This is a genomic window from Burkholderia seminalis (assembly GCF_001718535.1).
Classification (GTDB): Bacteria; Pseudomonadota; Gammaproteobacteria; order Burkholderiales; family Burkholderiaceae; genus Burkholderia; species Burkholderia seminalis.
On record NZ_CP013398.1, the window covers coordinates 3,414,250 to 3,470,822 of the forward strand.

Annotated in this window: 54 protein-coding genes and 2 tRNA genes (2 of these 56 only partly in view); 28 read left to right on the forward strand and 28 right to left on the reverse strand. The window is 67.8% G+C overall.

Translation table 11 applies throughout. From position 1 onward, the window contains the following. Positions 1-114: the 5' end (the start) of a HigA family addiction module antitoxin gene (locus WJ12_RS15465; protein WP_059561500.1), read on the reverse strand. The gene continues 198 nt to the left of window position 1, outside the view; the window shows 114 of its 312 coding nt (coding positions 1-114); the start codon lies at positions 112-114; its stop codon lies off the left edge, out of view. A gap of 432 nt (positions 115-546) precedes the next feature. Here WJ12_RS15465 and dapF point away from each other — a divergent pair, with 432 nt between their 5' ends. The 8 genes from dapF to hslU all read left to right on the forward strand — a co-directional run bounded on the left by dapF (position 547) and on the right by hslU (position 8,720). After that, positions 547-1,416 carry a diaminopimelate epimerase gene (gene dapF / locus WJ12_RS15470; protein WP_034190256.1) on the forward strand — a complete coding sequence of 290 codons (870 nt, stop codon included), beginning with the start codon at positions 547-549 and terminating at the stop codon, positions 1,414-1,416. A 37-nt stretch (positions 1,417-1,453) separates the two neighbouring features. Then, positions 1,454-2,179, forward strand: coding sequence for a DUF484 family protein (locus WJ12_RS15475; protein WP_059561497.1), 726 nt, complete (start codon positions 1,454-1,456; stop codon positions 2,177-2,179). A 13-nt stretch (positions 2,180-2,192) separates the two neighbouring features. Next, positions 2,193-3,113: a tyrosine recombinase XerC gene (gene xerC / locus WJ12_RS15480; RefSeq protein ID WP_034190254.1), complete on the forward strand. Its 921-nt coding sequence runs from the start codon at positions 2,193-2,195 to the stop codon at positions 3,111-3,113. A 76-nt stretch (positions 3,114-3,189) separates the two neighbouring features. Next, on the forward strand, positions 3,190-4,404 hold the full coding sequence (locus WJ12_RS15485; protein ID WP_049035196.1) for a class I SAM-dependent rRNA methyltransferase: 1,215 nt from the start codon (positions 3,190-3,192) through the stop codon (positions 4,402-4,404). Positions 4,405-4,505: 101 nt separating this feature from the next. Beyond that, the gene (locus tag WJ12_RS15490; RefSeq protein ID WP_175029366.1) at positions 4,506-5,681 is read left to right on the forward strand and encodes a CobW family GTP-binding protein; all 1,176 of its coding nucleotides are present in this window, start codon (positions 4,506-4,508) and stop codon (positions 5,679-5,681) included. Positions 5,682-6,177: 496 nt separating this feature from the next. Beyond that, positions 6,178-6,594 carry an RNA polymerase-binding protein DksA gene (gene dksA / locus WJ12_RS15495; protein WP_006477498.1) on the forward strand — a complete coding sequence of 139 codons (417 nt, stop codon included), beginning with the start codon at positions 6,178-6,180 and terminating at the stop codon, positions 6,592-6,594. Between the two features lie 235 nt (positions 6,595-6,829). Next, on the forward strand, positions 6,830-7,366 hold the full coding sequence (hslV, locus tag WJ12_RS15500; protein ID WP_006477497.1) for an ATP-dependent protease subunit HslV: 537 nt from the start codon (positions 6,830-6,832) through the stop codon (positions 7,364-7,366). Positions 7,367-7,376: 10 nt separating this feature from the next. After that, on the forward strand, positions 7,377-8,720 hold the full coding sequence (gene hslU / locus WJ12_RS15505; protein ID WP_034190252.1) for an ATP-dependent protease ATPase subunit HslU: 1,344 nt from the start codon (positions 7,377-7,379) through the stop codon (positions 8,718-8,720). Between the two features lie 65 nt (positions 8,721-8,785). Here the strand turns inward: hslU and WJ12_RS15510 are convergent, their stop codons facing one another. The 3 genes from WJ12_RS15510 to WJ12_RS15520 all read right to left on the reverse strand — a co-directional run bounded on the left by WJ12_RS15510 (position 8,786) and on the right by WJ12_RS15520 (position 11,078). Next, positions 8,786-9,328 (reverse strand): response regulator transcription factor, encoded by a 543-nt coding sequence (locus WJ12_RS15510; RefSeq protein ID WP_021156278.1) that lies wholly within the window; start codon positions 9,326-9,328, stop codon positions 8,786-8,788. 13 nt (positions 9,329-9,341) lie between these two features. Next, the gene (locus tag WJ12_RS15515; RefSeq protein WP_034190251.1) at positions 9,342-10,763 is read right to left on the reverse strand and encodes an ATP-binding protein; all 1,422 of its coding nucleotides are present in this window, start codon (positions 10,761-10,763) and stop codon (positions 9,342-9,344) included. A gap of 90 nt (positions 10,764-10,853) precedes the next feature. Then, positions 10,854-11,078 carry a cysteine-rich CWC family protein gene (locus WJ12_RS15520; protein WP_034190250.1) on the reverse strand — a complete coding sequence of 75 codons (225 nt, stop codon included), beginning with the start codon at positions 11,076-11,078 and terminating at the stop codon, positions 10,854-10,856. Positions 11,079-11,371: 293 nt separating this feature from the next. On the opposite strand from WJ12_RS15520, the gene argB reads away from it, so the two are divergent. From argB to WJ12_RS15555, 7 genes are all read left to right on the forward strand, one after another. Further along, complete coding sequence (gene argB / locus WJ12_RS15525) at positions 11,372-12,271, forward strand: acetylglutamate kinase (RefSeq protein WP_034190249.1); 900 nt, start codon at positions 11,372-11,374, stop codon at positions 12,269-12,271. Then, positions 12,268-13,059, forward strand: a complete 792-nt coding sequence (locus tag WJ12_RS15530; RefSeq protein ID WP_034190248.1) for an HAD-IA family hydrolase — start codon at positions 12,268-12,270, stop codon at positions 13,057-13,059. Before argB ends, WJ12_RS15530 begins: the two co-directional genes overlap by 4 nt. Next, on the forward strand, positions 13,026-13,688 hold the full coding sequence (gene slmA, locus WJ12_RS15535) for a nucleoid occlusion factor SlmA (RefSeq protein WP_034190247.1): 663 nt from the start codon (positions 13,026-13,028) through the stop codon (positions 13,686-13,688). Before WJ12_RS15530 ends, slmA begins: the two co-directional genes overlap by 34 nt. 267 nt (positions 13,689-13,955) lie before the next feature. After that, the gene (metX, locus tag WJ12_RS15540) at positions 13,956-15,101 is read left to right on the forward strand and encodes a homoserine O-succinyltransferase MetX (protein ID WP_034190246.1); all 1,146 of its coding nucleotides are present in this window, start codon (positions 13,956-13,958) and stop codon (positions 15,099-15,101) included. Next, complete coding sequence (metW, locus tag WJ12_RS15545; protein ID WP_059561495.1) at positions 15,098-15,706, forward strand: methionine biosynthesis protein MetW; 609 nt, start codon at positions 15,098-15,100, stop codon at positions 15,704-15,706. Before metX ends, metW begins: the two co-directional genes overlap by 4 nt. A gap of 93 nt (positions 15,707-15,799) precedes the next feature. Next, positions 15,800-17,221: an AmpG family muropeptide MFS transporter gene (locus tag WJ12_RS15550; protein WP_059561492.1), complete on the forward strand. Its 1,422-nt coding sequence runs from the start codon at positions 15,800-15,802 to the stop codon at positions 17,219-17,221. Continuing rightward, entirely contained in the window at positions 17,211-18,263 is a 1,053-nt protein-coding gene (locus tag WJ12_RS15555; protein ID WP_034190244.1) for a M48 family metallopeptidase, read from the forward strand. Before WJ12_RS15550 ends, WJ12_RS15555 begins: the two co-directional genes overlap by 11 nt. Positions 18,264-18,272: 9 nt before the next feature. On the opposite strand, the gene WJ12_RS15560 is transcribed toward WJ12_RS15555, so the two are convergent. Further along, a complete protein-coding gene (locus tag WJ12_RS15560) occupies positions 18,273-19,217 on the reverse strand; it encodes an AraC family transcriptional regulator (RefSeq protein ID WP_059561489.1) in 945 nt (314 codons plus the stop codon). A 227-nt stretch (positions 19,218-19,444) separates the two neighbouring features. On the opposite strand from WJ12_RS15560, the gene WJ12_RS15565 reads away from it, so the two are divergent. Continuing rightward, entirely contained in the window at positions 19,445-20,497 is a 1,053-nt protein-coding gene (locus tag WJ12_RS15565) for an NAD(P)-dependent alcohol dehydrogenase (RefSeq protein WP_034190242.1), read from the forward strand. Positions 20,498-20,583: 86 nt separating this feature from the next. On the opposite strand, the gene WJ12_RS15570 is transcribed toward WJ12_RS15565, so the two are convergent. The 5 genes from WJ12_RS15570 to gatC all read right to left on the reverse strand — a co-directional run bounded on the left by WJ12_RS15570 (position 20,584) and on the right by gatC (position 25,695). Then, complete coding sequence (locus WJ12_RS15570) at positions 20,584-21,357, reverse strand: exodeoxyribonuclease III (RefSeq protein ID WP_034190241.1); 774 nt, start codon at positions 21,355-21,357, stop codon at positions 20,584-20,586. Between the two features lie 41 nt (positions 21,358-21,398). Further along, a complete protein-coding gene (locus WJ12_RS15575; RefSeq protein WP_059561486.1) occupies positions 21,399-22,238 on the reverse strand; it encodes a polyphosphate kinase 2 family protein in 840 nt (279 codons plus the stop codon). Positions 22,239-22,356: 118 nt separating this feature from the next. Further along, positions 22,357-23,832, reverse strand: a complete 1,476-nt coding sequence (gene gatB, locus WJ12_RS15580) for an Asp-tRNA(Asn)/Glu-tRNA(Gln) amidotransferase subunit GatB (RefSeq protein ID WP_034190239.1) — start codon at positions 23,830-23,832, stop codon at positions 22,357-22,359. 3 nt (positions 23,833-23,835) lie between these two features. Next, on the reverse strand, positions 23,836-25,326 hold the full coding sequence (gene gatA, locus WJ12_RS15585) for an Asp-tRNA(Asn)/Glu-tRNA(Gln) amidotransferase subunit GatA (protein ID WP_034190238.1): 1,491 nt from the start codon (positions 25,324-25,326) through the stop codon (positions 23,836-23,838). A 69-nt stretch (positions 25,327-25,395) separates the two neighbouring features. Further along, on the reverse strand, positions 25,396-25,695 hold the full coding sequence (gatC, locus tag WJ12_RS15590) for an Asp-tRNA(Asn)/Glu-tRNA(Gln) amidotransferase subunit GatC (protein WP_034190237.1): 300 nt from the start codon (positions 25,693-25,695) through the stop codon (positions 25,396-25,398). A gap of 367 nt (positions 25,696-26,062) precedes the next feature. Between gatC and WJ12_RS15595 the strand changes: the two genes are divergently transcribed. From WJ12_RS15595 to rodA, 5 genes are all read left to right on the forward strand, one after another. Then, positions 26,063-27,106, forward strand: coding sequence for a rod shape-determining protein (locus tag WJ12_RS15595; protein ID WP_004189550.1), 1,044 nt, complete (start codon positions 26,063-26,065; stop codon positions 27,104-27,106). Between the two features lie 125 nt (positions 27,107-27,231). Next, positions 27,232-28,299, forward strand: coding sequence for a rod shape-determining protein MreC (gene mreC, locus WJ12_RS15600; protein ID WP_034190236.1), 1,068 nt, complete (start codon positions 27,232-27,234; stop codon positions 28,297-28,299). Next, entirely contained in the window at positions 28,296-28,808 is a 513-nt protein-coding gene (gene mreD, locus WJ12_RS15605) for a rod shape-determining protein MreD (RefSeq protein WP_006482567.1), read from the forward strand. The genes mreC and mreD overlap by 4 nt, the downstream gene beginning before the upstream one ends. Positions 28,809-28,902: 94 nt before the next feature. Continuing rightward, complete coding sequence (gene mrdA, locus WJ12_RS15610; RefSeq protein WP_034190235.1) at positions 28,903-31,185, forward strand: penicillin-binding protein 2; 2,283 nt, start codon at positions 28,903-28,905, stop codon at positions 31,183-31,185. Positions 31,186-31,196: 11 nt separating this feature from the next. Continuing rightward, positions 31,197-32,345, forward strand: coding sequence for a rod shape-determining protein RodA (gene rodA, locus WJ12_RS15615; RefSeq protein WP_034190234.1), 1,149 nt, complete (start codon positions 31,197-31,199; stop codon positions 32,343-32,345). Between the two features lie 82 nt (positions 32,346-32,427). Here the strand turns inward: rodA and WJ12_RS15620 are convergent, their stop codons facing one another. The 14 genes from WJ12_RS15620 to def all read right to left on the reverse strand — a co-directional run bounded on the left by WJ12_RS15620 (position 32,428) and on the right by def (position 45,225). Beyond that, positions 32,428-33,180: a tetratricopeptide repeat protein gene (locus tag WJ12_RS15620; RefSeq protein ID WP_059561484.1), complete on the reverse strand. Its 753-nt coding sequence runs from the start codon at positions 33,178-33,180 to the stop codon at positions 32,428-32,430. Continuing rightward, on the reverse strand, positions 33,177-33,962 hold the full coding sequence (locus tag WJ12_RS15625; RefSeq protein WP_034190232.1) for an HpcH/HpaI aldolase family protein: 786 nt from the start codon (positions 33,960-33,962) through the stop codon (positions 33,177-33,179). Before WJ12_RS15625 ends, WJ12_RS15620 begins: the two co-directional genes overlap by 4 nt. 317 nt (positions 33,963-34,279) lie before the next feature. Continuing rightward, positions 34,280-34,732 (reverse strand): 6-carboxytetrahydropterin synthase QueD, encoded by a 453-nt coding sequence (gene queD, locus WJ12_RS15630; protein ID WP_006482561.1) that lies wholly within the window; start codon positions 34,730-34,732, stop codon positions 34,280-34,282. An 18-nt stretch (positions 34,733-34,750) separates the two neighbouring features. Next, positions 34,751-35,383: a 7-carboxy-7-deazaguanine synthase gene (gene queE / locus WJ12_RS15635; protein WP_034190231.1), complete on the reverse strand. Its 633-nt coding sequence runs from the start codon at positions 35,381-35,383 to the stop codon at positions 34,751-34,753. A gap of 75 nt (positions 35,384-35,458) precedes the next feature. After that, the gene (gene queC, locus WJ12_RS15640; RefSeq protein WP_059561481.1) at positions 35,459-36,193 is read right to left on the reverse strand and encodes a 7-cyano-7-deazaguanine synthase QueC; all 735 of its coding nucleotides are present in this window, start codon (positions 36,191-36,193) and stop codon (positions 35,459-35,461) included. A gap of 350 nt (positions 36,194-36,543) precedes the next feature. Further along, positions 36,544-36,619: transfer RNA gene (locus WJ12_RS15645), tRNA-Phe, on the reverse strand. A 61-nt stretch (positions 36,620-36,680) separates the two neighbouring features. After that, positions 36,681-37,382 carry a response regulator transcription factor EsaR gene (gene esaR, locus WJ12_RS15650; protein ID WP_034190229.1) on the reverse strand — a complete coding sequence of 234 codons (702 nt, stop codon included), beginning with the start codon at positions 37,380-37,382 and terminating at the stop codon, positions 36,681-36,683. Then, positions 37,383-39,797 (reverse strand): sensor histidine kinase EsaS, encoded by a 2,415-nt coding sequence (gene esaS / locus WJ12_RS15655; protein ID WP_034190228.1) that lies wholly within the window; start codon positions 39,795-39,797, stop codon positions 37,383-37,385. Further along, on the reverse strand, positions 39,787-40,377 hold the full coding sequence (locus tag WJ12_RS15660; RefSeq protein WP_034190340.1) for a DUF4390 domain-containing protein: 591 nt from the start codon (positions 40,375-40,377) through the stop codon (positions 39,787-39,789). Before WJ12_RS15660 ends, esaS begins: the two co-directional genes overlap by 11 nt. Beyond that, complete coding sequence (rsmB, locus tag WJ12_RS15665; RefSeq protein WP_059561581.1) at positions 40,374-41,765, reverse strand: 16S rRNA (cytosine(967)-C(5))-methyltransferase RsmB; 1,392 nt, start codon at positions 41,763-41,765, stop codon at positions 40,374-40,376. Before rsmB ends, WJ12_RS15660 begins: the two co-directional genes overlap by 4 nt. Positions 41,766-41,994: 229 nt before the next feature. Then, the gene (gene htpX / locus WJ12_RS15670; RefSeq protein ID WP_059561479.1) at positions 41,995-42,852 is read right to left on the reverse strand and encodes a zinc metalloprotease HtpX; all 858 of its coding nucleotides are present in this window, start codon (positions 42,850-42,852) and stop codon (positions 41,995-41,997) included. A gap of 100 nt (positions 42,853-42,952) precedes the next feature. Further along, positions 42,953-43,594, reverse strand: a complete 642-nt coding sequence (locus WJ12_RS15675; RefSeq protein ID WP_034190225.1) for a LysE family translocator — start codon at positions 43,592-43,594, stop codon at positions 42,953-42,955. 110 nt (positions 43,595-43,704) lie between these two features. After that, positions 43,705-44,688, reverse strand: a complete 984-nt coding sequence (gene fmt / locus WJ12_RS15680) for a methionyl-tRNA formyltransferase (RefSeq protein WP_059561476.1) — start codon at positions 44,686-44,688, stop codon at positions 43,705-43,707. Between the two features lie 33 nt (positions 44,689-44,721). Next, positions 44,722-45,225, reverse strand: a complete 504-nt coding sequence (gene def, locus WJ12_RS15685; RefSeq protein WP_006477461.1) for a peptide deformylase — start codon at positions 45,223-45,225, stop codon at positions 44,722-44,724. Positions 45,226-45,410: 185 nt separating this feature from the next. Here def and dprA point away from each other — a divergent pair, with 185 nt between their 5' ends. From dprA to WJ12_RS15700, 3 genes are all read left to right on the forward strand, one after another. Then, positions 45,411-46,724, forward strand: coding sequence for a DNA-processing protein DprA (gene dprA / locus WJ12_RS15690; RefSeq protein WP_059561473.1), 1,314 nt, complete (start codon positions 45,411-45,413; stop codon positions 46,722-46,724). A gap of 36 nt (positions 46,725-46,760) precedes the next feature. Next, positions 46,761-47,141, forward strand: coding sequence for a thioredoxin family protein (locus WJ12_RS15695; protein ID WP_034190222.1), 381 nt, complete (start codon positions 46,761-46,763; stop codon positions 47,139-47,141). 194 nt (positions 47,142-47,335) lie between these two features. After that, positions 47,336-49,960, forward strand: a complete 2,625-nt coding sequence (locus WJ12_RS15700; RefSeq protein WP_034190221.1) for a DNA topoisomerase III — start codon at positions 47,336-47,338, stop codon at positions 49,958-49,960. Between the two features lie 138 nt (positions 49,961-50,098). On the opposite strand, the gene WJ12_RS15705 is transcribed toward WJ12_RS15700, so the two are convergent. Continuing rightward, complete coding sequence (locus WJ12_RS15705; protein ID WP_034190220.1) at positions 50,099-51,148, reverse strand: LysR family transcriptional regulator; 1,050 nt, start codon at positions 51,146-51,148, stop codon at positions 50,099-50,101. Positions 51,149-51,574: 426 nt separating this feature from the next. Between WJ12_RS15705 and WJ12_RS15710 the strand changes: the two genes are divergently transcribed. Next, positions 51,575-52,588: a D-2-hydroxyacid dehydrogenase family protein gene (locus tag WJ12_RS15710; protein ID WP_034190219.1), complete on the forward strand. Its 1,014-nt coding sequence runs from the start codon at positions 51,575-51,577 to the stop codon at positions 52,586-52,588. 51 nt (positions 52,589-52,639) lie between these two features. Here the strand turns inward: WJ12_RS15710 and WJ12_RS15715 are convergent, their stop codons facing one another. Next, the gene (locus WJ12_RS15715; protein ID WP_034190218.1) at positions 52,640-53,506 is read right to left on the reverse strand and encodes a patatin-like phospholipase family protein; all 867 of its coding nucleotides are present in this window, start codon (positions 53,504-53,506) and stop codon (positions 52,640-52,642) included. An 8-nt stretch (positions 53,507-53,514) separates the two neighbouring features. Beyond that, on the reverse strand, positions 53,515-53,919 hold the full coding sequence (locus tag WJ12_RS15720; RefSeq protein ID WP_034201217.1) for a PaaI family thioesterase: 405 nt from the start codon (positions 53,917-53,919) through the stop codon (positions 53,515-53,517). Positions 53,920-54,109: 190 nt separating this feature from the next. Between WJ12_RS15720 and WJ12_RS15725 the strand changes: the two genes are divergently transcribed. Both WJ12_RS15725 and WJ12_RS15730 read left to right on the forward strand, forming a co-directional pair. After that, positions 54,110-54,185 (forward strand) — tRNA-Lys (locus WJ12_RS15725). 326 nt (positions 54,186-54,511) lie between these two features. Beyond that, positions 54,512-55,417 carry a DUF3592 domain-containing protein gene (locus WJ12_RS15730; protein WP_404824235.1) on the forward strand — a complete coding sequence of 302 codons (906 nt, stop codon included), beginning with the start codon at positions 54,512-54,514 and terminating at the stop codon, positions 55,415-55,417. Positions 55,418-55,453: 36 nt separating this feature from the next. Here the strand turns inward: WJ12_RS15730 and WJ12_RS15735 are convergent, their stop codons facing one another. Further along, on the reverse strand, positions 55,454-56,068 hold the full coding sequence (locus WJ12_RS15735) for a CGNR zinc finger domain-containing protein (RefSeq protein WP_069245723.1): 615 nt from the start codon (positions 56,066-56,068) through the stop codon (positions 55,454-55,456). Between the two features lie 81 nt (positions 56,069-56,149). Between WJ12_RS15735 and WJ12_RS15740 the strand changes: the two genes are divergently transcribed. Then, positions 56,150-56,573, forward strand: partial view of an alpha/beta fold hydrolase gene (locus WJ12_RS15740; protein ID WP_059561465.1) — the 5' portion only. 392 nt of this gene lie beyond the right edge of the window; the window shows 424 of its 816 coding nt (coding positions 1-424); its start codon is at positions 56,150-56,152; the stop codon falls past the right edge of the window.

The window sequence follows — 56,573 nt, forward strand, 5'->3', positions numbered from 1 at the left end:
GGCTCGCGTCACACCCAGCTGCGACGCGGCCTCGGTGACGCTCAGGCCCAGCGCCGGCAGCACGTCGTCGCGCAGCGTTTCGCCCGGATGGGGCGGATTGAAGACGCAGGGCATGGCTTGAATCACCCCAGTGATGGTTCTGGTCGTTGACCAGCACGGCATCGGCGCCTTCGAACCGGAACGTCAGCCGCCAGCTGGCGTTGACGCTGACCGCGGAATATCCGATTTGACCGGTACGAAAACGCGCGTCCTGATCGCGCCGTACCTTCGCCGCGCGGCGGGCACGCATCGCCAGCGCCGCTTTCGCCGCGACGGCGCCCGCCGTATCCCGACAATTTGCCTGCCCGTCACCTGCCCGACCAGTCGACTGATCGACCGATACCGCCCGCCGGCGCGACGCGAAGCGCCGCCCCCGCGCGGGACGCCCCAGTCGGCTGCATGTATCATTTGCGGTTGAGATCTGCACGACGAACGACACCGCCCGGCCCGGCCGCCGGCCGTTCATGCCGTGCCGACCGCCTTGTTCGTCATGGAATTCCGGACCCAGTGAAACTCTCGTTCACCAAGATGCACGGCGCGGGCAACGACTTCGTCGTGCTCGACGGCTATTCGCGCGCGTTGCCGCCGCTCACCGACGCGCAGGTGCGCGCACTCGCCAACCGTCATTTCGGCATCGGCGCCGACCAGTTGCTGCTGGTCGAGAAACCGACCGTCGACGGCGCGGATTTCAAGTACCGGATCTTCAATTGCGACGGCGGCGAAGTCGAACACTGCGGCAACGGCGCGCGCTGCTTCGTGAAGTTCGTCAGCGACCGCGGCCTGACCGACAAGCGCAGCGTGCGCGTGCAGGTCATGAAGGGCCTGATCACGCTGACGCTGCAGGACAACGGCGAAGTCGTCGTCGACATGGGTGCGCCCGTGTTCGCGCCGGCGCAGGTGCCGTTCGATGCAGCGGGCCTCGACGGCCGCCGCGAAGGCCGCGACACGCTGTGGCCGCTCGACGTCGGCGGTGCGACGCGCTGGATCTCGACGGTGTCGATGGGCAATCCGCACGCGGTGCAGGTCGTCGACGATACCGACGCGTATCCGGTGCTGGAAGAAGGCCCGCTGATCGAACGCCATGCCCGTTTCCCGCAGCGCGTGAACGCCGGCTTCATGCAGATCGTGTCGCGCAACGAAGTGAAGCTGCGCGTGTACGAACGCGGCGCGGGCGAGACGCTCGCGTGCGGCACCGGCGCGTGCGCGGCGGTCGCGGCCGGCATCCGGCGCGGCCTGCTCGATTCGCCCGTGACCGTGCACACGCACGGCGGCACGCTGACGATCGGCTGGGACGGCGCGCGCGACGAAGCCGCCGCGCTGATGATGGCCGGCCCCGCCGCGACCGTGTTCGAAGGCGAAATCGACCTGAACGCCTGACCCTGCAACGTCCTTGATAACTGAACGCGCCAGCCACATGAACGATCGCGAAGTCGCCGACTACCTGCTCGCCAATCCCGAATTCTTCGCGCAGCACGCCGAACTGCTCGCGACGATCCGTCTCGCGAACCCGCACGGCAAGGCCGCGATCTCGCTGCAGGAGCGGCAGATGGAGATGCTGCGCGACAAGAACAAGCATCTCGAGCGCCGGCTGGCCGAACTCGTGCGCTACGGCCACGAGAACGACAGCCTGTCCGCGAAGTTCAGCCGCTGGACCGCGCGCGTGATCGCGGAACGCGATCCGTACGCGCTGCCGCGCACGATCGCCGACGGCATCGCCGACGTGTTCGACGTGCCGCAGACGGCGCTGCGCGTGTGGGACGTCGCCGACACCTACGCGCAGGCCGACTTCGCCCGCCAGGTCGGCGAGGAAGTGCGCCTGTTCACGAACGGGCTGTCGACGCCGTACTGCGGCGCGAACACGGGCTTCGAAGCGGCGCAGTGGCTCGCGCCCGCGCTCGCCGCGCCGGCCGCGCATGCGGCGGAAGGCGCCGAAGCCGCGCCGGCCGGCGACGGCGCGGCCACCTCGGTCGCGCTGCTCGCGCTGCGCACGCCGCTCGCCGGCACCGATGCGCCCGCGTTCGGCCTGCTCGTGCTCGGCTCGCCCGATCCGCGCCGCTTCCACGACGGGATGGCCACCGACTTCCTCGCGCAGATCGCGACGCTCGCGAGCGCCGCGCTCACGCGCCTGCTGCCGCACTGATCCGCCGCCCGCGATGACCGACGACCCGATCGCCGCCTACCTGTCGAACCTGAAACACGTCAGGCAGCTGTCGGAACACACGCTGCGCGCGTACACGCACGAACTCGACGAACTGAAGAAGCTCGCGGCCGGCCGGCCGCTCGACGCGCTGACGGCCGCCGACATGCGCGGCGCGGTCGCGCGCGCGCATGCGGGCGGGCTGTCCGCGAGGTCGATCTCGCACCGGCTGTCCGCCTGGCGCGCGTTCTACCGCTGGCTCGCGCAGCGCGTCGAGATGCCCGCGAATCCGGTTGCCGCGGTACGCGCGCCGAAACGCCCGAAGACCTTGCCGAAGGCGCTGTCGGTCGACGACGCGTCCGCGCTGATGGACGCGCCGCTCGCCGGCACGACCGAAGGCATCCGCGATCACGCGATCCTCGAACTGTTCTATTCGTCGGGGCTGCGCCTCGCCGAACTGATCGGGCTCGACGTGATGTATACACAGGCCGACGGCTACCGTTCGACCGGCTGGCTCGATCTCGCCGAAGCCGAAGTCACCGTGCGCGGCAAGGGCAACAAGGAACGCAAGGTGCCGGTCGGCCGCAAGGCGATCGACGCGCTGAACGCGTGGCTCGCGGTGCGCGGCGAATTCGTCAGGCACGACCCGCATCCGCTGTTCGTGTCCGTGCGCGGCAACCGGATGTCGCCGGGCGTCGTGCGCGAGCGCGTGAAGCGCGCGGCGCTCGCCGCGGGCATCCCCGCCAACGTCCATCCGCACGTGCTGCGCCACTCGTTCGCGACGCACGTGCTGCAGTCGAGCGGCGACCTGCGCGCGGTGCAGGAACTGCTCGGCCACGCGAGCGTCGCCGCGACGCAGGTCTATACGTCGCTCGACTTCCAGCATCTCGCGAAGATTTACGACAGCGCGCATCCGCGCGCGAAGAAGCGCGACTGACGCCCTTCCCGTGCTACCCGCCGCGCACGGCGACCGATAACGGTTGGCTTCCGTCGCGGCCCATTTCGATCTCATCATGCAAACCGTCACCCTCAAGCCGTCCAAGGAAAAATCGCTGCTGCGCCGCCATCCGTGGATCTATGCGAATGCGATCGACCGCGTCGACGGCAAGCCCGCGCCCGGCGCGACCGTGCTCGTGCGCGCGCACGACGGCCGCTTCCTCGCGCGCGGCGCGTACAGCCCGCAGTCGCAGATCCGCGTGCGCGTGTGGAGCTTCGACGAGCACGAGCCGATCGACCACGCCTTCTTCAAGCGCCGCGTGCAGCGCGCGGTCGCGCACCGCACGACGATGGTGTCGGGCACCGGCGCGGTGCGGCTCGTGTTCGGCGAGGCCGACGGGCTGCCGGGGCTGATCGTCGACTACTACGTCGCGGACACCGCCGAAGCCGGCGCCGCGCCGCGCGGCCAGCTCGTCTGCCAGTTCATGGCGGCCGGCGTCGAAGCGTGGAAGGACGCGATCGTCGCGGCGCTCACCGGCGCGACGGGTTGCCCGAACGTGTACGAGCGCTCGGACGTGTCGATCCGCGACAAGGAAGGGCTCGAGCAGACGACCGGCGTGCTGGCCGGCGATGCGCCGCCCGCGACGCTGATCTCGAACGAAAACGGCGTGCGCTATCACGTCGACGTGCCGAACGGCCACAAGACGGGCTTCTACGTCGACCAGCGCGACAACCGCGCGCTCGTCGCGCAGTACGCGGCCGGCCGCGACGTGCTGAACTGCTTCTGCTACACGGGCGGCTTCTCGCTCGCGGCGCTCAAGGGCGGCGCGACGCGCGTCGTGTCGATCGACTCGTCGGGCGATGCGCTCGCGCTCGCGCAGCAGAACGTCGTCGCCAACGGCTTCGACGCCGAACGCGCGACCTGGCTCGACGCCGACGCGTTCAAGACGTTGCGCCGCCTCGTCGACGAAGGCGAGCGTTTCGACCTGATCGTGCTCGATCCGCCGAAGTTCGCGCCGACCCGCGACAGCGTCGATCGCGCGGCGCGCGCGTACAAGGACATCAACCTGAGCGGCTTCAAGCTGCTGCGTCCGGGCGGCCTGCTGTTCACGTACTCGTGCTCGGGCGCGATCGACATGGACCTGTTCCAGAAGATCGTCGCGGGCGCGGCCGCCGACGCGAAGGTCGACGCGCGCATCCTGAAGCGGCTCGGCGCTGGCGTCGACCACCCGCTGCTCGCCGCGTTCCCGGAAGGCGAATATCTGAAGGGCCTGCTGTTGCAAATCGTCTGATCGCCCCGATCTAGACGCACACCCGCGTCCGCCGGCCCTCCGCGCCTGGCGGACCAGCGCTCGCCCCTGTCGTTCGGACGACGGGCGCGGGCTTGACAGGTATGTTTCAATGGATGGTTGTGCGCCCCGGCTCGCAGCGCGAGGGTGCGACGCACATCCTGGTTTTGACCCCGATTCACGAACCACAGGCGACCGACATGGCCACTCCCGTCACCATCCTCACCGGCTTCCTCGGCAGCGGCAAGACGACCCTGCTCAAGCGCATCCTGAACGAACAGCACGGCATGAAGATCGCCGTGATCGAGAACGAATTCGGCGAAGAGAACATCGACAACGAAATCCTCGTGCAGGATTCGAACGAGCAGATCATCCAGATGAGCAACGGCTGCATCTGCTGCACGATCCGCGGCGACCTCGCCCGCGCGCTCGGCGATCTCGCCGCGAAGAAGCGCGAAGGCAAGCTCGACTTCGACCGCATCGTGATCGAGACGACCGGCCTCGCGAACCCGGGCCCCGTCGCGCAAACCTTCTTCATCGACAGCGAAATCGCCGACGACTTCCTGCTCGACGCGGTCATCACGCTCGTCGACGCGAAGCACGCGAACGCTCAGCTCGACGAGCACGAAGTGGTGCAGCGCCAGGTCGGTTTCGCCGACCGCCTGTTCATCACGAAGTCGGACCTCGTCGACGATCAGACTGTCGCCGGCCTCAAGCACCGCCTGATGCACATGAACCCAAAGGCCGCGATCAAGGTCGTGAATTTCGGCGAAGCCGACATCAAGGAGATCTTCGACCTGCGCGGCTTCAACCTGAACGCGAAACTCGAGATCGACCCCGACTTCCTCGCCGAAGACGACCACGCGCATCACCACCACGATCACGACCATGAGCACGATCACGCCGGTTGCGATCACGATCACGGCCAATGCGCGCACGATCACGACCACGGCCACCACCATCACCACCACGCGCACCACGACGACAAGATCAAGTCGTTCGTGTACCGCAACGACCGCCCGTTCGATCCGAACAAGCTGGAAGACTTCCTCGGCGGCATCCTGCAGATCTACGGCGAGCGGATGCTGCGCTACAAGGGCGTGCTGTACATGAAGGGCGTCGACCGCAAGGTCGTGTTCCAGGGCGTGCACCAGATGATGGGCAGCGACCTCGCCGCGAAGTGGCTGCCGGTCGAGAAGAAGACCAACAAGATGGTGTTCATCGGCGTCGACCTGCCGCAGGACCTGATCACCGACGGCCTCGACGCCTGCCTCGCCTGACGCGCGCGGGCACCGCCGCGCACGGTGTCGCCCGGCCGCCTTTCCCGGTGGCCGAGGCGCCCGCGCGGCGCACTTTCCGGGCAGGGTTTCGCCGTCATCGCTTTTTCGCGATTTGCGCGTTATATTTTCTAGATATTGGCGCAGCCGACGGGGATCGACCCGATACGGCGCCCGCTTGCGATTCAGTTACAATACGTGCCCGCTGGAGTACGGCAACAAACAGGCCCGGTTCTTGCTGAACCAGTTTTCCGGGCATCGCAACCGCGCCGGATCGCCAATCCGCCTCCCGGCCGCGGCCGATGCGATGTGCCGCGCAGCACACCGGTTCGCAGCGCGCGCAACTCCGCGCCAGGCCTATCCTGGTATTTGAGAACCGGTTTTCCAGAGGCTTTCGGCCCCGCGGCGGCAAATCGCAAATGAATGCAAACGCGGTTGCGGGTAATCCCAAAGTGCAGGCAATATCTCTTGATTTGCCGCACATTGAAGAAGCAAGCAGATGACGAAGAAACTCTTGACCGAAGCCGAAATCCTGAAGATGAGCGACAAGGATTACATGAATGAGGATCAGCTCGCCTTCTTCAAAAATCGGCTCGAACAGTTGCAGGCGGACATCCTCAAGAATGCAGGCCAGACGACCGAGAACCTGCGCGAAACGGTGATCGTCCCCGATCCCGCCGATCGCGCGACGATCGAGGAAGAGCACGCGCTCGAGCTGCGTACGCGCGATCGCGAACGCAAGCTCCTCAAGAAGGTTCAGCAGTCGCTCGCCCGCATCGATTCCGGCGATTACGGCTGGTGCGAGGAGACCGGCGAGCCGATCGGCATTCCGCGGCTGCTCGCCCGTCCGACCGCCACGCTGTCGCTCGAGGCGCAGGAGCGCCGCGAGTTGCGCCAGAAGCTGTTCGGCGACTGATCGAGCGGCGTTCCGCTCAGACACGCTGCTTCCCGAAAGCGCGCGGCCTGCCGCGCGCTTTTTGTTTTTCCGGCACCGGTTCCCGGTGTGCCGATTTGCCCCCCGCCTCTTGATATCCCGGTGCCCGCCCTAAAATGAAACGGACGCGCGCCGGGCCGCTCCCCGGCGCACTGCGGATTCACGCGGCGGCGCGTCGCGCCGCCCGACTCTTCCCCGTTTTTCTCAAGGAACGCAGATGGAGCAATTTCACGGCACGACCATCGTTTCGGTCCGGCGCGGCGACAAGGTCGCGCTCGGCGGCGACGGCCAGGTAACCCTCGGCAACATCGTCATGAAGGGTGGCGCGCGGAAAGTGCGGCGGATCTACAACAACCAGGTTCTGGTCGGATTCGCGGGCGGCACCGCCGATGCGTTCTCGCTGCTCGACCGCTTCGAGGCGAAGCTCGAGAAGCACCAGGGCAACCTGACCCGTGCGGCCGTCGAGCTCGCGAAGGACTGGCGCACCGACCGGATGCTGCGCCGCCTCGAGGCGATGCTGATCACGGCCGACGCCACCACCACGCTCGTGATCACCGGCAACGGCGACGTGCTCGACCCCGAAGGCGGCATCTGCGCGATCGGCTCGGGCGGCGCCTACGCGCAGGCCGCGGCCCGTGCGCTCGTCGAGAACACCGAGCTGTCGCCGCGCGAGATCGTCGAGAAGTCGCTCGGGATCGCCGGCGACATGTGCATCTACACGAACCACAACCGCATCATCGAAACGATCGAGTAAGGACCGCACCATGAGCACCATGACCCCTGCCGAGATCGTCTCGGAACTCGACAAGCACATCATCGGCCAGGCGAAGGCGAAGAAGGCCGTCGCGGTTGCGCTGCGCAACCGCTGGCGCCGCCAGCAGGTGGCCGATCCGCTGCGCCAGGAAATCACGCCGAAGAACATCCTGATGATCGGGCCGACGGGCGTCGGCAAGACCGAAATCGCGCGCCGCCTCGCGAAGCTCGCCGATGCGCCGTTCATCAAGATCGAAGCGACCAAGTTCACCGAAGTCGGCTACGTCGGCCGCGACGTCGACAGCATCGTGCGCGACCTGATCGAGATCTCCGTCAAGCAGACGCGTGAGACCGAGATGCGCAAGGTGCGCAGCAAGGCGACCGACCAGGCGGAAGACCGCATCCTCGACATCCTGCTGCCGCAGCCGCGCGCGGTGGGCTTCGGCGGCAATGCCGAACACGCGAACGACGACAACAACGCGACGCGCCAGACCTTCCGCAAGCGCCTGCGCGAAGGCCAGCTCGACGACAAGGAAGTCGAGCTCGACCTCGAGCAGCCGTCGGCCGGCATGGACATCATGGCGCCGCCGGGCATGGAAGAGATGACCGAGCAGATCCGCTCGATGTTCTCCAACCTCGGCAGCGGCAAGAAGCAGCGCCGCAAGGTGAAGATCAAGGAAGCGCTGAAGCTGCTGACCGACGAGGAAGCGGCGAAGATGCTGAACGAAGAGGAAGTGAAGACGAAAGCCGTGCAGAACGTCGAGCAGAACGGCATCGTGTTCCTCGACGAGATCGACAAGATCACGTCGCGCAACAACGAAGGCAGCGGCGGCGAAGTGTCGCGCCAGGGCGTGCAGCGCGACCTGCTGCCGCTCGTCGAAGGCACGACGGTCAACACGAAGTACGGGATGGTGAAGACCGATCACATCCTGTTCATCGCGAGCGGCGCGTTCCACCTCGCGAAGCCGAGCGACCTGATTCCCGAACTGCAGGGCCGCTTCCCGATCCGCGTCGAGCTCGACTCGCTGTCGGTGAACGACTTCGAAGCGATCCTCGTCGCCACCGACGCGAGCCTCGTCAAGCAGTATCAGGCGCTGCTCGCGACCGAGGACGTGCAGCTCGAATTCGCCGAAGACGGCATTCGCCGCCTCGCGGAGATCGCGTTCGCGGTCAACGAGAAGACCGAGAACATCGGCGCGCGCCGGCTGTACACGGTGATCGAGAAGCTGCTCGAGGAAGTGTCGTTCTCGGCCGGCAACCACGCCGGCGAGCGCGTGACGATCGACGCGAAGTATGTCGATCGCGCACTCGGCGAAGTGTCGCAGGACGAGGACCTGTCGCGCTACGTGCTGTAACGCGCGCGGCACCGGATACGAAACGGGCGGCCCGGCGGGCCGCCCGTTTTCGTTGGTGCGCCCGCTTACTGGCGCACCGGCTTTTTCGCGAGCTTGCGCTGCAGCGTTCGGCGGTGCATGTTCAGCGCGCGTGCGGTCGCCGAGATGTTGTTGTTGTTCTCGGCCAGCACGCGCTGGATGTGCTCCCATTCGAGCCGGTCGACCGACAGCACGACCGGGTTCTCGAGCGCCTCGTCGGCCTGCACCTCGGTCGCGTTGGTCTGCAGCGCGGCCAGGATCGACTCGACGTTCGCCGGCTTCGCGAGGTAGTTGTCGGCGCCTTCCTTCACGGCCTGCACGGCCGTCGCGATGCTCGCGTAGCCGGTCAGCACCAGGATCCGCGCGTCGGGCTGCAGGTCGCACAGCGGCGCGATCAGGCTCAGGCCCGAATCCTCGCCCAGGTGCAGGTCGACGGTAATGAACTGGAACTTGCCGCCGGCGGCGAGCCGCAGCGCCGCCTCCTTGTCGTGCGCCTGCTGGACCGCGTAACCGCGCCGCTCGAGGCCGCGCGCGAGCGTGCCCGCGAACACCTCGTTGTCGTCGATCACCAGGAAATTGTTCTCGCTCATGTGGTTTCTCCGTCTACGTGTTGGTTGAGGCGGCCGGCGCCGCGACGCGCACGACCGGCAGGCGCAGCACGGCCCGCGTGCCGCGCGCGGCGGTCGCGCGGCTGTCCGGCGTGCCGGCCGGCCGTTCGGCTGCCCGCTCGCCCGTGCGCTGGCCCGCGCGTGGTCCCGATGCGGCGGCGGCGTGACCATTGCCCGCACCGCCGGCCCGCCCGTTGCCGCCCGCCGCGCGCGGCGTGACATCGGACAGCTCGATCTCGCCGCCGAGCCGCGCGGCCGCGCTGAACGCGAGATACAGGCCGACCCCATGCCCGCCCTGCGTGCTGTCGACCGGCATCGCGCCGAGCGATTCGCGCAGCGACGCCGGAATGCCGGGCCCGTCGTCGCATACCTCGAATTCGATCTCGTCGGCCGTGCCGCCATGCGCGACCTTCGCGGCCAGCGTCACGCGCTGCGGGCTCGCGCGCGCGGCGTTGTCGAGCAGGATCGTCAGGATCTGGCCGGCCGCGACCGTGTCGTCGAGCGCGACGCCCGCCGGACGCGCGCCGAGCAGCTCGAATTGCACATGCGGATGCCGCAGGCGCCAGTGCTCGACGAACGTGTCGAGCCAGTCGTCCACCGGCTGGCGGCTCGCCGGCGCGCTCGCGCGGCTGCGCAGGCGCGCGAGCGCCGACGTGCAGAGCGTCATCTGCTCCTCGAGCACCTTCAGGTCGGCCTCGTAGCGCGCGAGCCCCGGATCGGCACGCGCCGCGTCGCGCAGTTCCTCGGCGAGCATCGCGATCGTCGACAGCGGCGTGCCCATCTCGTGCGCGACGGTGGCCGCCTGCACGCCAAGCGCAACGGCCCGCTCGTCGCGCAGCAGATGCTGCTGCGCTTCGCCGAGCGCCGCATCGCGCTGGCGCAGCGCATTCGACATGCGCGCGACGAACCACGCGATCAGCCCGACGCTCACCATGAAGTTCGCCCACATGCCGGTACGGTAGTAGTCGAACAGGTTAGCCGGATTGTCCATGTTGAGCGGCACCGAATCGAAACCGAGCGCCGCGTAGCACGCGACCGCGAACGCCGCGAGCCAGATCATCAGGTGCCAGGGCAGCACGGCCGCCGCGATCGCGAGCGACGGCAGGTACAGCGACACGAACGGGTTGGTCGTGCCACCCGACAGGAACAGCAGCGCGGACAGCGCGCCGAGGTCGACCCACAGCTGGCCGAGCAGCTCGAAATTGGTCTCGGGCCGCGCGCGCAGCACGCGCACCCAGGTCAGCGCATTGAAAACGATCTCGAGCGCGATGACCATCAGCATCGCCGGCAACGGCAGATGCACGCCGAAATAGGTCTGCACGACGCCGATCGTCACGAGCTGGCCGATGATCGCGAGATTGCGAAGCCAGAACAGGTGACTGAGGTTGACGCGCCCGGTAGTGGTGATTCGTTGCATCCGAGCAGTTTACCCGTTTAGCGGGCGGCGCCTCTAGCGGGGCCGGATCGGCGCGCACGGACGGCGCGAACCGCGGCACGGCCGACGCCGTCAGCCGGTCGTGCCGGCCAGCCGCTGCGCGATCTCGTCGGCAAGGCATTCGGGGCAGCGGCAGCGTGCGCCGGCCGCCGGCGGGGCGCCGCCGGGCAGCACCGGCATCGACGCGCACCAGCAGTCGAACGGCTGCGTACGCGCGCCGCAGTCGAAGCCGCGCCCGCAGTGCGGGCAACGCGCGCGGCGCGGAACGGAACGGGCGTCGGCGGCGGAGTCGGTCATGGCGCAATCGCGGAAACGGGCGAAAAGCCGCCCCACGCGACAAGCATAGCGCGGCGCACGGATTTTGCACGCCGGCCGCCCGGCCGACGTCCGCCGCCAACCGGCGCGCATCGCCCTGCCGCGACCGCGCGCGCCCGGCCGCCGGAATCGCGCCGCGCCATAGCCGGCGGGCCGCCGCACGCCGTGCCGCCTCGCGCCGCCGGCATTCCGGGCCGCCCAAAAACCCGATGCTGCGCTGCGCCACTCCTGTACAATTCGCCGTGTTTCAACCGTTCCCAGCCAGAGCCGCCGCCATGTCCGAGCCCATCGACCTCTCGCAGATCGCCCCGACGCTGAAAGCAGAAATCCTCGCCGAGGCGCTGCCGTACATCCGCCGTTACCACGGCAAGACCGTGGTCATCAAATACGGCGGCAACGCGATGACGGAAGAGCGGCTCAAGCAGGGCTTCGCGCGCGACGTGATCCTGCTGAAACTGGTCGGCATCAACCCGGTGATCGTCCACGGCGGCGGTCCGCAGATCGATCACGCGCTGAAGAAGATCGGCAAGGCCGGCACCTTCATCCAGGGCATGCGCGTCACCGACGAAGAGACGATGGAAGTCGTCGAGTGGGTGCTGGGCGGCGAAGTGCAGCAGGACATCGTGATGCTGATCAACCACTTCGGCGGTCACGCGGTGGGCCTGACGGGCAAGGACGGCGGCCTGATCCACGCGCGCAAGCTGCTGATGCCGGACCGCGACAACCCGGGCGAGTACATCGACATCGGCCAGGTCGGCGAAGTCGAGGCGATCAACCCGGCGGTCGTGAAGGCGCTGCAGGACGACGCGTTCATTCCGGTGATCTCGCCGATCGGCTTCGGCGAAGACGGCCTCTCGTACAACATCAACGCCGACCTCGTCGCCGGCAAGCTCGCGACCGTGCTGAACGCCGAGAAGCTGCTGATGATGACCAACATCCCCGGCGTGATGGACAAGGACGGCAACCTGCTGACCGATCTGTCCGCCCGCGAGATCGACGCGCTGTTCGAGGACGGCACGATCTCCGGCGGCATGCTGCCGAAGATCTCGTCGGCGCTCGACGCGGCGAAGAGCGGCGTGAAGTCGGTACACATCGTCGACGGCCGGATCGAGCATTCGGTGCTGCTGGAAATCCTGACCGAGCAGCCGTTCGGCACGATGATCCGCTCGCATTGAGCGCACGCCGCCAGTCGCCCGGCCCCGACCTGCCGGCCCCGCTGCGGCGCCGGCGCATCTCGCGCAGCCGGCCGCGCGCCGGCGCGCCCGTCTGGCTGTTCGACCTCGACAACACGCTGCACCACGCGTCGCACGCGATCTTTCCCGAGATCAACCGTGCGATGACGCAGTACATCGTCGACACGCTGCAGGTCGAGCGCGCCGAAGCCGACCGCCTACGCACCGGCTACACCGAGCGCTACGGCGCCGCGCTGCTCGGCCTCACGCGCCATCACCCGATCGACCCGCACGACTTCCTGCGCGTGGTCCACACGTTTTCCGACCTGCCCGCGATGGTCCGCGCCGAGCGCGGCCTCGCGCGCATCGTCGCCGCGCTGCCGGGCCGCAAGCTGATCCTGACCAACGCGCCGGAAAACTATGCGCGCGCGGTGCTGCGCGAGCTGCGCATCGAGCGGCTGTTCGAGCGCGTGATCGCGATCGAGCACATGCGCGACCGCCGCACGTGGCGCGCGAAGCCCGATCACACGATGCTGCGCCGGACGCTGCGCGCCGCGCATGCCCGCCTGTCCGACGCGATCCTCGTCGAGGATACGCGCGGCCACCTGAAGCGCTACAAGCGTCTCGGCATCGGCACGGTATGGATCACCGGCCACCTGCCGGGCCATCTGCCCGTTACCGGGCGTCCCCACTATGTCGACCAGCGCATTCGTTCGCTAAAATCGCTCCGACTGGGCACACGATCGGGGCGACAAAAATGCAGCCGACTTACCCGCAGGACCAAGCCGTAACCGAAAGCCAGGCTACCCCCTCGCGCCCGCGCCCCAAGCCGGGCGAGCGCCGCGTCATGATCCTGCAGATGCTCGCGACGATGCTCGAGGCGCCGAAACCCGAGAAGATCACGACCGCCGCGCTCGCGGCCCGGCTCGACGTGTCGGAAGCCGCGCTGTACCGGCACTTCGCCAGCAAGGCGAAGATGTACGAAGGGCTGATCGAATTCATCGAGCAGGCGCTGTTCGGGCTCGTCAACCAGATCGTCGCGAAGGAACCGAACGGCGTGCTGCAGGCCCGAACGATCGCGCTGACGATGCTCAATTTCGCCGCGAAGAACCCCGGGATGACGCGCGTGCTGACCGGCGAGGCGCTGGTCGGCGAGGACGAGCGGCTGACCGAGCGCGTGAACCAGCTGCTCGACCGCATCGAGGCGACCGTCAAGCAATGCCTGCGCGTCGCGCGCACCGAGGCGCAGGCGCCCGACGGCGCGACGCCCTTCGTGCTGCCGGCCGACTACGATCCCGCCGCCCGCGCGAGCCTGCTCGTCAGCTACGTGATCGGCCGCTGGCACCGCTTCGCGAAAGGCGGATTCCACAAGCCGCCGGGCGAGCAGGCCGATGCGCATCTGCGGCTGATCCTGCAGTGACCGACGCCCGGCGGCACGCCGCGCCATGCGTGCCGGAATCCGCGCCGCGCAATTTCCGCTATACTTTGCCGACTGTCGCTCCTCGGGCGGCAGGTCGGAGCGCGCCGATTTGCTGACTCGATTGCGGGCGCGCGAACCGGCCGGGCGTTGACGATGTCTCCGTCCCGGCGGTTCACTACAAATGCGGCTAAAGAGGTCGTCAGCCGCGCATCTCCGACTCCGCGCCTCGCCGACACCATTTAGCCGCCCAGTCATAAGGCGGAACGAATGGAATCGATCGGCATCGTCGCTCCACAGACCATGCACTTCGCCGAACCGCTGCGCTTGCAAAGCGGCAGCGTGATCGGCAACTATCAGCTCGTCGTCGAGACGTACGGCGAGCTCAACGCCGCGCGCTCGAACGCGGTGCTCGTCTGCCACGCGCTCAACGCGTCGCACCACGTCGCCGGCGTCTACGCGGACGATCCGCGCAGCACCGGCTGGTGGGACAACATGGTCGGCCCCGGCAAGCCGCTCGACACCAACCGCTTCTTCGTGATCGGCGTGAACAACCTCGGCTCGTGTTTCGGCTCGACCGGCCCGATGAGCATCGATCCGTCGACCGGCAAGCCGTACGGTGCAAAGTTCCCGGTGGTGACCGTCGAGGACTGGGTGCATGCGCAGGCGCGCGTCGCCGACGCGTTCGGCATCGAGCGCTTCGCCGCGGTGATGGGCGGCAGCCTCGGCGGCATGCAAGCGCTCGCGTGGAGCCTGATGTATCCGGAGCGCGTCGCGCACTGCATCGACGTCGCGTCGACGCCGAAGCTGTCCGCGCAGAACATCGCGTTCAACGAGGTCGCGCGCTCGGCGATCCTGTCCGATCCCGACTTCCACGGCGGCGACTACTACGCGCACGGCGTGAAACCGAAGCGCGGCCTGCGCGTCGCGCGGATGATCGGCCACATCACGTACCTGTCCGACGACGACATGGCCGAGAAATTCGGCCGCGCGCTGCGCCGCGCCGACGGCGCGCTCGACGCGTACAACTTCAGCTTCGACGTCGAATTCGAGGTCGAGTCGTACCTGCGCTACCAGGGCGACAAGTTCGCCGACTACTTCGACGCGAACACGTACCTGCTGATCACGCGCGCGCTCGACTACTTCGACCCGGCGAAGGCGTTCGACGGCAACCTGACGGCCGCGCTCGCGCACACGCAGGCGAAGTACCTGATCGCGAGCTTCTCGACCGACTGGCGCTTCGCGCCCGCGCGCTCGCGCGAGATCGTGAAGGCGCTGCTCGACAACAAGCGCACGGTCAGCTACGCGGAAATCGATGCGCCGCACGGTCACGACGCGTTCCTGCTCGACGACGCGCGCTATCACAACCTGATCCGCGCGTATTACGAACGAATCGCCAACGAGGTGGGTGCATGAACCAGCAAGCGCTGAATTCCCTGTCCGCGCGCGCGGATTTCCGCACGATCGCGCGCTGGGTCGAGCCGCGCTCGACCGTCCTCGACCTCGGCTGCGGCGACGGCTCGCTGCTGGCGCTGCTGATGGAGGAACTGGACGTCACCGGCTACGGCATCGAGCTGAACGACGCGGGCGTGCTCGCGAGCGCGAAGAACGGCATCAACGTGATCCAGCAGAATCTCGAGGACAGCCTGCGGCTGTTCGAGGACCACAGCTTCGACATCGCGATCCTGTCGCAAACGCTGCAGACGATCCACCAGACGGCCGCGATCCTGCGCGAAACGGCGCGCGTCGGCCGCGAGTGCATCGTGTCGTTCCCGAACTTCGGCTACTGGCCGCACCGGCTGTCGGTGCTGCACGGCCGCATGCCCGTGTCGAAATCGCTGCCGTACCAGTGGCACAACACGCCGAACGTGCGGGTGCTGACGATCAAGGATTTCGAGGCGCTCGCGCCCGAAGTCGGCGTCACGATCCTCGACCGCGTCGTGCTGCACGAGGGCCAGCCGATTCGATGGGGAGCGAACTGGCGTGGTAGTCTTGCTGTCTACCGCGTCAAGCGCAGCTGAGCCGGGGGGCCGTTGACGGACGCCGGGCCCGGCCCGCGCCGCCCCCGCCGCGCGCTGCCGCCGCAATCAGTCAACGCTACCCAGTTCCAGTCCATGTCGAAAACGCCACACGAGGCGCCCGCACTCACCGCTCACGAGGATCACCCCGGCTGGCGAGCCTATCTGAACACGCACATGCTGATCTGCGTGTTCCTCGGCTTCACGTCAGGCCTGCCCCTCTTCACGCTCGTCTACCTGGTGCAGGCATGGCTGCGCTCCGAGGGCGTGAACCTGAAGGAAATCGGCCTGTTCGCGCTGATCCAGTTCCCGTATACGTGGAAGTTCCTGTGGGCGCCGCTGATGGACCGCTACATCCCGCGCCTGCCCGGCTGGCGGCCGGGCCGCCGGCGCGGCTGGATGCTGCTCACGCAGGTGCTGGTCGCCGGCGCGATCGCCGCGCTCGGCTTCGTGTCGCCGCGCGACTCGATCTGGACGGTCGCCGCGCTCACGACGCTCGTCGCGTTCTTCGGCGCGAGCTCCGACATCGTGATCGACGCGTACCGCCGCGAGCTGCTGCGCGACACCGAGCAGGGCCTCGGCAACGCGGTGCACGTGAACGCGTACAAGCTCGCCGCGCTGATCCCCGGCTCGCTGGCGCTGATCCTGTCCGACCACATGCCGTGGGACGCGGTGTTCGCGCTCACCGGCGCGTTCATGCTGCCGGGCATCCTGATGACGCTGCTCGTGCGCGAGCCCGAAGTGGTCGGCACGCCGCCGCGCAACCTGCGCGACGCGATCGTGCTGCCGTTCCGCGAATTCATCCAGCGCGACGGCTGGGCCGGCGCGCTGCTCGTCATCGCGTTCATCTTCCTGTTCAAGATCGGCGACACGATGGCCACCACGCTGTCGACGTCGTTCTTCCTCGACATCGGCTTCTCGCGCACCGAGATCGGCATCGTCGCGAAGACCACCGCGCTCGTCGCGAGCGTCGCCGGCGGCATCATCGGCGGCATCTGGCTCGTGAAGATCGGCATCGGTCGCGGGCTGTGGATCTTCGGCGCGCTGCAGATGGTGTCGACGCTCGGCTTCGCGTGGCTCGCGCAGCTCGGCCCCGGCTCGCCGGTACTCGCGATGCTGTACGACTTCACCGTCTCGACGAGCCATGCGATCGCATCGGCGCTGTCGGTGTTCGGCATCGCCGTCGCGCCGCAATTCAGCCCGATGACGGTCGCGCTCGCGATCGTCTACGGGTTCGAAACCTTCACGACGGGCCTGACGATGGCCGCGTTCGTCGCCTATATCGCGAGCACGACCGACCCGCGCTACACGGCCACGCAGTTCGCGCTGTTCACGAGCCTCGCGTCGGTGCCGCGCACGCTCGCGTCGGCCGCGAGCGGCTTCATCGTCGCGAAGATCGGCTGGTTCGACTACTTCATCGTGTGTACCGCGCTCGCGATTCCCGGCATGCTGCTGCTGTTCAAGATCGCGCCGTGGAACGGTACCGCCCGCAACGGCGAGGCCAGCCGTGCGCAGTGACCGCCTGCACCGCGTCGCGCGCGCGGCGGCCTCGCTGAGCATCGGCGCCGCGGCACTTGCGGCGTCGTTCGCGCACGCATCCGACGCCGCCGCGACCGCGGCGGGCTCCGGGCCTGCCGCACCGCCCGCGCCGGCGACTTCCGCCGCGCCCGCGGCACCGTCCGCCGCCGAAGCCGCGCAGCCGACGGGCGCCGCCGCGCCGGCGAAGGCGTATGCGCAAACGCCTCAGCAGCAGGTCCGCTACGGCAACGCGATCGCGTTCCGCACGCTGATCCCGTCGCCGCTGCTCGAACAGCTCACCGCGAACGAATATGCGCAGATCGTGCAGACGGCCGCCGACAGCAACCGGCTGCTGCCCGCGAACCAGCCGCGCGTGAAACGCCTGCGCGCGATCGTCGCGAAGCTCGCGCCGTATTCGGTGAAGTGGAACGACCGCGTGAAGAGCTGGGCCTGGGACGTCAACGCGATCCGCTCGCGCGACATCCGCCTGACCTGCCTGCCGGGCGGCAAGGTGCTCGTGTACGGCGGCATGCTCGACCGCATCCGCCTGAACGACGACGAGCTCGGCGTGCTGCTCGCGCACGGCATCGCGCACGCGCTGCGCGAACACGCGCGCAGCAACTTCAGCGCGACGTCGCAGACGTCGCTGCGGGCGGCCGCGCTGCCGCCGCTGTTCGGCGTCGGCGATCCGCTGCCGCAGGCGCTGAATCTCGGCGAGCGCCTGCAGTCGCTTCACTACGAGCCGACCGACGAGACCGAAGCCGACGTGATCGGCGGCGACATCGCCGCACGCGCGGGCTTCGATCCGCGCGCCGCGATCACGCTGTGGGACAAGCTCGCGGTCGCGACGCGCGCGAACAAGGCGACGGGCTTCATCTACACGCACCCGTACAGCACCGCGCGACGCCAGGACCTGCTGAACCGGCTGCCCGACCTGATTCCGCTGTATGCGAAGGCGATCGGCAAGCGGGTCGACGCGCTGCCCGACTATGCGGGCATCAGCGCGCAACGGCGCAAGGTCGTCCGGCGCGCCGCCGGGTAACGCCGAACGCTACGCGCCCACCCCGGTCGCGACCGGGCGGACCCCGCTTTCACGCATCCAGCGCACCTCGTCACCGGGGCTGCGGCCGAACAGCCGCTTGAACTCGCGGCTGAACTGCGACGCGCTCGCATAACCGACGCGCGCGGCCGCCGTGCCGGCGCCCATCCCGTCCTGCACCATCATCAGCCGCGCCTGGTGCAGCCGCGCGGCCTTCACGTACTGCATCGGCGACGTCGCCGTCACGTGCTTGAACTGCGCGTGGAACACCGCGAGGCTCATTCCGGCCTCGCGCGCGAGCGTCTCGACGTCGAGGTCGGCGTTCAGTTCCGCATGGATGCGCCGCAGCGCCTTCGCGATACGGCCGAAGTGATGCTGCTGCACGAGCGCCGCGCGCATCGCGTCGCCCTGCTCGCCCGTCAGCACGCGATAGGCGATCTCGCGCATGATCGCGGGCCCCAGCACGCGCGTGTCGTGCGGCGATGCGAGCGCTTCGAGCAGCCGCACGACCGCGTCGGCCAGCGGCGCGTCGAGCGGCGTCGAATAGACGCCGAGCGGTTCGCTGACGGCCGCGCCGAGCGTCTCGTCGAGCAGGATCGCGAGCTCGGCGATCACCGCGAGGTCGACGCGGATCGAGATCGCGAGAAACGGCTCGTCCATGCTCGCGAAGGTCTCGCATTCGAACGGCAGCGGCACCGACAGCACCAGGTACTGCTGCGCGTCGTAGACGAACGAGCGGTCGCCGAGATAGCCGAGCTTGCGCCCCTGGCACACGACGATGATGCTCGGTTCGTACAGCACGGGCAGGCGCGGCACGGGACGGCTCACGCGGATCAGGCGCACGCCGTCGAGCGCCGCGAGCGTATCGCCCTCGTTCGGCGCGAGATGCGTGTGCAGCTCGATCATGCGGCGCTGCACGCGGTCGCCCGCGTCGGCCAAAAGGGGTTGGAAGCTCATCGGCGTGGTCCTGCGCGGCAAGAGAATCTGGCTTGCAATGTAGCAGCCTGCACGCGTTTTGACGGCTGTTCGCGTGCAGTTCAAGAGGAATAGGCAAATCTTCGAGACCTTCGTGTATTTCGCCGGCGCGCCGCGATCCTTACGATGACGTCCTGCCTCGCCGCATCGCCACATGATGCGACGGCAGTCTGTTTCGCCGGATCCGTTCCGGACAAGGAGCCCATCGCATGAGCACTACCTATGCCTACGCGGCGACCGATTCGCAGTCGCCGCTCGCCCCGTTCGAATTCCAGCGTCGCGCGCTGCGCGACCTCGACGTCCAGATCGACGTCCTCTACTGCGGCGTCTGCCACTCGGACCTGCACCAGGCGCGCAACGAATGGCGCAACACGATCTACCCGGTCGTGCCGGGTCATGAGATCGTCGGCCGCGTGACGGCGACCGGCCCGCAGGTCTCGCGCTTCAAGGTCGGCGAGCTGGTCGGCGTCGGCTGCCTCGTCGATTCGTGCCGCACCTGCCCGAGCTGCGCCGAAGGGCTCGAGCAGTATTGCGAGAACGGCTTCGTCGGCACCTACAACGGCCAGGATCGCGTGACGGGCGACGTCACGTACGGCGGCTATTCGACGCAACTCGTCGTCGACGAGGCGTTCGTGCTGCGCGTGCCGGACACGCTCGACCCGGCCGGCGCCGCGCCGCTCCTGTGCGCGGGGATCACGACCTACTCGCCGCTGCGGCAGTGGAACGTCGGCCCCGGCAAGAAGGTCGGCATCGTCGGGCTCGGCGGCCTCGGCCACATGGGCGTGAAGCTGGCGCGCGCGATGGGCGCGCACGTCGTGCTGTTCACGACGTCGCCGTCGAAGATCGAGGACGGCAAGCGCGTCGGCGCGCACGAAGTCGTGATCTCGAAGGACGAAGCGCAGATGAACGCGCACCTGAACAGCTTCGACTTCATCCTGAACACGGTCGCCGCGCAGCACGACCTGAACCCGTTCCTGCACCTGCTGAAGCGCGACGGCACGATGACGCTCGTCGGCGCGCCGGAACACGATCACCCGTCGCCGCAGGTGTTCAACCTGATCTTCAAGCGCCGCCGCCTCGCGGGCTCGCTGATCGGCGGGATCGCGGAAACGCAGGAAATGCTCGACTTCTGCGCGCAGCACGGGATCACGTCGGATATCGAGACGATTCCGATGCAGCAGATCAATGCCGCTTACGAGCGGATGCTGAAGAGCGACGTGAAGTACCGCTTCGTGATCGACATGGCGTCGATCAAGCAGTAAGCCCCGCCTCAAACGAAACGGGCCGCATGTTCGACATGCGGCCCGTTTCGCATTCGGCGACTGCGCACGCGGCGCAGCGCCGGCAATCACTTCGCGTAGTCGTAGTCGATCGTCAGCGGCGCGTGATCGCTGAACTTGATGTCCTTGAAGATCGACGTGCGTTTCGCGGTACCGGCCACGCCCGGCGTCGCGATCTGGTAGTCGATCCGCCACCCGACGTTCTTCGCGTACGCCTGGCCGCGATTGCTCCACCACGTGTACTGCTCGGGACGCGGGTCGAGCGTGCGGAACACGTCGACATAACCGACGTCGTCGAACAGCTTCGTGAGCCATTCACGCTCTTCCGGCAGGCAGCCCGAGTTCTTCTGGTTGCTCTTCCAGTTCTTGATGTCGATTTCCTTGTGGACGATGTTCACGTCGCCGCACAGGATCACCTCGCGCTTCTTCTTGAGCTGCGCGAGGTGCGGCATGAATTCGTCCATGAAGCGGTACTTCGCCTGCTGGCGCTCCTCGCCGCTCGAACCGGACGGCACGTACACCGACACGACCGACAGCTTGCCGTAGCGCGCCTCGACGTAGCGCCCTTCGGCATCGAATTCGCTGCTGCCGAAGCCGATGATCACGTCGTCGGGTTCGCGGCGGCTGTACACGCCCGCGCCGCTGTAGCCCTTCTTCTCGGCGTGGTGGAAATAGCTTTTGAAGCCGTGCGGCTCGACGAATTCGGCCGGCAGGTCGTCGGCCGATACCTTGATTTCCTGCACGCACACGCAATCGGCGTTCTGTTCGCCGAGCCAGTCGAAGAAGCCCTTCTTCGCGGCGGAGCGGATGCCGTTCAGGTTGGCGGTAATCACTCGCATCATGTCGGGTTCCGTTCAGTTCGATGTTTTTACAGGGTGGCAGCTTAACGGATCTTCACGCCTTCGAGCTCGGGCTTCGGCGGCGGGAATTCCAGCTTCATGTTGGTCATCGTGCGCAGCAGCAGCTCGGCGATCATCACGTTGCGGTGCGTCTTCGAGTTCGCGGGGATCACGTACCACGGCGCATGCTCGACCGACGTCGCGGCGAGGGCGTCGCGGTATGCGGACTGGTAGGCGTCCCAGTGCTTGCGCGCATCGAGATCGGCGATGTCGAACTTCCAGTGCTTGGTCGGATCGTCGATGCGCGCCTGCAGCCGCGCGCGCTGCTCGTCCTTCGAGATGTGCAGGAAGCACTTGACGATCGTCGTGCCGTTTTCGTGCAGCATCGTCTCGAAATCGCGGATCTGCCGGTAGCGGCGCTCGCACTCCTTCGCGTCGATCGCGTCGAGCACGCGCGGCACCAGCACGTCTTCGTAGTGGCTGCGGTTGAAGATCGCGAGCTCGCCCGCGGCCGGCACCTGCGCGTGCACGCGCCACAGGAAATCGTGCGCGGCCTCGATCGGCGTGGGCGCCTTGAACGACACGACGCGCAGGCCGAGCGGGTCGACCTCGCGGAACACCGCGCGCACGGTGCCGTCCTTGCCGCTGGTGTCCATCCCCTGCAGCACGAGCAGCACGCGCTTCTTCTGCTGCGTGTGCAGGCGCTCCTGCTGGACGTCGAGCTCGGTCGACACGGCCGACAGGCGTTCGCGGTCGGCGTCCTTCGAGCCGGACGAAAACGGCTTCGCGGCCGGGTCGAACGCATCGAGCTTGAATGCGGCGGCTTCCTTCTCGCGCGTGAATTCAGGCACGCGGAAATCGTCGAGAGACGGTTGTTTCGCCATTCGTTCCTCCGTTGGACGGTGTGGCGCATACGATAACGCATCCGCCAAACGCAACGGGCCGCCCCGAACTGGTTCGAGGCGGCCCGTCGTCAAGCGCGGTTCAGGCGCGCGGTCATGCTCAGCCGAGCTTCTTCTTCAGCAGTTCGTTGACCTGCTGCGGATTGGCCTTGCCCTTGGTCGCCTTCATCGCCTGGCCGATCAGCGCGTTGAACGCCTTTTCCTTGCCCGCGCGGAATTCCTCGACCGACTTCGCGTTCGCCGCGAGCACGTCGTCGATGATCGCTTCCAGCGCGCCGGTGTCGGAGATCTGCTTGAGCCCCTTCGCGTCGATGATGCGGTCGGCCGCGCCTTCGTCGGTCGCCTTCTCGTCCCAGATCGTCGCGAAGATTTCCTTCGCGATCTTGTTCGAGATCGTGCCGTCGGCGATGCGCTGCAGCAACAGCGCGAGCTGCGCGGCCGACACGGGGATCGCGTCGATCTCGATGCCGTCGCGGTTCAGCTGCGACGACACGTCGCCCATCAGCCAGTTCGCGACGGTCTTTGCGTTCGCCGCGCCGGCCTTCGCGACCACCGACTCGAAATACGCGGCCATCGCCTTGCTCGACGTCAGCACGCCCGCGTCGTACGCGGACACGCCGTACTCGTCGGCGAAGCGCTGCTGCATCGCGGCCGGCAGCTCGGGCATCCCGGACTGCACGCGCTCGATCCAGTCCTGGCCGATCACGAGCGGCATCAGGTCGGGGTCGGGGAAGTAGCGGTAGTCGTGCGCGTCTTCCTTGCTGCGCATCGAACGCGTCTCGCGCTTGTCCGGATCGTAGAGGCGCGTTTCCTGCACGACCTCGCCGCCGTCCTCGATCAGCTCGATCTGGCGACGCACTTCATAGTTGATCGCTTCCTCGAGGAACCGGAACGAGTTCAGGTTCTTGATTTCCGCGCGCGTGCCGAACTTCTCCTGGCCGACCGGGCGTACCGACACGTTCGCATCGCAGCGGAACGAGCCTTCCTGCATGTTGCCGTCGCAGATGCCGAGCCACACGACGAGCCCGTGCAGCGCCTTCGCGTACGCGACGGCCTCGGCCGCGCTGCGCATTTCCGGCTCGGTGACGATCTCGAGCAGCGGCGTGCCCGCGCGGTTCAGGTCGATCCCCGTCATCCCGGCGAAGTCCTCATGCAGCGACTTGCCCGCATCTTCCTCGAGATGCGCACGGGTCAGGTTGACCGTCTTCTCGTAGGCCGGCTTGCCGGCCTTCTCGTTGGCGGGCACCTGGATCGTGATCCGGCCGCCCTGCACGACCGGAATCTCGTACTGGCTGATCTGATAACCCTTCGGCAGATCGGGGTAGAAATAATTCTTGCGCGCGAAGATGCTGCGCGGCGCGATGGTCGAGCCGATCGCGAGGCCGAAGCGGATCGCCCGCTCGACCGCACCGCGGTTCAGCACCGGCAGCACGCCCGGCAGCGCCAGGTCGACCGGGCAGGCCTGCGTGTTCGGCTCGGCGCCGAACTGCGTCGACGCGCCCGAGAAAATCTTCGAGACGGTCGACAGTTGCGCGTGCGTCTCGAGACCGATGACGACTTCCCATTGAGTAGCCATTGCTTACACCCCTGCCGGAACTTGCTTGTGCCAGTCGGTCGCGCGCTGGAACGCGTCGGCGACCTGCAGCATCCGGGCTTCGTTGAAATAGTTGCCGATGATCTGCAGGCCGACCGGGCGCTTCGCGTTCGCGCCCGCGCCGAAGCCGCACGGCACGCTCATGCCGGGAAGACCGGCGAGGCTCACCGACAGCGTGTAGATGTCCGCGAGATACATCTGCACCGGATCGTCGCCCTTCGCGCCGAGATCCCATGCGACCGTCGGCGACGCCGGGCCCATGATCACGTCGCAGGTCTTGAACGCTTCCTGGAAATCGTTCGCGATGATGCGGCGGATCTTCTGCGCCTGCAGGTAGTACGCGTCGTAGTAGCCGTGCGACAGCACGTACGTGCCGACCAGGATGCGGCGCTTCACCTCGGGGCCGAAGCCTTCGGCGCGCGACTTCTTGTACATGTCGAGCAGGTCGCCGTACTGCGCGGCACGATGGCCGAAACGCACGCCGTCGAAACGCGACAGGTTCGACGACGCTTCCGCCGGCGCGATCACGTAGTACACGGGGATCGACAGTTCCGTCTTCGGCAGCGACACCGGCACGAGCGTCGCGCCGAGCGCCTCATACTGCTTCAGCGCCGCGTCGATCGCCGCGCGCACGTCGTCGGCGAGGCCGTCGCCGAAATACTCGTTCGGCAGGCCGATACGCAGGCCCGCGAGCGGCTTGCCCGCATCGTTGCCGGCCGCCCACGGCTGGCCGAGGTGGCGCGTGAAATCCTCGTCGTCGCGCTCGAGGCTCGTCGAGTCGCGCTCGTCGAAGCCGGCCATCCCGTTCAGCAGCAGCGCGCAGTCGGACGCGCTCTGCGCCATCGGGCCGCCCTGGTCGAGCGACGACGCGAACGCGATCATCCCGTAGCGCGACACGCGGCCGTAGGTCGGCTTGATGCCCGTCACGCCCGCGAACGACGCGGGCTGGCGGATCGAGCCGCCGGTGTCGGTGCCGGTTGCCGCCGGCGCGAGGCGCGCGGCGACGGCGGCCGAGCTGCCGCCCGAGCTGCCGCCCGGCACGGCGTTCGTGTCCCACGGGTTCTTCACCGCGCCGAACGCGGAATTCTCGTTCGACGAGCCCATCGCGAACTCGTCCATGTTGGTCTTGCCGAGCGTGACCATGCCGGCCGCCTGCAGGCGGGCGACGACGGTCGCGTCGAACGGGCTCTCGTAGTTCGCGAGCATCTTCGAGCCGGCGGTCGAGCGCCAGCCGCGCGTGACGAAGACGTCCTTGTGCGCGATCGGCAGGCCGGTGAGCGCGCCGCCCGCGCCGCGCGCGAGTTCCGCGTCGGCGGCTTTCGCCTGCGCGAGGGTCAGGTCGGCGTCGACCTGGACGAACGCGTTCAGGTCGCGTGCGGCGTCGATCCGCTTCAGGTAGAGCTGCGCGAGCTCGACGGCCGAGCACTCCTTGGCGGCGAGCGCGGCGCGCAGTTCAGTGAGGCTTTTTGCGTGCATTGAGTGGTTTTCCTGGGAATTCTGGGTGGCGCGCGGCGCAGGGCGGCCGGCGCGCTTGTCATCGAATGCTTACTCGATCACCTTCGGCACGAGGTAGAGGCCGTCCTGGACGGCCGGCGCCGGACGCTGGTTGTCGTCGCGATTGACGACTTCCGTCACGGCGTCGTCGCGCAGGCGCTGCGCGACTTGCTGGATCTGTTCGATCGGGTGGGCGAGCGGCGCGATGCCGGCGGTGTCGACCGCCTGCATCTGCTCGACGAGCCCGAAGAATTCATTGAGCTGGCCGAGCATGTGCTCGGCGTCGGCGTCGGCCATTTCGAGTCGCGCGAGGTGCGCGATGCGTTTCACATCGGTCAGGGTCAGGGCCATGCGATCACCGGAAAAACAAGGCTGCGCAGCGCATCGAAAGCAGCGCTGCGGCGGGGGGTTGGAGGGTGCGATCCCACCCTCAAAAATCGGGGCCGAAGCGGCAAAAATACCGCCCGTTTCGATTCAAATACCGTGAAATTATAAGGTATCATTACGCGTTCGACCCAAACCCGGCAGCCTTTTCCCGCACCGTTTCGCCCCGCTTCGGCAAGCCGTGCGTGCTTCGTGCGATCCCCGGTAGACATCACTCGCAGCTTCGTGCGCCGCGGCGGCCGCTTCCGCCACGCTTCCCGAGGCTGTTATTTTTTCCGCTGCCGCCCTCAGCGTCCGCTAAGCAGGGCCGGCCCAGAGCGAAACAGGATTCTGAATGTTCGGTTTTTTGCGCAGCTACTTCTCCAACGATCTTGCGATCGACCTCGGCACCGCAAACACCCTGATCTACATGCGCGGCAAGGGCATCGTCCTCGATGAGCCGTCCGTCGTGTCGATCCGCCAGGAAGGCGGCCCCAACGGCAAGAAGACGATCCAGGCGGTCGGCAAGGAAGCCAAGCAGATGCTCGGCAAGGTGCCGGGCAACATCGAGGCGATCCGCCCGATGAAGGACGGCGTGATCGCCGACTTCACCGTCACCGAGCAGATGATCAAGCAGTTCATCAAGACCGCTCATGAATCGCGCATGTTCTCGCCGTCGCCGCGCATCATCATCTGCGTGCCGTGCGGCTCGACCCAGGTCGAGCGCCGCGCGATCAAGGAAGCCGCGCACGGCGCCGGCGCATCGCAGGTCTACCTGATCGAGGAGCCGATGGCGGCCGCGATCGGCGCGGGCCTGCCGGTGTCGGAAGCCACCGGCTCGATGGTCGTCGACATCGGCGGCGGCACGACCGAAGTCGGCGTGATCTCGCTCGGCGGCATCGTGTACAAGGGTTCGGTGCGCGTCGGCGGCGACAAGTTCGACGAGGCGATCGTCAACTACATCCGCCGCAACTACGGGATGCTGATCGGCGAACAGACCGCCGAGGCGATCAAGAAGGAAATCGGCTCCGCGTTCCCGGGCTCCGAAGTCAAGGAAATGGAAGTGAAGGGCCGCAACCTGTCGGAAGGCATTCCGCGCAGCTTCACGATCTCGAGCAACGAAATCCTCGAGGCGCTGACCGATCCGCTGAACCAGATCGTGTCGTCGGTGAAGATCGCGCTCGAGCAGACGCCGCCGGAACTCGGCGCCGACATCGCCGAACGCGGGATGATGCTGACGGGCGGCGGCGCGCTGCTGCGCGACCTCGATCGCCTGCTCGCGGAAGAAACCGGCCTGCCGGTGCTCGTCGCCGAAGATCCGCTCACCTGCGTCGTGCGCGGTTCGGGCATGGCGCTCGAGCGCATGGACAAGCTGGGCAGCATCTTCTCGTACGAGTGATCGTCTAGGCAGTTCCCTGACATGACGCACCCGCGGCGTGGCCGGATCGCTCGTTCAGAACGAACCGCCGCGCCGTTTGCGCGTCTGAGCATCATTTAACCGATCACACGCGCCCGGCGCCGACCATGGAATACAGTCCGCCGCCCCTCTTCAAGCAAGGTCCGCCCGCGCTCGCGCGGCTCATCTTCTTCGTTGCCCTCGCCATCGCGCTCCTCGTGTCGGACGCGCGCTTCAGCACGCTCGAAATCGTGCGCGGCGTGCTCGGCACCGTGCTCTATCCGCTGCAGCGCGCGGCGCTCGTGCCGCGCGACCTGTTCATGGGCGCGGCCGACATCGCCGTCACCGGCGCGTCGCTGCGCCACGAGAACGACGATCTGCGCAAACGCAACCTGCAGCTGTCCACGCAGGCCAACCAGGCCGCCGTGCTCACGCAGGAAAACGCGCACCTGCGCGCGGTGCTCGAGCTGCGCCAGCACATCGCGACGCAATCGACGCCGGTCGAGATCCAGTACGACACGAGCGATCCGTTCACGCAGAAGATCGTGATCGGACAAGGCTCGCAACAGGGCATCCAGAACGGCTCGCCCGTCGTCAGCGAGGACGGCGTGATCGGCCAGGTCACGCGCGTGTTCCCGCTGCAGGCCGAAGTCACGCTGGTCACCGACCGCGATCTCGCGATTCCCGTGCAGGTGCTGCGCACCGGCCTGCGCAGCGTGATCTACGGCACGCCGAAGGGCGATTCGCTCGACCTGCGCTTCGTGCCGACGAGCGCGGATCTCGTCGCCGGCGACGAACTCGTCACGAGCGGCCTCGACGGCGTCTATCCGCCCGGCCTGCCGGTCGCGAAGGTCGCGCGCGTCGACAAGCTCGCCGATACCGCATTCGCACGCGTGACCTGCGCGCCGATCGCCGCCGTGCGCGGCGCGCGCCAGATGCTCGTGCTGCATTACCAGAACGACATCCCGCCGCGCCCGGCCGAGCCCGATCCGGCCGCCGACAAGAACGCGAAGGGCAAGAAGGGCGCGAAAGCCGCCGCGAAGGGCGAGAAGGGCGAGAAAACCGACGCGAACGCGAAGCCGGCCGCCGCGACCCCGCCGGCCGCGAAGCCTGCACCGGCGGCGCCCGCCGCTCCGGCCAGGCCGGCCGCCGCGCCCGCGAAGCCCGCGGCCGGGCAACCAGGAGCCCAGCGATGAACCGCCCGCAATACATCCTGCAGCCGGTCAATCCGTACTTCATCGTCTTCAGCCTCGCCGCCGCGTTCCTGCTGAACCTGATGCCGTGGGGCCGCCTGCCCGGCGTGCCCGACTTCGTCGCGCTCGTGCTGCTGTTCTGGAACATCCATCAGCCGCGCAAGGTCGGGATGGGCGTCGCGTTCGCGCTCGGCATCCTGATGGACGTGCACGACGCGGGGCTGCTCGGCGAGCACGCGCTCGCCTATACGTTGCTGTCGTACGGCGCGATCACGATCCACCGCCGCGTGCTGTGGATGCCGATCGGCGTGCAGGTGCTGTATGTCACGCCGCTGCTCGTCGTCGCGCAGCTCGTGCCGTTCGTGATCCGTCTGCTGATGGGCGCGGCGTTCCCGGGCTGGCGCTACCTCGTCGACGGCTTCGTCGAAGCCGCGCTGTGGCCGATCGCGAGCCACCTGCTGCTGATGCCGCAACGCCGCCCGGTCGATCCGGACGACACGCGCCCCATCTGAGCCGGACCGACCTTGAATACCCGCCGCCCCCACGCCCGTTGCGCCCAGGGGCGGCACCTCGCCCGCCCGCGCGGGCCAGACCGCCCCTAACCGCATGACCGAATTCAACGACACCCAACAGCAGCTCTCGAAGTTCCGCCTGCGCGTCGCGGCGGCGGGCGTGTTCGTGTTCGTCTGCTTCGGGCTGCTCGCGAGCCGCTTCTTCTACCTGCAGCTGATGCAGCACGGCAAATACGCGCTGCAGGCCGAGGAGAACCGCATCTCGGTCGCGCCGATCGTGCCGAACCGCGGGATCATCACCGACCGCAACGGCGTGATCCTCGCGAAGAACTATTCGGCGTACACGCTCGAGATCACGCCGTCGAAGCTCGACGACACGCTCGACAACACGATCGACAAGCTGTCCGAGATCGTCCCGATCGACGCGCGCGACCGCCGCCGCTTCAAGAAGCTGCAGGAAGACTCGAAGAACTTCGAGAGCCTGCCGATCCGCACGCGGCTCACCGACGCGGAAGTCGCGCGTTTCACCGCGCAGCGCTTCCGCTTCCCCGGCGTCGACGTGCGCGCGCGGCTGTTCCGGCAATATCCGCTCGGCATGACGGCCGCGCACGTGATCGGCTACATCGGCCGGATCTCGAAGCGCGACCAGGATCGCATCGACGCGATGAGCGACGACAACGACAGCGACCAGGAAAACTACGATCCGCGCCGCGACGCGAACAACTACAAGGGCACCGACTACATCGGCAAGATCGGCGTCGAGCAGAGCTACGAGACCGAGCTGCACGGGCTGACGGGCTTCGAGGAAGTCGAGGTGACGGCCGGCGGCCGGCCGGTGCGCACGCTGTCGCGCACGCAGGCGACGCCCGGCAACAACCTCGTGCTGTCCCTCGACATCGGGCTGCAGCAGGTCGCCGAGCAGGCGTTCGCCGGCAAGCGCGGCGCGCTCGTCGCGATCGAACCGAAAACGGGCGACGTGCTCGCGTTCGTGTCGTCGCCGAGCTTCGACCCGAACTCGTTCGTCGACGGCATCGACCAGCAGACCTGGGACGAGCTGAACAACTCGCCCGACAAGCCGCTGCTGAACCGCCCGCTGCACGGCACCTACCCGCCCGGCTCGACCTACAAGCCGTTCATGGCGCTCGCGGGCCTGACGCTCGGCAAGCGCACGCCGGGCTGGGGCTTCCAGGATCCCGGCTACTTCACGTTCGGCGGCCACACGTTCCGCAACGACGTGCGTTCGGGCCAGGGCTGGGTCGACATGAACAAGGCGATCATGGTGTCGAACGACACCTACTTCTACATGCTCGCGCGCGACCTCGGCGTGAACGCGATCGCGAACTTCATGAAGCCGTTCGGCTTCGGCCAGATCACCGGGATCGACATCCAGGGCGAGGCGCGCGGGATCCTGCCGTCGACCGACTGGAAGAAGAAGGCGTTCAAGAAGGCCGCGCAGCAGAAGTGGTTCGACGGCGAAACGATCAGCCTCGGGATCGGCCAGGGCTACAACTCGTTCACGATCCTGCAGCTCGCGCACGCGACGGCGACGCTCGCGAACAACGGCGTCGTGATGAAGCCTCACCTCGTGAAGGAAGTCGAGGATCCGATCACGCGCGCGCGCCACCTGACCGTGCCGAAGGAAAGCGAGGTGATCCCGCTCAAGGCGGCCGACATCGACGTCGTGAAGCGCGGGATGGAGAACGTGATCGAGAACCCGTCCGGCACCGCGTACAAGGTGTTCCGCGGCGCGCCGTACCTCGCGGCCGGCAAGACCGGTACCGCGCAGGTGTTCTCGCTGCAGGGCTCGAACTACAAGGGCCACCTGCTCGCCGAGCACCTGCGCGACCACGCGCTGTTCATCGCGTACGCGCCGGTCGACCACCCGCAGATCGCCATCGCGCTGGTCGTCGAGAACGGCGGCTGGGGCGCGCAGGCCGCCGGCCCGATCGCACGCCGCGTGCTCGACTACTACCTGGTCGAGCGCCAGAACCCGAAGAACGAGGCGGCGGCCGTGGCGGCCGCCGCGTCGGCGACCGAACCCATCAGCGCACCGGTGATCGGCGATGCGACCAAGCCCGCTGCCGTCGCGGCCGGCTTCAAGGCGCTGCCGCAGCCGGTCGTGCCGACCGCGGCCAGCGCGGCGGATGCGGCATCGGCTGCCTCGGCCGCCGCCGCATCGGACGCAGCCGCCAGCGCGGCCCAGCCGGCCGACGCGAGCGCCGCGGCGCCGAGGGCCGCGAGCCTGCCGCCGATCCGGCGCCCGCACCGGCCGCGCCGGCCCGCCAGCGATGCGCAGCCGCTCGCCGCCGCGCCGCGGGACGACAACCACCGTGCGACGGCCCCCGCGAAAGCGGCAGACGCCGGCACCGCTCATTAACGGAGAAAGGCATGCAATTCGACAAGCGCGCCTGGCTCGACAAGATCAAGCAGATGTTCGCGGGCTTCGACCGCCCGCTCGCCCTCATCGTGTTCCTGCTGCTGTGCGTCGGCATCGTCACGCTGTACAGCGCATCGATCGACATGCCGGGCCGCGTCGAGGATCAGCTGCGCAACATCCTGCTGACCTTCGTGCTGATGTGGGTGATCGCCAACATTCCGCCGACCACGCTGATGCGCTTCGCGGTCCCGCTCTATACGTTCGGGGTCGCGCTGCTGATTGCGGTCGCGCTGTTCGGGATGACCAAGAAGGGCGCGAAGCGCTGGCTGAACGTCGGCGTCGTGATCCAGCCGTCCGAAATCCTCAAGATCGCGACACCGCTGATGCTCGCGTGGTACTACCAGCGCCGCGAGGGCGGGCTGCGCTGGTACGACTTCGTCGCCGCGTTCGGGATCCTGATGGTGCCGGTCGGGCTGATCGCGAAGCAGCCCGACCTCGGCACGGGCCTGCTCGTGTTCGCGGCCGGCTTCTTCGTGATCTACCTTGCCGGCCTGTCGTTCAAGCTGATCGTGCCGGTGCTCGTCGCGGGCGTGATCGCGGTCGGCTCGATCGCGGTGTTCGAGGAGCGCATCTGCCAGCCGGACGTGCAGTGGCCGCTGATGCACGATTACCAGAAGCACCGCGTGTGCACGCTGCTCGACCCGACCTCCGACCCGCTGGGCAAGGGCTTCCACACGATCCAGGCCGTGATCGCGATCGGCTCGGGCGGCGTGCTCGGCAAGGGCTATCTGAAAGGCACGCAGGCGCACCTCGAATTCATTCCGGAAAAGCACACCGACTTCATCTTCGCGGTGTTCTCGGAGGAATGGGGGCTCGTCGGCGGGCTCGTGCTGCTGACGCTGTACATGGCGCTGATCGCGCGCGGGCTCTACATCGCCGCGCAAGGCGCGACGCTGTTCGGCCGCCTGCTCGCGGGCTCGCTCACGCTCGCGTTCTTCGTCTACGCGTTCGTCAACATCGGGATGGTGAGCGGCGTGCTGCCGGTCGTCGGCGTGCCGCTGCCGTTCATGAGTTACGGCGGCACCGCGCTCACGACGCTCGGCATCGCGATCGGGATGATCATGAGCGTCGGGCGGCAGCGGCGGCTGATGAAGAGCTGACCGCGCGGCCTGCCCCGCGGTCGAGGAAAACGGCGCTCCGGGGCGCCGTTTTTCATGGAGCGGACCACAACGCCGCGTGCGCTCATGGCGGCGGCGCGTGCGGCCCGCCCGGCTCCGCCGCGCCGCCCGGTGCCGGCCCCTGCGACTTCAGCCGCGCGCTCAGCTCCTTGAATTTCAGCCCGGCCGTCTCGTCGCCTTGCGCGGCCGCCGCCGCGTAATACGCCCGCGCGATGTTCAGGTTCTGCGCGACGCCGTCGCCGCCGCGCTCGTAGAACGACGCGGTCACGTACTGCGCGGTCGGCTCGCCGGCGTCGGCGGCCTGCTTGTACCACCCGAACGCCTGCCGGTTGTCGCGCGGCGTGCCGCGCCCGTCGAGGAACTGGTTCGCGAGCGACAGCTCGGCCTGCACGTGCCCCTGCTTCGCCGCCCGCAGGAACCAGCGATGCGCTTCGGCCGGGTCGCGCGCGACGAACTCGCCGTCGTCGAACATCCGGCCGTACACGTATTGCGCATGCGACATGTTCGCGTCGGCCGCGCGCTTCAGCCAGCGCAACCCTTCGTCGACGTTCGCGGTCACGCCCTCGCCCGTCAGCAGCATCATCGCGTAGTTGAATTGCGCGAGACGATCGCCGCGCTCGGCCGCGTCGTGGAACTGCACCAGCGCCGCGCGATAATCGCCGGCGTTGTAGTCCGCGACCGCCGACTGCGTCTCGCGCGACGGATCGGGCTTCGCTTGCGGCGTGCCCTGCGCGGCCGCCGCGATACACAGGGCCCACAGGCCGACCATCACGCCGATCCGCGCGCGCGCGCCGCATTCACCGCTGCCGCCGTTCATGACCGTACCTCCTGCAATGCCTGCCGCGTCGCGCGCAACAGCCAGCTCACGTCGGCCGACACCGTGATCATCCGGTAGCCGGCCTCGCGGTACTGGCGCGCGGCCGCCGTGTCGCCGGCGAAGATGCCGACCGCGACGCCGGCCTGCCGGCCGGCCGCCAGCACGCGCGCCATCGCGGTTTCGACGTCCGGGTGGCGGATGTCGCCGAGATGCCCGAGGCTCGCCGCGAGATCGGCCGGGCCGACGAACAGGCAGTCGATGCCCGGCGTCGCCGCGATCCGCTCGACTTCGTCGACACCGCGCGCCGATTCGATCTGCACGATCACCGCGACCTGCGCGTTCGCCGTCTGCACGTAATCGCGGCGCATGCCGAATGCCGCCGCGCGCACCATGCCCGCGACGCCGCGCAGCCCGTCGGGCGAATCGGGCGACGGATAGCGCGTGAGCCGCACCGCGTGCGCGGCTTCGTCGGGCGTCTCGATGCCGGGGAACATCAGCGTGCGCGCGCCGGCGTCGAGCGCGCGCTTCACGAGCCACGGCTCGCGCGCCGGCACCCGCACAACGGGCTCGCTCGGCAGGTGGGCGGCCGCGATCGCGCGCAGCTGCGAGGCCACGTCGCGGCTGTCGTTCGGCGCATGCTCCATGTCGATGCAGAGCCAGTCGTAGCCGGCATGCGCAAGCGCTTCCGCGGCCGACTCGCTGCCGAGCGACAGCCACAGGCCGTACAGCGGATCGTCGCCATCACGCAGGCGTTGTTTGAGGGAATTGGTGAGCGTGCTCATCGATACGGCCTCCTGGACGGAACGGCAATCGAACGGGACAAGCAACAGGCGAGGCGGGACGCAACCCGTCGTGCAGTGCGGCACGGCGGCGGCACCAGGATCGCCCCTGGAATCGTTAGTCGGCGACAGGCAGACGATCTGACAGCGCATGCCGTACGACGGCGCACGGGCATCGTGTCCAGTGCCACTCGACGATCATAGCGCGCGGTTACGCGGAATGTGGGAACAGGCGGGATGCGGCGCCGGCGCGGGTCGAAGCCGCACGGCACGGTGACGGGCAGCCCGCACCGGCCGGCGCGGGCTGCCGGGAAGGAAAATCAGCGGCCGGGCTGGCGCTCGACGTCGGCCCAGCAGTTCGGCGTTTCGTACAGCCGCACGCGCTCGAGGCGCAGGTTCACGCCGTAGTGCGCGTCGTACACGTTCGCGAGGAGGTCGAACGCGATCGCGGCGAGATTCTCGACGGTCGGGATCCGGTCGATCACGACGGTCTTGTGGTCGGCCATCTGCTCGAGGAACGAGCGCACGACCTCGTCGCGCGCATAGACCAGGAACGCGTGATCCCACTTGCTGACGAGGTGCTCCATCGCGAGCGCCTTCACGTCGGCGAAATCCATCACCATGCCGCGGTCGGGCGCCCCCTCGGTATCGACGAGATCGCCGCGCAGCGTGATTTCGAGCACGTAGCGATGGCCGTGCAGGTTCCTGCACTGGCTGCGGTGATCGGGGATGCGGTGGCCCGCGTCGAATTCGAGTTTTCGGGTAATCAGCACGATGTCAAAAGCCGGGGCTCAGGGAATGTTCAGATATTTGTGGGTCTGCATCGACAGCCGCCACTGCGGATGACGCTTGCACCAGTCGATCGCGAGTTTCGTATTGAGGTCGCGCGACGGGCCGTCCATCGGCTGGACCAGGAAGTACTCGAAGTCGAGCTTCGCATAGTCGGCCAGCCGCTGGTTGTCCTGCGGGATCACGACCTTCAGCTCGTTGCCCTTCGTGACGACGAGCGGCGCGTCGGCCTTCGGGCTCACGCAGATCCAGTCGATCGATTCGAGCACCGGCAGCGAGCCGTTGGTCTCGATCGCGATCTCGAAGCCGGCCGCGTGCAGCGCGTCGACGAGCGGCTGGTCGAGCTGCAGCATCGGCTCGCCGCCCGTGCAGACGACGAAGCGGTGCGCCTCGCCCTCCGGCCACAGGCCGGCGATCGTCGCGACGAGCGCATCGGCGTCCTTGAACTTGCCGCCGTTCTCGCCGTCGGTGCCGACGAAGTCGGTATCGCAGAAGCGGCACACGGCCTCCGCACGATCCTCTTCGCGGCCCGACCACAGGTTGCAGCCGGCGAACCGGCAGAACACGGCCGGCCGGCCCGCATTCGCGCCCTCGCCCTGCAACGTGTAGAAAATTTCCTTGACCGCGTAAGTCATCGTGCTTCGTCCGGCTCGCGCCGCTCGTTGTCGATCAGAATCCGTTATTCATGCGGCGCTGCCGGCGCATCCGCGTCACAGCGGCGCTTCGGTCACCCGCTCGCCCTTCAGGTAAGCCTCGTAGCCGCGCTTGCGCAGCTTGCAGGCCGGGCACTCGCCGCAGCCGAAGCCCCAGTCGTGCAGTTCCGCGCGCTCGCCCACGTAGCACGTGTGCGTCTCGACGCGGATCAGTTCGACGAGCGCTTCGCCGCCGAGCTGCTCGGCCAGTTGCCAGGTCTGTGCCTTGTCGAGCCACATCAGCGGCGTCTCGAGCACCATGCGCGTATCCATCCCAAGATTCAGCGCAACCTGCAGCGCCTTCATCGTGTCGTCGCGGCAGTCGGGATAGCCCGAGAAATCGGTCTCGCACATCCCGCCGACCAGTACGCGCAGCCCGCGGCGATAGGCGATCGCCGCGGCGATCGTCATGAACATCAGGTTGCGGCCCGGCACGAACGTGTTCGGCAGGCCGTTCGCCGTCGTCTCGATCTCGATCGTGCGTGTCATCGCGGTATCGCTGATCGCGCCGAGCACCGACAGGTCGATCATGTGATCGTCGCCGAGCCGGTCCGACCATGCGGGAAAATCGCGCTTCAGCGCTTCGCGCACGCCTTCGCGACATTCGAGCTCGACGATATGGCGCTGGCCGTAATCGAAGCCGAGCGTCTCGACCGTCTGGTAGCGTTCGAGGGCCCATGCCACGCACGTGGCTGAGTCCTGCCCGCCGGAAAACAACACGAGCGCGCCGTCTTTAGCGTCTGTCCGAGTCACCGTGATACTCCGTGAATGTGTAGGCTCGCGTCGCGCTCCGACCCTGGGCCGGCTGCCGCCGGGCGGCCCGACGCGGCCGGCCCGCGCCGGCTCGACCAGTATAGGCAGCGCGGTCGGCCGCGAACGCGGCGGCGCGCTTATACCGTCCATCGCGCAGCATCGTTGCCGCATGCCGCGGCGGCGTGCGCTTCGCAGCCTGCCGTGCGCGTGAAGCGATGCGCTAAGTCATTGAGCGGGCACGGATTTTATCATGCCCCTGCGAATGCTGCCGGCCATGCCGCCCACGACACGCGATACCCACCACAAACGAAAAACCCCAAGAACCTTCCGATTCTTGGGGTTTTAAATGCTGGTGGCCTGGGACGGAATCGAACCATCGACACGCGGATTTTCAATCCGCTGCTCTACCAACTGAGCTACCGGGCCAACGAAGAATGAAAGTATATCGAGCTATTCGTACCTGAGCAAGTGCTTTCGCAAAATATTTTTATACGGCGCCTTCGGTCGGCTTCTTGCCGAGCTCGACGCCGAGCTGCTTGAGCTTGCGGTACAGGTGCGTGCGCTCGAGGCCCGTCTTCTCCGCGACGCGCGTCATGCTGCCGTTCTCGCGCGCGAGGTGATATTCGAAGTACGCGCGCTCGAACGCGTCGCGCGCTTCGCGCAACGGGATGTCGAACGGGATCGCGGCCGTCTGGCCCGCCAGGCCGAGTGCCGATGCCATGTCGTCGCCGAGCGTCGGCAGCGCGGCCGCGGACGCAACCGCCGCGGGCCCTGCGGCCTGTCCGGCGCCGGCCTTCGCCGCCGCGTTCGCCGACACCGGCGCCGCGCCGCGGGCGAGGCCGTGCTCGACGGACTTCAGCAGCTTCTGCAGCGCGATCGGCTTCTCGAGGAAATCGAGCGCGCCGATCTTCGTCGCCTCGACGGCCGTATCGATCGTCGCGTGCCCGGACATCATGATCACGGGCATCGTCAGCAGCCCTTGCGCCGCCCACTCCTTGAGCAAGGTCACGCCGTCGGTATCGGGCATCCAGATATCGAGCAGCACGAGATCGGGCGCCTGATTCAGTCGGTATTCCCGCGCAGCCTGCGCGTTCTCCGCCGCCTCGACGACATGTCCTTCATCGCTGAGGATCTCCGAGAGCAATTCCCGGATGCCCATTTCATCATCTACCACCAGGATGGTTGCCATTTACGCTGCCTTTGTCTGCTCACTTGCTTTTGTCTTAGCGGGGGTCGCCCCGTCCTGTGCGCGATGTTCGGCGCCTGGCGTATCGCTTGCCATCTGCAGGAACAGGATCGACACCTGCGCACCCTCAACGGTCTCGCCGTGCATGCGATTGCGCAGATCGATCCGCGCGCCATGCTCGTCGACGATTTTCTTGACCGTGGCCAACCCGAGCCCCGTGCCCTTCGCCTTCGTCGTCACATAAGGCTCGAACGCTCGGGTCAGGATGCGTGCCGGAAAACCGGGCCCGTTGTCGGACACGGTAAGACGTACCGCGACGCGCGTTTTGCCCTCGGCGTCGGGATCGCCATATTCTACTGTCTTGGTTTCGATCAACACACGCGGATGCGCGGACTCCGCGACCGAATCCTGCGCATTCTGCAGCAGGTTGTGAATCACCTGGCGCAGTTGCGTCGCGTCTCCGCGTATCACCGGCAGCGACGGCGCGAGCTCGGCGACGATCGGGCTCTTGCCTTCGCCGACACCATACAGCCCGAGCACCTCGCTCGCCAGTTCGTTCAACTGCAGGTTCGCGAGCACCGCCGGCGGCGTGCGCGCGTATTCGCGGAAATCGTCGACCATCCGCTTCATCGCCGCGACCTGGTTCACGATCATCGTCGCGCCGCGCTTGAGTACGTCCGCATCGGACGGCGCAAGCTTGTCGGACAGCTTCATCTGCAGCCGCTCGGCCGACAGCTGGATCGGCGTCAGCGGATTCTTGATCTCGTGCGCGAGCCGGCGTGCGACCTCGCCCCACGCGACCGACCGCTGCGCGGAAATCACGTCGGAAATGTCGTCGAACACGACGACGTAACCGGACGTCTGCGGATCGTCGGCCTGCCCTTCGACCGTCGACACGAGGCGCGTGCCGCGCACGAGCAGCGTCAGCGGATCGCTTTCGCCCGGCACCTCGATCGCGAACTGCTGCTGCCAGTGGCCGCGGTCGCCGCTGCCGCCGTCGGACGCCGCCTCGCGATCGGCGAACGCCTTGCGCACCATCGCGCCGAACCCCGCGGCCACGCCGATCCGGTCGAGCGTCGTGCCGATCATCGAGTTGAACGGCTGCCGGAAGATCCGCTCGGCGCCGCGATTGGCCGTCGTCAGCCGGAACTGGCGGTCGAGCACGAACACGCCGGCCGTCAGGTTCGCGAGGATGCTCTCGAGATACGTCTTCGAATGCTCGAGCGCGATGCGGTTCTTCTCGACCGCGAGCCGTGCCTCGGACAACTGCCGTGTCATCGCGTTGAACGACTGCGTGAGGAAGCCAAGCTCGTCGCGCGTCTTGATCTCGCGCTTCGGCGTGTAATCGCCTTCCGTGATCTCCTTCGTGCCCTGCGCGAGCAGGAACAGCGGCCGCGCGAGCTGCTGGCCGAGCGCGAGCGCGAGCATCATCGCGATGAAGGTCGCGAGGAACAGCGCGAGCGTCAGCGTGCCGATGTACATCTTGCGCAGCCCCGTGCGGCCGAGCGACTTTTCCTGGTACTCGCGGTAGGCGCGCTGCACGGCGTCCGCGTTGTGCGCGAGCGTCGGCGGCACCGGCTGCGTGAGCTGCAGGAAGCGCTCCGCCGGCTGCAGCAGCGACGTCGTCGCATCGGGAATCGGCCGCACCACGCGCAGCCGCAGCGCGCCCTTCGCGCCATGCGCGCGTGGGTCGCCGTCGACCTCGCCCTCGATCGCCGCGTACGCGCCGTGTTCGCGCGCCTGGCTCAGCATCAGCGGTGTCGGCAGGTCGTCCGGAATCAGCGCCGCGAAATTGCCCGACGCCTGCGCGACAATGTGCAGGTCGGGCGCCGCGCCCGAGCCGCCGCGGCTCGGCTCGACGATCGTCGCGTCCTGCACGCCGAACTGGTCGCGCAGCCGCAGCAGCGTGAGCGTCGTGCCGTTCGTGTTCGCGTCGACGCTCGCGAGCTGGTCGGACATCAGCCGCGCCTTGGTCTGCAGATCGGACAGCGACGCGTCGAGCATCCCGCGGCCGAGGTTCAGGCCGGCCGTCAGCGCCGTCTCGACGTTCACGTCGAACCACGACTCGATACTGCGCGACACGAACTGGTACGACACGATGTAGATGATCCCGCCCGGCACCACGCCGACGAGCGCGAAGAACACCGCGAGTTTCGCGAGCAGCCGCGTGCCGAACTTGCCCTTCCTCAGGCGCACGACGATCATCCCGATCAGCCCGAGCACCACGAGCAGGAACACGAGCGCGACGACGATGTTCGTCGCGTACAGCCACGAGTAGTAGCGATCGAAGAACTCGGTGTTCGCGCTCGCGGCGGCGAGCAGCACGAGCAGCAGCAACGCGGTCAGCGCGACGGTCGAGACGATCACGCGAATGAGGAAGCTCTTCCCGCTGGCCGCGCGGCGCACTTTATTTAGCACGTTCGGTCACCGTGAAGTTGAAGCGCTTCCAGTCGGACCCGAGCGTCCAGTCGCGGTTGTTCACGGCATCGACCTGGAACGGCTTCGGCATCAGCGCCGTGTCGAGCTGCATCCGCACCGACGCCGTGTAGGTCTCGCCCGCGCGCACCTGGTTGCGGTCGATCACGTGCCACGACGTGATGTGCCGGATCACGGCGAGCGCGTCCTTCAGCGACGGGAAGCCGAGCTGCAGGCCGCCCGTCGACACGCGATACTCGCGCGTGAGCGGCTGGAACGACAGGCGGATCGTCTGCGTCACCGCCACCGGCTGCTCGTCGAACCAGTACCAGCGCGCGCGGCTCAGCTCGAAGTCGGTCGTGAAGTAAAGCGGGATGCCCTTGTTGACGGCATCCTCGAGGTTCGGGTTCAGCTCGAAGTCGAAACGCGCGTCGAGGCTCCAGCCGCTTCCGTCGGCCTGGAGCGACGCGCGCTGCACGGCGATCGATTCGGCATGCGCCGGCCGGACGACGGCCAGGCACAGCATCAACGCGACCAGCAGGACGGCCGCGAGCCGAAAGGGAAAAAGGTGTTTGATCGTCACCGTTTCTGAAACCGCGCGTAGAAAAATCCGTCGTGATCGGTGTTCTGGTCGAGTGCGCCGGCGGCCGCCCGTCCCTGCACGCCGCCCGGCAGCAGCTGGCCGGGGGCGTCCAATCGTACCGCATCTTCACAGGCCGCTTCAAACCAGCGGGCCTGCATTTCGCCTTCTTCCGGGAAGATCGAGCAGGTCACGTAAAGCAGTTCGCCGCCCGGCTTCACGAGCGGCCACAGCGCCGACAGGATGCGGCGCTGCTCCGCGACGAGCGCCGGAATGTCGGCCTCGCGGCGCAGCCAGCGGATGTCGGGGTGCCGCCGCACGATGCCGGACGCCGAGCACGGCACGTCGGCGAGGATCCGGTCGAACGGGCGCCCGTCGTACCACGCGTCGGGTGCGCCGGCATCGCCGACGCGCACGTCCGCCTCGAGCGACAGGCGCACGAGATTCTCGCCGATGCGCGCCGCGCGCGTCGCATCGCTTTCGAGCGCAACGACTTCCGCGTCAGCGAGTTCGAGAATATGGCCGGTCTTGCCGCCGGGCGCCGCGCATGCATCGAGCACGCGCATGCCGTCGCGCGCGTCGAGCCATTCGGCCGCGAGCTGCGCGCCGGCGTCCTGCACCGACACGACGCCGTCGGCGAACCCCGGAATGCGTTCGACCGGCAGCGCCAACGCAAGCCGCACCGCGTGCTGGCCGATTGCGGTCGCTTCGATCCCGCTCGCACGCAGCGTCTCGAGATACGCGTCGACGCTCGCGCGGCGCGCATTCACGCGCAGCGTCAGCGGCCCCTGTCGTTCGCCGGCCGCGAGGATCGCCGGCCACGCATCGGGCGCTGCACGCTTCACCGCATCGACCCACCATGCGCGGTAATTCCAGCGTGCGACCGGATCGTCCTGCATTGCCGCGACGAGCGCATCGCGTTCGCGCAGGAAACGGCGCAGCACCGCGTTGACCATGCCCTTCGCGAACGCGCATTCGCGCCGCGCGCCGATGACGGTGACGGCCTGGTCGACCACCGTGAACGCCGGATACGCGGCCTCGTCCGCCGGGTCGAGCAGCAGCGCGAGCGCGCCGGCGAGCACCGCATGCACGTGCGCGGGCGGCGCCTTGCTGACGAGTTTGCCGATCAGCCAGTCCGCGCTGCCGAGGCGACGCATCGTCCGGTAGGCGACGTCCTGTGTCGCACCGCGCGCGAGCGCCTGTGCGCCGGACGCCATCTGCGCGAATACCGCCGACAACGCTGCCGGCAGCGCGGTGCCGCGCCGTACCGCATCGACCGCCTGCGCGGCCGCGTCGAGCGCGAAGCCGAGCGAATCGGGCGCCAGATGCAGCGCGGCCAGACGCGCCGGGCGGCCGGAAGAAGACGGAGCGGAAGAACGGGTTCGTGTCATCGGTACGGAATCGGCAATCAGGCGCGGCAAACAAATACGGCTAACGGCAGGATCGCGGCGGCCGCGAGGCCCCGCGATCCCAAACCGCGCATTGTAGCGTGCGACCACGCGGCCCCTTTGGCCCCTTTGACCTCTTTAAGGCGCGCCCAAATGAAACACCCCGCAGCGCGAAGCGTGCGGGGTGGCATGCCGGCCCCCGCGCGGCAACGGCCGCGCGGTACGCCAGGGTTCAGTCAAAGCGGCCGGTACGCGCCATCTCCATCAGGCGCGCGATGCGCTCCTCGGTGGCCGGGTGCGTCGAGAACAGGTTCTGCAGGCCGCCGCCGTGCAGCGGGTTCATGATCATCATCTGCGCGGTGGCCGGATGGGCCTCGGCCGCCTGGAACGGGATACCCGCCGCATAGCGATGGATCTTGTCGAGCGCGGTCGCGAGCGACTGCGGATCGCCGGAAATCTGCGCGCCGCCGCGGTCGGCCTCGAACTCGCGGGCCCGCGAAATCGCCATCTGGATCAGCGCGCCGGCGATCGGCGCGAGCAGCGCGACCGCGATACCCGCGATCGGGTTGGCCGGCCGGCCGTTCTCGTCGCGCCCGCCGAAGAACATCGCGAAGTTCGCGAGCGCGGAGATCGCGCCCGCCATCGTCGCGGTGATCGTCGAGATCAGGATGTCGCGGTGCTTCACGTGCGCGAGCTCGTGCGCCATCACGCCGCGCATCTCGCGCTCCGACAGCACGCGCAGGATGCCCGTCGTCGCGGCAACCGCCGCATGCTCGGGGTTGCGGCCCGTCGCGAACGCGTTCGGCGCATCCTCGTTGATCAGGTAGACGCGCGGCATCGGCAGGTTCGCGCGCGTGGCCAGCTCGCGCACCATCCGGTAGAACTGCGGCGCCGTGTTCTCGTCGACTTCCTGCGCGTTGTACATGCGCAGCACCATCTTGTCCGAGAACCAGTACGAGAAGAAATTCATGGCGAGCGCGAACAGCAGCGCGATCGTCATGCCCCGCGAGCCGCCGATCATCCCGCCGATCACGATGAACAGGGCCGTGATCGCGGCCATCAGCATCGCCGTTTTGACCCAATTGAACATACCCACTCCTTATCCGTCAGGGGACCCGCCGCACATCACAGCGCACGGCGGAAAATTGTAAGCGATTTGTTAGATAAGGTCTTGCCGGAAAAATTCAATCTCAGCGTTGCGATGCCGCAAGACGCAGCCCAAGGCCCACGAACGCGCTGCCGACCGTGCGGTCGAGCCACTTCCTGACGCCCGGCTTGCCGGAAAAACGCTGCGTGACGCTGCCCGCCACCCATGCGACGAGGCTGGTCCAGACCGTGCTCATCGCGACGAACACCGCGCCGAGGGTCAGGAACGCCCATGCCTTGTGCGGGCTGTCGGCCGACACGAACTGCGGAAAGAACGACACGAAGAACAGCACGACCTTCGGGTTCAGCACGTTGGTCCAGAAGCCCTGCATGAACAGCTGGCGCAGCGGCTTGACGGCCGCGGCCTGCGCGACTTCGGCGCCCGACGGCGCGGCGGCCTGCTTCGTGACGATCATCCGCACGCCGAGGTAGATCAGGTAGGCCGCGCCAACCAGCTTGATCACCGTGAACGCGGTGGCCGACGCCGCGAGCAGCGCGGTCAGGCCGAATGCGCACGCGAGCGCGTGCACGCAGCAGCCGGCCGAAATGCCGAACGCCGACATCAGCCCCGCGCCGCGGCCCTGCGCGACGCTGCGGCCGACGATGTAGGCCGTATCGGGGCCGGGCGTGACGTTCAGCAAGAAAACCGCCAGCACGAAGAAACCGAAATGGGTGATGCCGAACATGAAAACCTCGAAACCGGAGAGCGCAGGGAAATTCTACGCGCGCCTGCCGCGCCGCGCGACTCGGCCGTTCGGCCGATTGCGCAGGGCGGGCAGGTCGGATCGAATGGCGCTCAGGCCGCGTCGGGCAACGCGAAACGCTGGCCCGCGGCGAGCGGCGAGCCGGCCAGGAATTCGCGCGCGGGCAACCGCTTGCCACCCGGCTTCTGCAACTGCGTGACGCGCAGCGCGCCGCTGCCGCACGCGACGACCACGCCTTCCGGCGCGGCTTCGACGATCGTGCCGGGCGCCGCGTCGCCGCGCGCCGCCACGGGCTCGGCCGCCCACAGCTTGATCGCCGCGCCGTCGAGCGTCGCGACGCCGCCCGGAAACGGATCGAACGCACGCACCTGGCGCGCGAGCACGTCGGCAGGCTTGCGCCAGTCAAGCGCCGCTTCGTGCTTGCCGATCTTTTCCGCATAGGTCACGCCGTCGGCCGGCTGCGGCGTCGCCGGCAGCGTGCCGTCGCGCTCGAGCCGCACGAGCGCGTCGACGATCAGCCGCGCGCCATCGGCGGCCAGACGGTCGTGCAGCGTCGCGGTCGTATCGTCGGCCGCGATGGCGACGCGGGCTTCCTCGATCATCGCGCCGGTGTCGAGGCCGACGTCCATCTGCATCAGCGTGACGCCCGTCTCGGCGTCGCCGGCCTCGATCGCACGATGGATCGGCGCGGCGCCGCGCCAGCGCGGCAGCAGCGACGCATGGATGTTGATGCAGCCGGCGCGCGGGATGTCGAGCACTTCCTGCGGCAGCAGCAGGCCGTACGCGGCCACCACCATCACGTCGTGCGGCGTCGTGCGCAGCAGCTCGATCGCGTCGGCCGCCTCGGCCGGGTACTTGCCCGCGCGGCGCAGCGACGGCGGCTGCGCGACCGGCATCCCGTGCTCGACGGCGTAACGCTTCACGGCGCTCGCCTGCAGCTTCATCCCGCGCCCCGCAGGGCGATCGGGCTGGGTGAGCACGAGCGGCACCGGGAAACCGGCCTCGTGGATCGCGGCAAGGGCAGCCGCGGCGAATTCCGGCGTGCCGGCAAAAATCACGCGCAACGTATGGGTCATGAAAGCGTTCGGGTCGGGCAGGGGGAACGCGCGTTACATCGCGCGTTCGAGTTTCTTCATCTTCGTCTTGATGCGCGTCTGCTTGAGCGGCGACAGGTATTCGACGAACACGCGCCCCATCAGGTGATCCATCTCGTGCTGGACGCACACGGCGAGCAGGCCTTCGCAGTCGAGCTCGAAGGTCTCGCCCTGCTCGTTGAGCGCGCGCACGCGCACGTGATCGGGCCGCTCGACTTCGTCGTAGATGCCCGGCACCGACAGGCAGCCCTCTTCATAGATCTGCTTCGCGTCGCTCGACCACACGATCTCGGGGTTGATGAACGCGCGCAGCTCGTTCTTCTCCTCGGAGACGTCGATCACGATCACGCGCTCGTGCACGTCGACCTGCGTGGCCGCCAGGCCGATGCCGGGCGCCGCGTACATGGTTTCGGCCATGTCGGCGACGAGCTTGCGGATCCGGTCGTCGACCTTGTCGACGGGCTTGGCGACCTTGTGCAGCCGCTTGTCGGGGTAATGAAGAATATTGAGCAAAGCCATGGTGTTCGGTATTCGGTGGAGCGACGTGCCGCATCGGCCGTCCGGCCGACTGGTGCCGCCGCCGGGATGCAATGAAGATGAGGCGGATGCGTGGCGAATCAACGCCGCGGATCGCGCCTCCTGCAATCGGCCGGGCGCTTGTGCGCGCGGCCCTGTCGAGTATTTCGGATGATGAAAATTTTATCATGGCGCCACGCGGTTCGCTGGCCGCCGCATTCGAGGGCAGCCTCATGTCGCCGCAAGCGCTGACGCCGTCCGCGCTGCGCGCGTGGCTGCAGCTCGCGCATGCGCCCGGCCTCGCGCCGGCCGTGCTGCAGATCCTGCTCGATACCTTCGGTTCGCCGGCCGCGCTGCTGCGCGCATCCGACCCGGCCATTGCCGCGGTGAGCAGCGCCGCCGCCGCGCAAGCCGTCCGCGCGAGCGAGCGCGGCGATCTCGACGTGTGCACCGACGCCGCGCTCGCGTGGCTCGACGCGCCGGGCAATGTGCTGGTCACGCTCAACGATCCGGCCTACCCGCCGCGGCTGCGCGACCTGCACGATCCGCCGCCCCTGCTATATGTAAAGGGCCGGCTCGACCTGCTGCATGCACGCGGCCTCGCCGTGGTCGGCAGCCGGCACCCGACGCCGCAGGGGCTCGCCGACGCAACGGGCTTCGCACGCGCGTTGTCCGACGCAGGGCTCTCGATCGTCTCGGGCCTCGCGCTCGGGATCGACGGAGCCGCGCATCGCGGCGGGCTCGACGGCCGCTCGGGCACGGTCGCCGTCATCGCGACGGGCGCCGATCTCGTCTATCCGGCGCGGCATCGCGCACTCGCGCACGAGATCGCCGCGCGCGGCGCGATCGTGTCCGAATGGCCGCTCGGCACGCCGGCCCGTGCCGCGCATTTCCCGCGGCGCAACCGGCTGATTGCCGCGCTGGCGATCGGCACGCTGGTCGTCGAGGCCGCGCCGCGCTCCGGCTCGCTGATCACCGCGCGGCTCGCGAACGAACTGGGGCGCGACGTGTTCGCGGTGCCGGGCTCGATCCACGCACCGCTTGCCCAGGGCTGCCACGCGCTGATCCGCGACGGCGCGAAGCTCACCGCATCGCCGCTCGACGTGCTGGAGGAATACGGGTTGGGCGAACCGGCAGCGCGCGCGACGGGTGGTGCCGCGCGCGCCGACAGCCGTAACCCGACAGACGGCGAAATTCGCGCCCCCGAATCCGCCTCCATCGCACCAGCGGATTCCGCCGCAGCGGCCATCGCGCCGGCCCGGATCGACGCCCCGCCACCCTGCTCCCCGCCGGAGCGAGCCGTGCTTGCCGCCTTGGGATACGGCCCCGTTACCTACGAGTGGCTCGCCGAACACAGCGGCCTGCCCGACGACGTGCTGCACGGCGCGCTGCTGGCGCTGGAGCTGGCCGGCCGCGTCGCCAGCCTCCCCGGCGGACGCTTCGCGCGGCTTGACGCCGCGCCCACCCCGGCCGCGCGCGGCGTGCTACATTCCCCGGCATAGAGGCGGCCAAGCCGCCGACGATATCCAAGGAATTCCATGCCCGCGCTGAACCTCGACACCGATGCGGATCGGATCGCCGAGCGCCTCGCCGATCCCGGCACGTTGCTCGTCGCCTGCCTGTGCGCCGAGTGGTGCGGCACGTGCCGTGACTACCGGACGGCCTTCGACCAGCTCGCCGATGCGCATCCAAACGCCTGTTTCGCCTGGATCGACATCGAAACGCATGCCGACCGGCTCGACGATCTCGACGTCGAGAACTTCCCGACGATCCTGATCGAGGACGCCAACACCGCGCGTTTCTTCGGCACGGTGCTGCCGCACGCGGCGATCGTCGAGCGGATGCTGTCCGACCTGAGCGCGGTACCCGGCGCGCCGCACGCACCGAAATTGCGCAACGTCCTGATCGTCGAAGCCTGAATTCGCCGGCCGGCGCAGCGGTTGGGCGCGTGTTTGCGCGCCTCGCCGCGGCGAGGCGCTTGCCGCCGTTGCAGCCCCCCTCTATGATGGGCCGCTTTTTACACGCCGAGCCGCCGTCGCTGCGGCGTGTGCTATAAAGCGGTCGTAAAAGCGACCCACAACCGGCGAACCCGGTCTACCAACACACACCTGTCATGTCCAAAGCACTGATCATTGCGGAAAAGCCTTCTGTCGCGAACGACATCGCACGCGCTTTGGGCGGCTTTACCAAGCATGACGAGTATTACGAGAGCGACGATTTCGTCCTTTCGTCCGCTGTCGGCCACCTGCTGGAAATCGCCGCCCCGGAAGAGTACGAGGTCAAGCGCGGGAAATGGAGCTTCGCGCATCTGCCCGTCATCCCCCCGCATTTCGACCTGAACCCGATCGCAAAAAGCGAGTCGCGCCTCAAGGTGCTCACGAAGCTGATGAAGCGCAAGGACGTCGACCGCCTGATCAACGCATGTGACGCGGGGCGCGAGGGCGAACTGATTTTCCGCCTGATCGCGCAGCACGCGAAGGCGAAGCAGCCGGTCCAGCGCCTGTGGCTGCAGTCGATGACGCCGCAGGCGATCCGCGACGGTTTCGCGAACCTGCGCAGCGACACCGACATGCAGCCGCTCGCCGACGCCGCGCGCTGCCGCTCGGAAGCCGACTGGCTCGTCGGGATCAACGGTACCCGCGCGATGACCGCGTTCAACAGCAAGGGCGGCGGCTTCTTCCTGACCACCGTCGGCCGCGTTCAGACGCCAACGCTGTCGATCGTCGTCGAACGTGAAGAGAAAATCCGCCGTTTCATTCCGCGCGACTACTGGGAAGTGAAGGCCGAGTTTGCGTGCGCCGGCGGCTTCTACGAAGGCAAGTGGTTCGACCCGAAATTCAAGCGCGACGAATTCGATCCGGAGAGGCGCGACTCCCGCCTGTGGAGCCTGCCGGCCGCCGAAACGATCGTCGCCGCGTGCCGCGACCAGATCGGCACGGTCTCCGAGGAATCGAAGCCGTCAACGCAACTGTCGCCGCTGCTGTTCGACCTGACGAGCCTGCAGCGCGAGGCGAACAGCCGCTTCGGCTTCTCCGCGAAGAACACGCTCGGTCTCGCGCAGGCGCTGTATGAAAAGCACAAGGTGCTGACCTACCCGCGTACCGACGCGCGCGCGCTGCCGGAAGACTACCTGTCGACGGTCGAGTCCACGCTCGAGATGCTCAAGGAGAGCAACAACTACCTGCCGCACGCGAAGCAGGTGCTCGACAAGGGCTGGGTCAAGCCGAACAAGCGGATCTTCGACAACTCGAAGATCAGCGACCACTTTGCAATCATCCCGACGCTGCAGGCGCCGAAGTCGCTGTCCGAGCCGGAGCAGAAGCTGTACGACATGGTCGTGAAGCGCTTCCTCGCCGTGTTCTTCCCGGCGGCCGAATTCCGCGTCACGACGCGGATCACCGAAGTCGCCGGCCATCACTTCAAGACCGAAGGCAAGGTGCTCGTCGAGCCGGGCTGGCTGCAGGTGTACGGCCGCGACGCCGAAGGCGCGGACGCGAACCTCGTGCCGGTGCAGAAGGACGAGAAGGTGAAGACGGACGAAATCGCCGCCGTCGCGCTCGTGACGAAGCCGCCCGCACGCTATTCGGAAGCGACGCTGCTGTCGGCGATGGAAGGCGCGGGCAAGCTCGTCGAGGACGACGAGCTGCGCGAGGCGATGGCCGCGAAGGGTCTCGGCACGCCGGCAACGCGTGCGGCGATCATCGAAGGCTTGCTCGGCGAGAAATACCTGCTGCGCGAAGGCCGCGAGCTGATCCCGACCGCGAAGGCATTCCAGCTGATGACGCTGCTGCGCGGGCTCGGCGTGAAGGAACTGACCGCGCCCGAGCTGACCGGCGAATGGGAATACAAGCTGTCGCAGATGGAGCGCGGCAATCTCGGGCGGGACGCGTTCATGCAGGAAATCGCCCGCATGACGCAGCAGATCGTCAAGCGCGCGAAGGAATACGATTCCGACACGATCCCCGGCGATTACGCGACGCTCGAGACGCCATGCCCGAACTGCGGCGGCCAGGTGAAGGAAAACTACCGCCGCTTCGCGTGCACGAAGTGCGAGTTCTCGATCTCGAAGATCCCGGGCAGCCGGCAGTTCGAGATCCCGGAAGTCGAGGAATTGCTGCAGAAGAAGGAAATCGGGCCGCTGTCCGGCTTCCGCAGCAAGATGGGCCGCCCGTTCTCGGCGATCCTCAAGCTGTCCTTCGACGACGAGACGAAGAACTACAAGCTCGAGTTCGATTTCGGCCAGGACCAGGGCGGCGAGGAAGGCGAAGCGCCCGACTTCTCCGCGCAGGAACCGGTCGGCGCGTGCCCGAAGTGCAAGGGCCGCGTGTTCGAGCACGGGATGAGCTACGTGTGCGAGCACTCGGTGGCGAACCCGAAGACCTGCGACTTCCGCTCGGGCAAGGTGATCCTGCAACAGGAAATCACGCGCGAGCAGATGGGCAAGCTGCTGGCCGACGGCCGCACGGATCTGCTGCCGAACTTCAAGTCGTCGCGTACCGGCCGCAACTTCAAGGCGTTCCTCGTGAAGCAGCCGGACGGCAAGATCGGTTTCGAGTTCGAGAAGAAGGAACCGAAGGCCGCCGCCGCGAAGAAGACGGCAAAATCGGCGACGAAGGAGGCCGAAACCGTGACAGAAGGCGCCGAAGAGAAATCGGCACCGGCCCGCAAGACGGCCGCCAAGACCACGGCGACCAAGACCGCCGCCCGCAAGACGACGACGCGCAAGACGGGGTCGTAACGGCCCGGCCGCCGGGAGCCGGGAGCCTTCCCCGGCGTATCGGGCTGCGCCAGGCAGCCATGAAAAAAACGCGGATCGATCGCTCGATCCGCGTTTTTCTTTTGTGCCGGCGGCAACCGCCGCCCGGCCGTCGCGCCGTTACAGCGGCGACGGCGCCGCGACGCGCGTACGCGGCGAACGCGGCAGGCGCGGCGACAGGTTCGGGTCGGCCGCTTCCGGCTGCTCGGCACGCGTCTCGACGCCGATCGGCGCGAGCGCCGAACTCTGCGCGGCCCACTGTTCCCCCATCATCGCGTCGGTCGAGTGGCTGAAATGCTCGACGAGGTGGTCGATGAAGGTCCGAACCTTCGCAGGCAGATGGCGCCGGCTCGGGTACGCGATGTTGATCTCGACCTGCGGCAGCCGGAAATCCGGCAGCAGCCGAACGAGCGCGCCGCGCGCGATGTCGCTGCCGATCAGGTAGCTCGGCAGGATCGCGACGCCCATGCCGAGCAGCGCGAACTGGCGCAGCATCGCGGTGTTGTTCGCGACGATCACGTTGGTCGGGCGCACGCGCACTTCGCCGTCCGGCCCCGTGAACACGCGCTCGTCGCCCCAGTATTCGGTCGGCAGGCTCAGGCTCGGGTGCTCGGCGAGCTGCTCCGGATGCGTCGGCACACCGTGCTTCTCCAGGTAGCTCGGCGTCGCGCACACGGTCATGCAGCCGGTGGTCAGGCGCCGCGTGACGATGCTCGCGCTGCGCATCTGGCGCGTGACGACGATACCGACGTCGAAGCCCTCCTCGACGAGATCGACCTGCCGGTCGACCAGCGTGAGATCCGGCACCACTTTCGGGAAATTCTCCGTGTACGACTGCAGCACGGGCGCGAGGTTGTGCAGGCCGAACACGACCGGCGCGACGATGCGCAGCGTGCCGACCGGCTCGTGATTGCGCGCGACGACCATCTGCTCGACGTCCTCGAGCTCATCGAGGATCTGGCGGGCACGCTCCAGATAGACCTGACCCGACTCCGTCAGGGAGAGGCTGCGCGTGGTGCGATTGAGCAAACGTGTGCCAAGCCGGCCTTCCAGGTCGGCGACATGGCGCGTCGCGACCGCGTTGGAGATATCCATTGCGCTCGCGGCCCGCGCGAAACTGCCGAGATCTGCAACCTTGACGAACACGCGCATCGACTGCAAATGATCCATAAACGACTCCTGCCGCTAGTACAACTTCAAAAAGATGAAGCAAATGCGTAATTCTCCTACGACAGCGGAAATGATGCAGAGTTGCTCAACAAGGTGCCGGTTGACGATAAAAATAGTCAAAAATCCTCGCCTTACGCGGATGGATGATCCAATTATTCTGATTGGAGCAACAATTGGGTGAACCTCGTCGAGTAAGCAGCCGAATCAGGAAGGACGTGTCTGATGCGACACAACAGCGCACCCTTCCACACTGCGCGCGAACGGCGCCGGGTCAGGCTCCCGCCAATTGCGGCGGAGCGTAACAACCTGTTAAAAAGACACCATGAAGGCGGCCGACGTAGCATCATGTCGGCCCCGGCCGGGCGGGACGGGCGCGCAACGTGCGCCGCCGCCACGGCCGCTTTCAACGCGCGACACCCGTTCACCATGAAAATTGCCATCCTCGACGACTACCAGGACGCCGTCCGCAAGCTGAACTGCTTCGAGATGCTCGCCGGCCACGACGTGAAGGTCTTCAACAATACGGTGCGCGGCCTGGGACAGCTCGCAAGCCGCCTGGCGGAAGTCGAGGCGCTCGTGCTGATTCGTGAACGGACCCCGATTACGTCGCAACTGCTCGCCAAGCTGCCGAACCTGCGCATGATCAGCCAGACCGGCCGCGTGTCGAGCCACATCGATCTGGAAGCCTGTACCGACCGCGGCATCGCGGTGCTCGAAGGCACCGGTTCGCCGATCGCGCCCGCCGAACTGACGTGGGCGCTCGTGATGGCCGCCCAGCGCCGCATTCCGCAATACGTCGCGAACCTGAAGCAGGGCGCCTGGCAGCAGTCGGGCCTGAAGACGTCGGCGCTGCCGCCGAACTTCGGCCTCGGCCAGGTGCTGCGCGGCCAGACGCTCGGGATCTGGGGCTACGGCAAGATCGGCCGGCTCGTCGCCGGCTACGGCAAGGCCTTCGGGATGAACGTGCTGATCTGGGGCCGCGAGCATTCGCTCGAAGCCGCGCGCGCCGACGGCTACACGGCGGCCGAGAGCCGCGAAGCGCTGTTCGAGCAGAGCGACGTGCTGTCGCTGCACCTGCGCCTGCACGACGACACGCGCGGGATCGTGAAGCAGGAAGACCTGATGCGAATGAAGCCGACGTCGCTGCTCGTCAACACGAGCCGCGCCGAGCTGCTGGAGGAAAACGCGCTCGTCAACGCGCTGTCGCACAACCGTCCGGGGATGGTCGCGATCGACGTGTTCGAGAGCGAGCCGATCCTGCAGGGCTACAGCCTGCTGCGGATGGAAAACGTGATCTGCACGCCGCACATCGGCTACGTCGAGCGCGAAAGCTACGAGCTTTACTTCAGCGCGGCGTTCCGCAACATCCTCGCGTTCGACGACGGCGACATGTCGAGCGTCGCCAACCCGGAAGCGCTGACGCCGATCCGCAAGCGCTGATCGCACGGGCTGCGCGCGCGCCGCGCGGCCCCGCTTCTCCCTTCCCGATCGTCAGGCGGCCGCTCGGCCGCCCGTCATCGCGCCGACGCGCGTGAGGAAATGCTCGCCGTCGCGCCGCCCGAGATCGTACGCGTGCCGCATCTGCGACGGGCTCGTGTAATCCCAGCTCGAAATCGGTACCTTGCTCGACGGCTGCACGTACAGCCGCCGCTGATCGCCGTGCGCGACCGTGAACATCTGCGGACGCGGATACAGCCGCGTGACGAGCACCAGCACGTCGCCGGGCGACGGGTCGAGCGCGTCGACGGGCACGTTGTCGACCATCCCGCCGTCGAGCACGGGCCGGCCGCCGCGGCGCAATACCGGCGTGAACGGCGGCGTGCAGGACGACTGCAGGATCAGGTCGGCGAGTTCGTCGACGCGCGTGCAGGCCTGCGCCCGCACGAATTCGGGCCGAAAGCCGAGCGTGCGCCCGAGCGTCGGGTGCAGCGTCTTGCGCACGTATTTCTCGATGTTGTACGCGACGAGCCCGGCGGCGACCGCGCTGCGCGCGCCGAGCCAGCGCGGCACGTGCGACACGCCGATGCGGATCTCCGGCGCGTCGGCCAGCTTCGCGAACGGCTCGCCGTAGATGTCGAGCAACGCCTGGCGATAGATGCGGTAATGCGGAAACACGGGCTCGCGCCCGAACAGGTTGCCCCAGTACGCGTTCTTCCGGTTGTCGCGCAGCGCCTCTTCGTAATAGCGCATCACCCATGCGGCGTCGCGTGTATACAGCATGCACGCGGTCGCGGCGCCGGCCGAGATGCCGGTGATCACGCGCGGGCGCAGGCCGAGCGCCGGCTGCGCGACGTCCCAGAAGCCGGCCTGCCACCAGCAGCGATTGCCGCCGCCCGCAAAAACGATCTGGTCGAACATCGCGCCGCTCAGCTGACGAGGGCGTAGGTCGACGTCGCATGGACGGCCATCTTGCCGTCCTCGTCGAACAGCTCGACTTCGCCGAACACGAGGTTGCGGCCCATCCGCAGCACGCGCGCGGTGACAAGCACGTCGCCCTTGCGCACGGGACGCATGAAGTTGGTGTTCAGCGATACCGTCGTCATCGGCCGGAACTCGCCGAGCGCGGACGAGATCGCGACCACCATCGCGGTATCGGCGGCCGCCGTGAACACCTGGCCGCAGATGATGCCGCCCGAATGGCGGAATTCGCCGGAAAACGGCAGGCGCAGCGTGACGCTGTCGTCGCCGATCGACACGGGGACCAGACCCAGCGAGCGGACCCACGGGGCCAGCAGGCGATCCAGCAATTCGCGGACTGCGTTTTCGTCCATCTTCGACTGTCCAGAAAGCGTTGCGCGACCGCCGCGCAACACGTGTGGCGTCATCATACCGGGAGCGCGCAAACTGCGATCGCTCGTTACCGCGCCGCCGCCGGCCGCCGGCGTGACGAAATATTTTCAGGAAATTTGCACAAAGGGCTTGCCATGTCCTGAAAACCCCGGCATAATCTTTCTTCTGTTGGGGGCGTTAGCTCAGTTGGTAGAGCAGCGGACTCTTAATCCGTAGGTCGAGTGTTCGAGTCACTCACGCCCCACCAGGAATTTCAAAGGCCGGTCAGCGCAAGCTGACCGGCCTTTTCCTTTTCCGCCGCCGAATTTCACGGTTGTACACCTTTCTCGGCATGCAACCCGCGCGCCTCTCGCGCAACGTTTCCGCTAGAATCGTCCGACAAATATCACACGACCGGCCCAGGCGTTTGCCTGCCGGCACTGAGAGAACATGGGACGTCATACATGGAAGCATGTGAACGAGACGCGACCATTCAGAGGGCCTGGTTGCGCCGATATCGGCTTGTCCGTCCGGTCGAGCCGCGCACCCGAGCCCGTCCGAATCCGCCGCGCGACGCACGAACCGGATCGGACCATGCCGGGTAAGGACGCGCTCGTCGTGCTGGCACTCGGCGTCGCGCTGCTCGTGCTCGCAGGCGTGCTCGCCGTCACGGCCGGCCGCGCAACCGGCCACTTGATCCGCGCGCCGGGCACGGTCGTGCGCATCGTGCAGGACAGCGACGCGATGCGCGCGTACCGGCCGATCGTCGCGTACCTCGCGAACGACGGCCAGCGCCGCGAAATTGCCGGCAATACCGCCTCGACCGTCCCGGCGTACGACATCGGCGAGAACGTCGACGTGCTGCTCGACCCCGCCCACCCCGACCGCCCCGCCCTGATCGACGATTTCGCGCAACGCTGGTTTCCGGTGCTCGTGCCGGCGCTGCTCGCCGTCGCGTCGTTCGCGATCGGCGGCCTGCTGATTGCCGCCGAGCGGCGGCGCCGGCCGGCCGAGCCGCCGCCGACCCGCGCCGCGCTCAAACGGGCGCGGCGCCGCTGGGATGTCGCGATCGTGCTGATTCCGATCGCGATCGGCACGGGCTTTTTCGCCGGCGCCGGCGCGACCGCGCTGCATCAGTGGCAGATCGTCCACCACTACGCGCGCTCGACCGGCCACGTCGTCGAGATCGCGAAAAACGGACGGTCGTCGCGCTCGCGCACGTCGCTCTATTCGGCCATCGTCGCGTTCACGACCGACAGCGGGCGGCTGATCACGTTCGCGCAAGGCTCGGCGTCGTCGCATCCGGGCCTGCACGAGGGCGACACGGTCAACGTGCTGTACGACCCCGTCACCCCCGAACGCGCGATCGTCGACCGCTTCTGGGATCGCTGGGGCCTCACGGCCATCCTGTTCGCGATCGGTGCGCCGTTCCTCGCCGCCGGGCTGTTCATCGCCGCGACGCTGTGGCCCGAACACCGGCCGCGCGAAGCCGCCCAATGACGCACGCACGGCGCGCGCCCCGTCACGCCGTGCGCTTCATCGTTCCCTGAACGCCTCCACCTTCGCGCGGTTCCCGCACGTGCGCATGTCGCACCAGCGGCGCCCGACACCACGGCCGCGATCGACGAAGAACCACGTACACCGGCCGCACTGACGCACACGCGCGAAATCGTCGCTGCGCAGCAACTGCTCGAAGCCGAGCGCGGCCGCATCGATCCAGCGCGACGCGGCGCGCGCGTCGGGCCGCCACGCGAAGCGGCCGTCGACCGCGTCGAATGCGCTGCGCCCGATCGCTTCGCGGATCGCCACCGCGAGCCGGCCCGCCGCGCGCGCACCGGCGCTGCCGCCCCCATCCGCCGTCAGGTGCGCGATCGCGGCATACGCATCGTCACGAAAGCGGCGCAGCGCCGCCAGTTCGTCAGGCCCGTCCTGCCGCGGATGACGCAGCAGCCGCGCCAGATCGTCCGGCGCCAGCAATCCGGCCTGCTCCGCCCACGCGCGCACGGCCGGCCAGTCGACGAGCTTGTCCTCGTCGCGAGTCTTGCCCGTGTCGGCCACCGTATTGAGGAAATCGAGCGCCGGATGGCCGCCGACGAAATCCGCCGCGCGCCATTCATGCGCGTGTCGCGCCGGCTCGGTTCGAGTAACCATTTATTTTCACCTATCGGTTTCGCATCCGGACGATCCGGCGTAACCTGTTAACAACCAAAACAGGTTATCACGGAGAAGCCGATGCTCGAACTCCCGAATCGCTTCAATGTCGACGGCCACCGGATTGCCTGGGGCGCGTTCGGCGAAGGGCCGCCGCTGGTGCTCGTGCACGGCACGCCGTTTTCATCGCAGGTGTGGCGCCGGATCGCGCCGTGGCTCGCGCGGCGTCATCGCGTGTATTGCTACGACCTGCTCGGCTACGGCCAGTCCGACATGCCGGACGCGGATGTGTCGCTCGGCCGCCAGAACGCGCTGTTCGGCGCGATGCTGAATGCGTGGGGCCTTTCGCGGCCACGTGTCCTCGCGCACGACTACGGCGGCGCCACCGTGCTGCGCGCGCACTTTCTGGACGGCGTCGCGTACGCGGATCTCACGCTCGTGAATCCGGTCGCGATCGCGCCGCAAGGGTCGCCGTTCGTGCGGCACGTCGCGCAGCACGAAGCCG

Excerpts from the sequence above, each read along its gene's own strand:
- WJ12_RS15695 (WP_034190222.1), top strand. The coding sequence starts at position 46,761 with ATGCCCGCGCTGAACCTCGACACCGATGCGGATCGGATCGCCGAGCGC.
- fmt (WP_059561476.1), bottom strand. The coding sequence starts at position 44,688 with ATGACCCATACGTTGCGCGTGATTTTTGCCGGCACGCCGGAATTCGCC.
- WJ12_RS15485 (WP_049035196.1), top strand. The coding sequence starts at position 3,190 with ATGCAAACCGTCACCCTCAAGCCGTCCAAGGAAAAATCGCTGCTGCGC.
- WJ12_RS15520 (WP_034190250.1), bottom strand. The coding sequence starts at position 11,078 with ATGACCGACTCCGCCGCCGACGCCCGTTCCGTTCCGCGCCGCGCGCGT.
- def (WP_006477461.1), bottom strand. The coding sequence starts at position 45,225 with ATGGCTTTGCTCAATATTCTTCATTACCCCGACAAGCGGCTGCACAAG.
- WJ12_RS15570 (WP_034190241.1), bottom strand. The coding sequence starts at position 21,357 with ATGATGCGAGTGATTACCGCCAACCTGAACGGCATCCGCTCCGCCGCG.
- gatC (WP_034190237.1), bottom strand. The coding sequence starts at position 25,695 with ATGGCCCTGACCCTGACCGATGTGAAACGCATCGCGCACCTCGCGCGA.
- WJ12_RS15550 (WP_059561492.1), top strand. The coding sequence starts at position 15,800 with ATGTCGAAAACGCCACACGAGGCGCCCGCACTCACCGCTCACGAGGAT.
- rsmB (WP_059561581.1), bottom strand. The coding sequence starts at position 41,765 with ATGACACGAACCCGTTCTTCCGCTCCGTCTTCTTCCGGCCGCCCGGCG.
- mreC (WP_034190236.1), top strand. The coding sequence starts at position 27,232 with ATGGAATACAGTCCGCCGCCCCTCTTCAAGCAAGGTCCGCCCGCGCTC.
- rodA (WP_034190234.1), top strand. The coding sequence starts at position 31,197 with ATGCAATTCGACAAGCGCGCCTGGCTCGACAAGATCAAGCAGATGTTC.
- mrdA (WP_034190235.1), top strand. The coding sequence starts at position 28,903 with ATGACCGAATTCAACGACACCCAACAGCAGCTCTCGAAGTTCCGCCTG.
- metW (WP_059561495.1), top strand. The coding sequence starts at position 15,098 with ATGAACCAGCAAGCGCTGAATTCCCTGTCCGCGCGCGCGGATTTCCGC.
- WJ12_RS15720 (WP_034201217.1), bottom strand. The coding sequence starts at position 53,919 with ATGGACGAAAACGCAGTCCGCGAATTGCTGGATCGCCTGCTGGCCCCG.
- WJ12_RS15595 (WP_004189550.1), top strand. The coding sequence starts at position 26,063 with ATGTTCGGTTTTTTGCGCAGCTACTTCTCCAACGATCTTGCGATCGAC.
- WJ12_RS15565 (WP_034190242.1), top strand. The coding sequence starts at position 19,445 with ATGAGCACTACCTATGCCTACGCGGCGACCGATTCGCAGTCGCCGCTC.
- hslV (WP_006477497.1), top strand. The coding sequence starts at position 6,830 with ATGGAGCAATTTCACGGCACGACCATCGTTTCGGTCCGGCGCGGCGAC.
- mreD (WP_006482567.1), top strand. The coding sequence starts at position 28,296 with ATGAACCGCCCGCAATACATCCTGCAGCCGGTCAATCCGTACTTCATC.
- esaR (WP_034190229.1), bottom strand. The coding sequence starts at position 37,382 with ATGGCAACCATCCTGGTGGTAGATGATGAAATGGGCATCCGGGAATTG.
- WJ12_RS15560 (WP_059561489.1), bottom strand. The coding sequence starts at position 19,217 with ATGAGCTTCCAACCCCTTTTGGCCGACGCGGGCGACCGCGTGCAGCGC.
- WJ12_RS15620 (WP_059561484.1), bottom strand. The coding sequence starts at position 33,180 with ATGAACGGCGGCAGCGGTGAATGCGGCGCGCGCGCGCGGATCGGCGTG.
- metX (WP_034190246.1), top strand. The coding sequence starts at position 13,956 with ATGGAATCGATCGGCATCGTCGCTCCACAGACCATGCACTTCGCCGAA.
- htpX (WP_059561479.1), bottom strand. The coding sequence starts at position 42,852 with ATGTTCAATTGGGTCAAAACGGCGATGCTGATGGCCGCGATCACGGCC.
- xerC (WP_034190254.1), top strand. The coding sequence starts at position 2,193 with ATGACCGACGACCCGATCGCCGCCTACCTGTCGAACCTGAAACACGTC.
- dprA (WP_059561473.1), top strand. The coding sequence starts at position 45,411 with ATGGCGCCACGCGGTTCGCTGGCCGCCGCATTCGAGGGCAGCCTCATG.
- WJ12_RS15700 (WP_034190221.1), top strand. The coding sequence starts at position 47,336 with ATGTCCAAAGCACTGATCATTGCGGAAAAGCCTTCTGTCGCGAACGAC.
- dksA (WP_006477498.1), top strand. The coding sequence starts at position 6,178 with ATGACGAAGAAACTCTTGACCGAAGCCGAAATCCTGAAGATGAGCGAC.
- WJ12_RS15575 (WP_059561486.1), bottom strand. The coding sequence starts at position 22,238 with ATGGCGAAACAACCGTCTCTCGACGATTTCCGCGTGCCTGAATTCACG.
- WJ12_RS15490 (WP_175029366.1), top strand. The coding sequence starts at position 4,506 with ATGTTTCAATGGATGGTTGTGCGCCCCGGCTCGCAGCGCGAGGGTGCG.
- WJ12_RS15735 (WP_069245723.1), bottom strand. The coding sequence starts at position 56,068 with ATGGTTACTCGAACCGAGCCGGCGCGACACGCGCATGAATGGCGCGCG.
- WJ12_RS15475 (WP_059561497.1), top strand. The coding sequence starts at position 1,454 with ATGAACGATCGCGAAGTCGCCGACTACCTGCTCGCCAATCCCGAATTC.
- gatA (WP_034190238.1), bottom strand. The coding sequence starts at position 25,326 with ATGCACGCAAAAAGCCTCACTGAACTGCGCGCCGCGCTCGCCGCCAAG.
- WJ12_RS15715 (WP_034190218.1), bottom strand. The coding sequence starts at position 53,506 with ATGTTCGACCAGATCGTTTTTGCGGGCGGCGGCAATCGCTGCTGGTGG.
- WJ12_RS15710 (WP_034190219.1), top strand. The coding sequence starts at position 51,575 with ATGAAAATTGCCATCCTCGACGACTACCAGGACGCCGTCCGCAAGCTG.
- hslU (WP_034190252.1), top strand. The coding sequence starts at position 7,377 with ATGAGCACCATGACCCCTGCCGAGATCGTCTCGGAACTCGACAAGCAC.
- WJ12_RS15705 (WP_034190220.1), bottom strand. The coding sequence starts at position 51,148 with ATGGATCATTTGCAGTCGATGCGCGTGTTCGTCAAGGTTGCAGATCTC.
- gatB (WP_034190239.1), bottom strand. The coding sequence starts at position 23,832 with ATGGCTACTCAATGGGAAGTCGTCATCGGTCTCGAGACGCACGCGCAA.
- slmA (WP_034190247.1), top strand. The coding sequence starts at position 13,026 with ATGCAGCCGACTTACCCGCAGGACCAAGCCGTAACCGAAAGCCAGGCT.
- WJ12_RS15510 (WP_021156278.1), bottom strand. The coding sequence starts at position 9,328 with ATGAGCGAGAACAATTTCCTGGTGATCGACGACAACGAGGTGTTCGCG.
- WJ12_RS15625 (WP_034190232.1), bottom strand. The coding sequence starts at position 33,962 with ATGAGCACGCTCACCAATTCCCTCAAACAACGCCTGCGTGATGGCGAC.
- argB (WP_034190249.1), top strand. The coding sequence starts at position 11,372 with ATGTCCGAGCCCATCGACCTCTCGCAGATCGCCCCGACGCTGAAAGCA.
- queE (WP_034190231.1), bottom strand. The coding sequence starts at position 35,383 with ATGACTTACGCGGTCAAGGAAATTTTCTACACGTTGCAGGGCGAGGGC.
- WJ12_RS15675 (WP_034190225.1), bottom strand. The coding sequence starts at position 43,594 with ATGTTCGGCATCACCCATTTCGGTTTCTTCGTGCTGGCGGTTTTCTTG.
- WJ12_RS15730 (WP_404824235.1), top strand. The coding sequence starts at position 54,512 with ATGCCGGGTAAGGACGCGCTCGTCGTGCTGGCACTCGGCGTCGCGCTG.
- WJ12_RS15515 (WP_034190251.1), bottom strand. The coding sequence starts at position 10,763 with ATGCAACGAATCACCACTACCGGGCGCGTCAACCTCAGTCACCTGTTC.